The 46,124-nt window shown below is 68.7% G+C and carries 44 protein-coding genes; 25 read left to right on the top strand and 19 right to left on the bottom strand.

Annotated elements, in window-relative coordinates; genetic code table 11:
* Positions 1-418: 418 nt before the first annotated feature.
* Complete coding sequence (locus KIT53_RS18825; protein WP_297755911.1) at positions 419-2,314, top strand: ATP-binding cassette domain-containing protein; 1,896 nt, start codon at positions 419-421, stop codon at positions 2,312-2,314.
* Between the two features lie 50 nt (positions 2,315-2,364).
* Entirely contained in the window at positions 2,365-4,614 is a 2,250-nt protein-coding gene (locus KIT53_RS18830; protein WP_297755913.1) for a PAS domain-containing hybrid sensor histidine kinase/response regulator, read from the top strand.
* A gap of 20 nt (positions 4,615-4,634) precedes the next feature.
* On the opposite strand, the gene KIT53_RS18835 is transcribed toward KIT53_RS18830, so the two are convergent.
* A complete protein-coding gene (locus KIT53_RS18835; protein WP_297755916.1) occupies positions 4,635-6,071 on the bottom strand; it encodes a PLP-dependent aminotransferase family protein in 1,437 nt (478 codons plus the stop codon).
* 149 nt (positions 6,072-6,220) lie between these two features.
* On the opposite strand from KIT53_RS18835, the gene KIT53_RS18840 reads away from it, so the two are divergent.
* Genes KIT53_RS18840 through KIT53_RS18870 form a run of 7 tightly spaced genes read left to right on the top strand, consistent with a single transcriptional unit; the run spans position 6,221 to position 11,963 of the window.
* The gene (locus tag KIT53_RS18840; RefSeq protein WP_297755917.1) at positions 6,221-6,835 is read left to right on the top strand and encodes a LysE family translocator; all 615 of its coding nucleotides are present in this window, start codon (positions 6,221-6,223) and stop codon (positions 6,833-6,835) included.
* Complete coding sequence (locus tag KIT53_RS18845) at positions 6,832-7,794, top strand: DMT family transporter (protein WP_297755918.1); 963 nt, start codon at positions 6,832-6,834, stop codon at positions 7,792-7,794. The genes KIT53_RS18840 and KIT53_RS18845 overlap by 4 nt, the downstream gene beginning before the upstream one ends.
* 22 nt (positions 7,795-7,816) lie before the next feature.
* On the top strand, positions 7,817-9,028 hold the full coding sequence (locus KIT53_RS18850; protein WP_297755920.1) for a PLP-dependent aminotransferase family protein: 1,212 nt from the start codon (positions 7,817-7,819) through the stop codon (positions 9,026-9,028).
* Between the two features lie 2 nt (positions 9,029-9,030).
* Complete coding sequence (locus tag KIT53_RS18855) at positions 9,031-9,645, top strand: glutathione S-transferase (RefSeq protein WP_297755922.1); 615 nt, start codon at positions 9,031-9,033, stop codon at positions 9,643-9,645.
* 14 nt (positions 9,646-9,659) lie between these two features.
* Positions 9,660-10,511 (top strand): PhzF family phenazine biosynthesis protein, encoded by an 852-nt coding sequence (locus KIT53_RS18860; protein WP_297755924.1) that lies wholly within the window; start codon positions 9,660-9,662, stop codon positions 10,509-10,511.
* Entirely contained in the window at positions 10,508-10,981 is a 474-nt protein-coding gene (locus KIT53_RS18865; RefSeq protein ID WP_297755925.1) for a cupin domain-containing protein, read from the top strand. The genes KIT53_RS18860 and KIT53_RS18865 overlap by 4 nt, the downstream gene beginning before the upstream one ends.
* 4 nt (positions 10,982-10,985) lie before the next feature.
* A complete protein-coding gene (locus tag KIT53_RS18870; protein WP_297755926.1) occupies positions 10,986-11,963 on the top strand; it encodes a threonine dehydratase in 978 nt (325 codons plus the stop codon).
* On the opposite strand, the gene KIT53_RS18875 is transcribed toward KIT53_RS18870, so the two are convergent.
* A complete protein-coding gene (locus KIT53_RS18875; RefSeq protein ID WP_297755928.1) occupies positions 11,947-14,220 on the bottom strand; it encodes an ATP-binding protein in 2,274 nt (757 codons plus the stop codon). The two genes, KIT53_RS18870 and KIT53_RS18875, sit on opposite strands and share 17 nt — an antisense overlap.
* A gap of 201 nt (positions 14,221-14,421) precedes the next feature.
* Between KIT53_RS18875 and KIT53_RS18880 the strand changes: the two genes are divergently transcribed.
* Positions 14,422-15,108 (top strand): histidine phosphatase family protein, encoded by a 687-nt coding sequence (locus KIT53_RS18880; RefSeq protein WP_297755930.1) that lies wholly within the window; start codon positions 14,422-14,424, stop codon positions 15,106-15,108.
* Here the strand turns inward: KIT53_RS18880 and KIT53_RS18885 are convergent.
* Entirely contained in the window at positions 15,099-15,953 is an 855-nt protein-coding gene (locus tag KIT53_RS18885) for a creatininase family protein (protein ID WP_297755931.1), read from the bottom strand. The genes KIT53_RS18880 and KIT53_RS18885 overlap by 10 nt on opposite strands.
* 35 nt (positions 15,954-15,988) lie before the next feature.
* Between KIT53_RS18885 and KIT53_RS18890 the strand changes: the two genes are divergently transcribed.
* A complete protein-coding gene (locus tag KIT53_RS18890; protein WP_297755933.1) occupies positions 15,989-16,756 on the top strand; it encodes an alanyl-tRNA editing protein in 768 nt (255 codons plus the stop codon).
* Here KIT53_RS18890 and KIT53_RS18895 read toward each other — a convergent pair.
* Positions 16,747-17,970, bottom strand: coding sequence for a cyclopropane-fatty-acyl-phospholipid synthase family protein (locus KIT53_RS18895; protein WP_297755936.1), 1,224 nt, complete (start codon positions 17,968-17,970; stop codon positions 16,747-16,749). The two genes, KIT53_RS18890 and KIT53_RS18895, sit on opposite strands and share 10 nt — an antisense overlap.
* 232 nt (positions 17,971-18,202) lie before the next feature.
* On the opposite strand from KIT53_RS18895, the gene KIT53_RS18900 reads away from it, so the two are divergent.
* Positions 18,203-20,407 carry a thioredoxin family protein gene (locus KIT53_RS18900; RefSeq protein WP_297755982.1) on the top strand — a complete coding sequence of 735 codons (2,205 nt, stop codon included), beginning with the start codon at positions 18,203-18,205 and terminating at the stop codon, positions 20,405-20,407.
* Between the two features lie 46 nt (positions 20,408-20,453).
* Entirely contained in the window at positions 20,454-21,080 is a 627-nt protein-coding gene (locus tag KIT53_RS18905; RefSeq protein ID WP_297755938.1) for a redoxin domain-containing protein, read from the top strand.
* Positions 21,081-21,101: 21 nt separating this feature from the next.
* Here KIT53_RS18905 and KIT53_RS18910 read toward each other — a convergent pair whose 3' ends face one another.
* Together KIT53_RS18910 and KIT53_RS18915 are read right to left on the bottom strand one after the other, a co-directional pair.
* On the bottom strand, positions 21,102-21,335 hold the full coding sequence (locus KIT53_RS18910) for a hypothetical protein (protein WP_297755940.1): 234 nt from the start codon (positions 21,333-21,335) through the stop codon (positions 21,102-21,104).
* 105 nt (positions 21,336-21,440) lie between these two features.
* Positions 21,441-21,842, bottom strand: a complete 402-nt coding sequence (locus tag KIT53_RS18915; protein ID WP_297755942.1) for a DUF4148 domain-containing protein — start codon at positions 21,840-21,842, stop codon at positions 21,441-21,443.
* Between the two features lie 188 nt (positions 21,843-22,030).
* Here KIT53_RS18915 and hemE point away from each other — a divergent pair, with 188 nt between their 5' ends.
* Positions 22,031-23,134: a uroporphyrinogen decarboxylase gene (hemE, locus tag KIT53_RS18920; RefSeq protein ID WP_297755944.1), complete on the top strand. Its 1,104-nt coding sequence runs from the start codon at positions 22,031-22,033 to the stop codon at positions 23,132-23,134.
* Between the two features lie 435 nt (positions 23,135-23,569).
* Complete coding sequence (gene priA / locus KIT53_RS18925) at positions 23,570-25,696, top strand: primosomal protein N' (protein ID WP_297755946.1); 2,127 nt, start codon at positions 23,570-23,572, stop codon at positions 25,694-25,696.
* A gap of 21 nt (positions 25,697-25,717) precedes the next feature.
* Here priA and KIT53_RS18930 read toward each other — a convergent pair whose 3' ends face one another.
* Both KIT53_RS18930 and KIT53_RS18935 read right to left on the bottom strand, forming a co-directional pair.
* On the bottom strand, positions 25,718-26,113 hold the full coding sequence (locus KIT53_RS18930; RefSeq protein ID WP_297755948.1) for a hypothetical protein: 396 nt from the start codon (positions 26,111-26,113) through the stop codon (positions 25,718-25,720).
* Positions 26,110-26,610: a GAF domain-containing protein gene (locus tag KIT53_RS18935; protein WP_297755950.1), complete on the bottom strand. Its 501-nt coding sequence runs from the start codon at positions 26,608-26,610 to the stop codon at positions 26,110-26,112. The genes KIT53_RS18930 and KIT53_RS18935 overlap by 4 nt, the downstream gene beginning before the upstream one ends.
* Positions 26,611-26,797: 187 nt before the next feature.
* Here KIT53_RS18935 and KIT53_RS18940 point away from each other — a divergent pair, with 187 nt between their 5' ends.
* Complete coding sequence (locus tag KIT53_RS18940; protein WP_297755952.1) at positions 26,798-27,763, top strand: MBL fold metallo-hydrolase; 966 nt, start codon at positions 26,798-26,800, stop codon at positions 27,761-27,763.
* 12 nt (positions 27,764-27,775) lie between these two features.
* On the opposite strand, the gene KIT53_RS18945 is transcribed toward KIT53_RS18940, so the two are convergent.
* Complete coding sequence (locus KIT53_RS18945) at positions 27,776-28,738, bottom strand: AEC family transporter (protein ID WP_297755954.1); 963 nt, start codon at positions 28,736-28,738, stop codon at positions 27,776-27,778.
* 103 nt (positions 28,739-28,841) lie between these two features.
* Here KIT53_RS18945 and KIT53_RS18950 point away from each other — a divergent pair, with 103 nt between their 5' ends.
* On the top strand, positions 28,842-30,905 hold the full coding sequence (locus KIT53_RS18950; RefSeq protein ID WP_297755955.1) for a UvrD-helicase domain-containing protein: 2,064 nt from the start codon (positions 28,842-28,844) through the stop codon (positions 30,903-30,905).
* Complete coding sequence (locus KIT53_RS18955; RefSeq protein ID WP_297755957.1) at positions 30,902-31,399, top strand: hypothetical protein; 498 nt, start codon at positions 30,902-30,904, stop codon at positions 31,397-31,399. Before KIT53_RS18950 ends, KIT53_RS18955 begins: the two co-directional genes overlap by 4 nt.
* A gap of 6 nt (positions 31,400-31,405) precedes the next feature.
* Here the strand turns inward: KIT53_RS18955 and KIT53_RS18960 are convergent, their stop codons facing one another.
* Together KIT53_RS18960 and KIT53_RS18965 are read right to left on the bottom strand one after the other, a co-directional pair.
* Entirely contained in the window at positions 31,406-31,774 is a 369-nt protein-coding gene (locus KIT53_RS18960) for a sel1 repeat family protein (protein ID WP_297755984.1), read from the bottom strand.
* Positions 31,775-31,886: 112 nt separating this feature from the next.
* Positions 31,887-32,795 (bottom strand): LysR family transcriptional regulator, encoded by a 909-nt coding sequence (locus KIT53_RS18965; protein ID WP_297755959.1) that lies wholly within the window; start codon positions 32,793-32,795, stop codon positions 31,887-31,889.
* A gap of 98 nt (positions 32,796-32,893) precedes the next feature.
* On the opposite strand from KIT53_RS18965, the gene KIT53_RS18970 reads away from it, so the two are divergent.
* On the top strand, positions 32,894-33,631 hold the full coding sequence (locus KIT53_RS18970; protein WP_297755961.1) for a sulfite exporter TauE/SafE family protein: 738 nt from the start codon (positions 32,894-32,896) through the stop codon (positions 33,629-33,631).
* Positions 33,632-33,643: 12 nt separating this feature from the next.
* On the opposite strand, the gene hydA is transcribed toward KIT53_RS18970, so the two are convergent.
* The 6 genes from hydA to KIT53_RS19000 all read right to left on the bottom strand — a co-directional run bounded on the left by hydA (position 33,644) and on the right by KIT53_RS19000 (position 40,015).
* A complete protein-coding gene (gene hydA / locus KIT53_RS18975) occupies positions 33,644-35,098 on the bottom strand; it encodes a dihydropyrimidinase (RefSeq protein ID WP_297755962.1) in 1,455 nt (484 codons plus the stop codon).
* A gap of 11 nt (positions 35,099-35,109) precedes the next feature.
* Positions 35,110-35,520, bottom strand: a complete 411-nt coding sequence (locus tag KIT53_RS18980) for a DUF3830 family protein (protein ID WP_297755964.1) — start codon at positions 35,518-35,520, stop codon at positions 35,110-35,112.
* 61 nt (positions 35,521-35,581) lie between these two features.
* On the bottom strand, positions 35,582-36,298 hold the full coding sequence (locus KIT53_RS18985) for a GntR family transcriptional regulator (RefSeq protein WP_297755966.1): 717 nt from the start codon (positions 36,296-36,298) through the stop codon (positions 35,582-35,584).
* A gap of 53 nt (positions 36,299-36,351) precedes the next feature.
* Positions 36,352-37,308 carry a dihydrodipicolinate synthase family protein gene (locus KIT53_RS18990; RefSeq protein WP_297755968.1) on the bottom strand — a complete coding sequence of 319 codons (957 nt, stop codon included), beginning with the start codon at positions 37,306-37,308 and terminating at the stop codon, positions 36,352-36,354.
* Positions 37,305-38,873, bottom strand: a complete 1,569-nt coding sequence (locus tag KIT53_RS18995) for a CoA-transferase (protein ID WP_297755969.1) — start codon at positions 38,871-38,873, stop codon at positions 37,305-37,307. Before KIT53_RS18995 ends, KIT53_RS18990 begins: the two co-directional genes overlap by 4 nt.
* A complete protein-coding gene (locus KIT53_RS19000) occupies positions 38,873-40,015 on the bottom strand; it encodes an acyl-CoA dehydrogenase family protein (protein ID WP_297755971.1) in 1,143 nt (380 codons plus the stop codon). The genes KIT53_RS18995 and KIT53_RS19000 overlap by 1 nt, the downstream gene beginning before the upstream one ends.
* Positions 40,016-40,062: 47 nt before the next feature.
* Between KIT53_RS19000 and KIT53_RS19005 the strand changes: the two genes are divergently transcribed.
* The 6 genes from KIT53_RS19005 to KIT53_RS19030 all read left to right on the top strand — a co-directional run bounded on the left by KIT53_RS19005 (position 40,063) and on the right by KIT53_RS19030 (position 44,805).
* Positions 40,063-40,521 carry a dihydrodipicolinate synthase family protein gene (locus tag KIT53_RS19005; RefSeq protein ID WP_297755985.1) on the top strand — a complete coding sequence of 153 codons (459 nt, stop codon included), beginning with the start codon at positions 40,063-40,065 and terminating at the stop codon, positions 40,519-40,521.
* Positions 40,518-41,027, top strand: coding sequence for a MaoC/PaaZ C-terminal domain-containing protein (locus KIT53_RS19010; protein ID WP_297755973.1), 510 nt, complete (start codon positions 40,518-40,520; stop codon positions 41,025-41,027). The genes KIT53_RS19005 and KIT53_RS19010 overlap by 4 nt, the downstream gene beginning before the upstream one ends.
* A gap of 75 nt (positions 41,028-41,102) precedes the next feature.
* Positions 41,103-42,095, top strand: a complete 993-nt coding sequence (locus tag KIT53_RS19015) for a TRAP transporter substrate-binding protein (RefSeq protein ID WP_297755975.1) — start codon at positions 41,103-41,105, stop codon at positions 42,093-42,095.
* Positions 42,096-42,123: 28 nt separating this feature from the next.
* Positions 42,124-42,642 carry a TRAP transporter small permease gene (locus tag KIT53_RS19020; RefSeq protein ID WP_297755976.1) on the top strand — a complete coding sequence of 173 codons (519 nt, stop codon included), beginning with the start codon at positions 42,124-42,126 and terminating at the stop codon, positions 42,640-42,642.
* A 17-nt stretch (positions 42,643-42,659) separates the two neighbouring features.
* Entirely contained in the window at positions 42,660-43,943 is a 1,284-nt protein-coding gene (locus KIT53_RS19025; protein ID WP_297755977.1) for a TRAP transporter large permease, read from the top strand.
* A 28-nt stretch (positions 43,944-43,971) separates the two neighbouring features.
* Positions 43,972-44,805 (top strand): phytanoyl-CoA dioxygenase family protein, encoded by an 834-nt coding sequence (locus KIT53_RS19030; RefSeq protein ID WP_297755978.1) that lies wholly within the window; start codon positions 43,972-43,974, stop codon positions 44,803-44,805.
* A 7-nt stretch (positions 44,806-44,812) separates the two neighbouring features.
* Here the strand turns inward: KIT53_RS19030 and KIT53_RS19035 are convergent, their stop codons facing one another.
* Together KIT53_RS19035 and KIT53_RS19040 are read right to left on the bottom strand one after the other, a co-directional pair.
* The gene (locus tag KIT53_RS19035; RefSeq protein WP_297755979.1) at positions 44,813-45,445 is read right to left on the bottom strand and encodes an N-acetyltransferase; all 633 of its coding nucleotides are present in this window, start codon (positions 45,443-45,445) and stop codon (positions 44,813-44,815) included.
* Between the two features lie 271 nt (positions 45,446-45,716).
* The coding region (locus KIT53_RS19040; protein WP_297755980.1) for a GMC oxidoreductase at positions 45,717-46,124 on the bottom strand (408 nt) is incomplete at its 5' end.

Consider the following 46,124-nt stretch of genomic DNA (forward strand, 5'->3'; position numbering starts at 1 on the left):
CTTGTTGGTCTTGCGACCTGGACTCTTTCGAGTCCTTCTTCGCAATCGCCTTCAAACGCCCACGCTTATCGGCTGTATGTTTTTAATGATCCAGTGACTCAGGCAGCTTTGCAACCACCCTTTTCACTCAAACCCCGCCGCGATCAGCAGAGCCTCAGATTATGACACAGTTTTCAGAGGACTGTCAAAAATCTTGCGATTTTCTTTTCCCCTGCTTCTTGCGAAGCACAAGGCTTGTGTGCCGGCCTTGCTTTGCTGCAAAGTGAGCAGCGAAGCCTTGCAGTATACGACAGTTTTTGCGCTTTGGTCAAAGTCGCTCCAACTTTTTCGTCGGTCGTTCCGGCGGCGGGACTCGCGTGGCCGCGCGTACGCAGCGAGGGCACAAGGATAATCAGAGTCCCTTGGCATCACGCTTGGCATGGCACTCCTCACACTACAAGACGCGCAACTGGCCTTTGGCCACGTTGCCTTGCTCGATCACGCCGACTTCTCTCTGGAGACCCAGGAAAGGGTTGGGCTGATCGGCCGTAACGGCACTGGCAAATCCTCGCTTCTGAAGATACTGGCTTCGCTGGAGAAGCCCGACGATGGCATCTTGCAGTTCCAGACCGGGCTGCGGGTGGCGTATGTGGCACAAGAGCCGGCACTGGACCCGTCCTCCTCCGTATTTGAGGCCGCCAGCATGGGCCTGGCGGACGCGCGGTCGGCGCGGGATTTGTATCTCAGTGAAGCGGAGGGGCTGGATCTGGACGCACTTCAGAACCGCATCGAGGCGCTGGATGCCTGGAACTGGGAGCAGCGCGTAGAAGAAACTCTGCAGCGCCTGCATCTACAGGGTGATGCCCTTGTCGGAGAACTTTCGGGTGGGAACCGCAAACGGGTCGCGCTGGCGCAGGCTCTGGTCAGCCGCCCAGACGTCCTGCTGCTGGACGAGCCGACCAACCACCTGGATATGGACAGCATCACCTGGCTGGAAGACTTGCTGCTGGAATACAAGGGCAGCGTCGTGACCATCAGCCACGACCGGGCGTTCCTGGACCGGGTGGCGACACGCATGGTTGAACTGGACCGGGGCCGACTCTTGAGCTACCCGGGCAACTTCGCCCGCTACCAGGCACTCAAGGAGGAGCAGATGGCGCAGGAGGCGGTGATGAACGCCCGTGCAGACAAGCTTCTGGCGCAGGAAGAGGTGTGGATTCGCAAGGGTGTGGAGGCGCGCCGCACGCGGGCGCAGGGCCGCATCACGCGCCTGGAGAGGCTGCGCGAGCAACGGGCCCAACGCCGGGACGCGCTCGGCCAAGTCAAGATGGAAGTGGCCAGTGGCACAGCCAGCGGCAAGATCGTCGCGGAACTGGAGAGGGTGAGCCACGCCTTCCCCACCGCCGATGGCGGCAGCCGCACCGTGATTCGCGACTTCTCGACGACGGTGCTGCGCGGTGACAAGATTGGAGTGATGGGCCCGAATGGCGCCGGCAAGACCACTTTGCTGAAGATCATCCTCGGGGAACTGGCTCCGCAGGCCGGCCTGGTGCGGCAAGGCAGCCGCCTGAGTGTGGCTTACTTCGACCAGATGCGCGACCAACTCGACCTGAACGCGACGCTGGAGGACTTCATCAGCCCGGGCAGCGAGTGGATCGAGATCGGCAGCAAGCGCACCCATGTCAAGAGCTATCTGGGCGATTTCCTCTTCTCTCCGGCGCGCGCCAACGCGCCTGTGAGCACGCTCTCGGGGGGAGAACGCAACCGTCTGTTGCTGGCGCGGCTGTTCGCCCGCCCGGCCAATGTGCTGGTGCTGGATGAGCCCACCAACGATCTGGACATCGATACGCTGGAGTTGCTGGAGGACTTGTTGCAACAATACGAGGGCACGGTGTTTCTGGTCAGCCACGACCGCCGTTTCCTGGACAACGTGGTGACCAGCACACTGGTGTTCGAGGGCGATGGGCGATGGCGCGAGTACGTAGGCGACGTGCAGGACTGGCTGACGCAGTCGGCAAGGGCTCCTCAGCCCGCCGCTGCGGCACCCGCGGCTGCGCCGACGAAGCCGGCTTCGTCGGCGCCGGCTCACCGGCCGGCGCCCGCCGCCCCAGGAAAGCGCAAACTGAGCTACAAAGAGCAACGCGAGTTTGAAGCACTGCCCGGGCGGATCGCGGCACTGGAGGCCGAGCAGGTGTCGATCGATAGAGATCTCGATGGCGGTCAACTTTTTCACAGCGACCCGGTCCGTGCGGCTCAACTTGGCCAGCGCCACGCCGAAATCGAAGAAGAATGGCTTCAGGCCCTGGAGCGCTGGGAGGCGCTTGGCGGCAGCTGAGGTCCCCGTCCGGGAAACCCTCAGCGCCAGAATGCCCTCTTGAACAGCCCATGACGCCAGACCGTCTTGCCTTCGATCTGCAACGCACGCTGAACGAGCTTCAGCAGGAGCGCGAGCGCACGCAACGGTTGCTGACCGAGCTGGAACACCAGAACCGGGAGTTGGATCGGCTGCGCAGCACCGTGCACCGCGAATCCAACAGCCGCCTGCTGGCGGAAGAGGCGCTTGACGAGACGAGGGACCGCCTGCAGTTGGCCGTTGATGCCGCCGGGCTGGCGCTGTGGGACTGGCAGATGCCGGCGACCCAGGTGTTCCTGACGGCCCGGTGGGGCGAATTGCTGGGAGATGTGGCCGCTGATGGCTACTGGGAGGTCAACGACCTGCAGGCGCGCCTGCACCCGGAGGACATCGAGACCATCCGGGTACAGCTCAAGGCCTTGCTGGAAGGCCGCGTGCAGCGGGCAGTCGTGCAGCACCGGGTACGCACCGCCGAGGGCTGGCTGTGGGTGGAAACGCACGGCATGGTGGCGGAGCACGACCCCAAAGGCAAGCCGTTGCGCCTCATGGGCACGATCAGCGACATTCGCGAGCGCAAGCGCATGGAGCAGGACAGCGCGCGCGCGCGTGAGCTGGCGGAGCAGGCCAGTCGCGCCAAAAGCGAGTTCCTGGCCAACATCAGCCACGAGGTGCGCACGCCGCTCAATGCCATCATGGGCCTGACCCGCATGCTGATGGACTCACCGCTGAATGCGGAGCAGGCGAACTGGCTGTCGCTGATGGACAACTCGGCGCGCAATCTGCTGGAATTGCTCAACGACGTACTGGATCTTTCGCGCATCGAAGCGGGCAAGCTGCAGATCGAGCAGACGCGTTTCGATCTTCGAGAGACTCTCGAGCAAGGGCTCGCGCCCTACATGGAGCAAGCCAGGGAAAAGCCGCTGGACATCCGTTTCGACTTCGACGAAGCGCTGCCGCGCTGGGTGGTGGGGGATCCGGGCCGGCTGCGGCAGGTCTTGAGCAACCTGCTTTCCAACGCCATCAAGTTCACGCCCAAAGGTGGCCTGATCGAGATCAAGGCCATCGGTACGCCGGCACTTTCCGGGGACGGACAGCGGCAGTGGCTGCTGCACGTGCGCGACACCGGGGTAGGCATCGCCCGCAAGCACCAGGACAACATCTTTGATGCCTTCACCCAGGCCGACGCGTCCACCGCCCGGCGCTATGGCGGCAGTGGCCTGGGACTGGCCATCTGCTCGCGACTGGCCCGGTTGATGGGGGGCGACATATCGCTGCAGAGCGAACTGGGCCAGGGCAGCACGTTCAGCGTCACCCTGCCGCTGCGTGAAGCACCGGCGGACCTGCTGGCGCACATCCATGTCTCCACGGAGCTCATGGACATGACGCAGACCAACCAGCGCTACGTGGGTCTGGTCGTACTGCTGGCCGAGGACCATCCCGTCAACGAACTGATGATGCGCCAACTGCTGCTGCGCATGGGCTGCACGGTGCGCGTGGCGCGCGGGGGCGTGCAGGCGGTGGCGCAATGGGAGCAGGGTGGCGTCGATCTGGTTCTCATGGACGTGCAGATGCCTGGCATGAGCGGGCTGGATGCCACGCGGGAGATCCGTGCGATGGAGGCGCGGCGCAAGCTGCCCCACACGCCCATCGTCGCGGTGACGGCCAACGCCATGGCTGGCGACCGGGAGGCCTGCCTGGCGGCGGGCATGGACGGCTATACGGCCAAGCCGGTGAGTCCGCAGGCCCTGATCCAGGAACTGGACCGCGTGCTGCAACTGCGCGAGGCCGCTGCGCAAGCGCAACTGCAGGACGAGGCGGCGCCGGAGACCGCCCCTCACTGGCCTTCGGAAGTGGACACCCTCCCACCGGCCATTGGTGAGCCGGCGTCCATGGCGCCGCGGGCGACCAACCATCTCGAGGCGCTGGACGTGGAGAAGCTGTTGCGCCGCCTGGACGGCGACGAGGACACGCTGCGCCAGCTCGCGCTGGTCATGCGGGCCGATCTGGCCTCACGCCAGATCGAGCTGCAAAAGGCACTGGAGTCCCGGGACAAGTCGGCCGCCGTGGCGCATGCCCATGGCCTGAAGGGCTCTCTGGGCAGCATGACGGCAGAGCGTGGCGCACGACTGGCCAAAGGCCTGGAATTGGCCGCTCGCTCGGGCGACTGGCACCTGTTCGCCCGGGCTTTGCCCCTGCTGCAGGTGGAGGCGCGCCAGATCGATCAGGCGCTGGCCGACATCCTGCAACCCGACAACCGCGACCTGTTCGACACCCGCCACTGAGGCGGATGGCGACGGACGGATCAGGCGGCGCGCGTCAGGCGTGAGAAGACACGCCAGAACGCGGCGTCCTGTGTGGTGGCGAAGTTGATGCGCATCAGCGTGCTCGGCGCACGCGCGGCGTGAAACAGGGCTCCCGGAGCGATCAGGTACCCCTCATCCAGCATGCGCTGGGCCAGTGCGTCGGTGTCCACGCCCGTGTCGACCCACCCGAACAGGCCGACTGGCTCGGCCGCGAAACGGCAACCCGCCGCCAACGCCAGCTTGATGCTGCGCGCACGCGCGGCGTCAAGCCGGGTCCGGATGCGCTCGGCATGCCGGCGCAACTGGCCTTGCTCGATGCACAGGGCCAGCGCTTTCTCCAGCAAGGCCGGCGTGGTCAGGGTGGTCAGCAACTTGGTATCCAGCAGGGGCTCCACCAGCGCCTGCGGCGCCGCCATGTAACCGATGCGCCAGTTGGGCGCCAGTATCTTGGCAAAGCCACTCACGTAGATGGTTCGCTGCAGTCCATCCAGCGCACTCAGTCGCGTCGCATGTTCGGGCGCAATGTGGCTGTACGTGTCGTCCTCGACGATATGAAAACCGTGCTGGTTGGCCAGTTGCAGCAGGCGGTGCGCGCTGCCAGGCGACAGGCAGTAGCCGGTCGGGTTGTGGAACACGCTCACGCTGACGTACAGCTTGGGTTGGTGTACCTCGCAGTAACGCGCCATCACCGCCAGGTCCGGCCCATCGGGTCCGCGCGGCACCGGCAGGATGCGCATGCCCAGCGCGGACAGCCGCGCGAACTCCACCGCCCAGCCCGGCTCCTCCACCATCACCGGATCCCCGGTGCGCAACAGGGTGCGGCTGACGATGTCCAGAGCGTGCGTGGCACCCACGGTGGTGATGATGTGCTCGGCGCTGGTATGGATGTTCAGGGTCGAGAGCTTCTGCGCCAGCAGGCGGCGCAGGCCGCCGTCGCCCAAGGGCTCCCCGTACTGCAACGAAAACTCCTGCAGAGAGCGCGTGCCCGTGACCTTGCGCACCGCCGCCGGCATGAAGGTGGACTCCATCCAGTCGGGGGGAAACACACCCATGCCCGGCTGCGGCTTCTGGCTGACCTTGTGGAACATGCCGCGGATCAGGGTGGCGGCGCTGATAGGCGCATCGCCGCCCCTGGCAGGCTGGCCGGGCAGCGGCCCGGCCATGCGGGCGGGCGCCTCGACCGCCGCACCGTGGGCACGCGGCGGCTGCGCATCGCGCACGAAGAACCCCCGGTTCTTGCGGGCCACGATCAGGCCCTGCGCCAGCAACTGGTCGTAGGCCGCCACCACGGTGGACGGGCTCACGCCATGCTGCTGCGCGCACTGGCGCACGGAAGGCAGGCGCGCGCCCGGCGCCAGCAGGCGGTGGCGCACCCGTTCGGCAAAGCGGGCAGCGAGTTGCTCGGTCAGGGATTGTGCGGAGGTCTTCATCAACATGGAAGGGCATCCTGGGAACGGGTCCTGTACTGTCACGGCGACCAATACAGAACACCAACTGCGCTGGCAAACTGTATTGATTGTGTACTGCTTTGGAAGATTACATTGAATTCAGCGTCACCACCATCACGAGACATACCCGCCCCACCATGAGCCCGTCCGAGCTCACCGCCCTGCTGCTGCTCTGCTCCGCCATGAGCTTTTCGCCCGGGCCGAACACCACCTTGTCCACCGCGCTGGCGGCCAACCTGGGGCTGCGCCGCGCGCTGCGGTTCTGCGTGGCGGTTCCCATCGGATGGACACTGCTGATGCTGGCCTGCGGCTTGGGCGTGGGTGTGCTGGTGCAGAGCCTGCCGGCGCTGCGCTGGGGCGTGAAGCTGCTGGGCGTGGCCTACATGCTGTGGCTGGCGTGGAAGCTGGCCGGCGCCAGCCGGCTCGCCGAAGCGGACACCTCGCGCCTGAACGTCACGTTCCTGCACGGCGTCGGCCTGCAGTTCCTCAACATCAAGGCCTGGATGCTGGGCCTGACGCTCACCGCCGGCTGGGTCGTGAACGCCGAAGGCAGCCCCGCCAGCAACCCCGGCGAACGCCTGGCGCTGATCTGCGCCGTGATGGTGTTCTTCGCGTTCACCAGCAATTTTCTCTATGCCCTGATCGGCTCCCTGCTGCGCCAGTGGCTGGCACAGGGCCGGCGCCTGCGGTGGTTCAACCGGGTGCTTGCCCTGGTGCTGGTGGCCACCGCTCTGTGGATGCTCCAGGTATGAACCGCCGCACTTCGGACGCCCGCCCCTGGTGGAGCCAGGACACGCACAAGGGCATGCTGCTGGGGTTTGTCGGGGTCACCGTCTTTGCCCTCACGCTGCCCATGACCCGGCTGGCCACCGGCACGGTGGATGCGCCGCAGATGTCCGGCGTGTTCGTCGCGCTGGGCCGGGCGGTGGTGGCGGCCGTGCTCTCGGCGTTTTTCCTGCTGGCCACGCGAGCACCCTGGCCACGCCGCGAGGATCTGGCGCCTCTGGTCCTCACCTCGGCCGGCGTGGTGTTCGGTTTCCCGCTCTTCACCTCGGTGGCGATGCGGTATGTGGAGGCGGTGCACGCCAGCGTGATCGTGGGCGTTCTGCCACTGGCCACGGCCGCGGTGGCCGCCCTGCTCTACCGGCAGCGGCCCTCGGTGGGGTTCTGGCTGTGCGCGGTATTGGGCAGTGCGCTGGTGGTGGGATTCGCCCTGCTGCGCTCCGGTCAGCCCGGTCTCGCCCTGCACCCGGCCGACGGCCTGCTGCTCGCGGCCATGGCCTGCGCGGCGGTCGGCTACGCCTACGGCGCACGGCTGTCGCAGCGCATGCGGGCCGAGCACGTCATCTGCTGGGCGCTGGTGCTTGCGCTGCCCATCACGCTGCCCCTGGCGCTGTTGCACTGGCCAGTGGGCGAATTGAAGCCTTCGGCCTGGGGTGGCTTTGCCTACACCGCCGTGTTCTCCATGTGGCTGGGCTTCTTTGCCTGGTACCGTGGGCTGGCGCTGGGCGGCACCGTGCGCGTGAGCCAGGTGCAACTGGTCCAGCCCTTCCTCGGCATGCTGTTCGCCATCCCCCTGCTCGGCGAACAGCTGGACGGCCTCACCCTGGGCTTCGCCCTGGCCGTGATCGCCACCGTGTTCATCGGCAAGCGCATGCCGGTGCAGACGGTGCGCTCGCGCGCAAACACCTTGTCTTCCCGAACAACCTGATCCGATCGCAACGGAGCTTCCGATGAAACCGAACGACCTGCACACCCCTGTCAACTGGACCCTGGCGCGCCGCGCCGAACGCATGAACCCCTCGGTGATCCGCGAGATCCTCAAGGTGACCGAGCGCCCCGGGATCATCAGCTTTGCCGGCGGGCTTCCCTCGCCCGCCACGTTTCCGGTGGAGGCCATGCGCGAAGCCTGCGAACGTGTGCTGCGCGACGACGGACCGGCCGCCCTGCAGTACGCCGCCAGCGAGGGCTATGGCCCGCTGCGCGAATGGGTGGCCGCCAGCCTGCCCTGGCCGGTGGATCCGGCGCAGGTGCTGATCACCACCGGCTCGCAGCAAGGCCTGGACCTGGTGGCGAAGGTGCTGATCGACGCCGGCAGCCGCCTGCTGGTGGAGACGCCCACCTACCTCGGTGCCCTGCAGGCGTTCACGCCCATGGAGCCGCGGATCGAGGGTGTGGCCAGCGATGCCGGCGGCGTGGACGTGGCGGCGCTGCAGCGGCAGTTGGGCGCGGGCGATGCGCCACCGCGCTTCCTGTACGTGCTGCCCAATTTCCAGAACCCCACCGGGCGCAGCATGGACCTGGCGCGGCGCCAGGCGCTGGTGGCCGAGGCCTCACGGGCGGGTCTGCCACTGGTGGAGGACAACCCCTACGGCGACCTCTGGTTCCACCAGGCGCCGCCGTCACCGCTGACCGCGCTCAACCCCGAAGGAGGCGTGTACCTCGGTTCTTTCTCCAAGATCCTCGCGCCCGGCCTGCGCCTGGGCTTCATCGTGGCACCGCGCGCCGTCTACCCCAAGCTGCTGCAAGCCAAGCAGGCGGCCGACCTGCACAGCCCCAGCTTCAACCAGCGCATGGTCGCCGAAGTGCTCAAGGACGGCTTCCTGGACCGCCACGTGCCCACCATCCGCGCGCTCTACAAGCGCCAGTGCGAGGTCATGCTGGGCTGCCTGGAGCGCGAGATGGCCGGGCTGGACGTGCAGTGGAACCGGCCCGACGGCGGGATGTTCCTGTGGGTGCGCCTGCCGGCCGGCGTCAGCGCGATCGAACTGCTGCCCAAGGCGGTGGACCGCGGCGTGGCCTTCGTGCCGGGCAGCGCCTTCTTCGCCGGTGAACCCGACGAACGCACCATGCGGCTGAGCTTCGTGACCGCGAGCGCGGAACAGATCCAGACCGGCATCGCAGCGCTGGCGGCAGCCATACGCGAACAGGTGCAGGGAGCCTGACCATGCGCAGGCTCTGGGGTCGGTTGAGTTCGATCAACGTCCGCAAGGTCGTGCTCTGCGCGCAGGTCCTGGACCTGGACCTGCCACGCACCGACGCCGGCATGGCCTACGGCGTGGTGGACACGCCCGAATACCGAGGGCTCAACCCCAATGGCCTGGTCCCGCTGCTGCAGGACGGCGACTTCACGCTCTGGGAGTCGAACGCCATCGTGCGCTACCTGTGCGCCCAGGCCGGGCGGCTGTATCCCCAGGATCTGCGGACCCGCTTCGACGCCGAGCGTTGGATGGACTGGCAGCAGACCACCCTCAACCGCGCCAGCGGACCGGCCTTCGTGCAGTGGATCCGCACGCCGGCCGAGCGGCGCGATGCGGCCCTGATCGCGCAATCCGTCGCCGCCACCGAGCCCCTGTTCGATCTGCTGGACCACCACCTGGCCAGCCGCGACTTCATGGCCGGCGACCAGCTCACCATGGCCGACATCCCCATCGCCTGCGAGGTGCATCGCTGGTGGGGGCTGCCACAGCCTCGTCCGGCCTGGCCGCACCTGGAACGCTGGTACGCCGGTTGGCTGGCCATGCCGGCCAGCCGTGGCGTGCTGGACCTGCCCCTGTCCTGAACGGAGAGATGCCCATGACCCCCCACGCATACAAACAGGTCGATGTCTTCACCGGGACGCCCTACCTGGGCAACCCGCTGGGTGTGGTGCTCGACGGCACCGGCCTGAGCACCGAAGCCATGCAGGCCTTCACCGACTGGACCAACCTGTCCGAGTGCACGTTCCTGCTGCCACCGACCGACGAAGGCCACGCCGCTGGCGCCGACTACCGCGTGCGCATCTTCTGCCCCGGGCGCGAACTCCCCTTCGCCGGCCACCCCACACTGGGCAGTTGCCATGCCTGGCTGGAGGCGGGCGGCCAGCCACGCGCGGCGCACGTGGTGCAGGAATGCGGGGTGGGGTTGGTGCGCATCCGACGCGACGGCCCACGCCTGGCTTTCGCCGCCCCACCGCTGCGGCGCAGCGGTCCGCTGGAGGAAGCCGACGTGGCGCTGATCGCACGCAGCCTCGGCCTGGCGCGCGGCGATGTGCTGGCGCACGCCTGGTGCGAGAACGGCCCGCCCTGGCGCGCGGTGATGCTGCGCTCGGCCGCGCAGGTGCTGGCCGTCCGGCCCGACGCCAGCCTGCTGGGCGACATGGAAGTCGGCCTGGTGGGGCCACAGCCTGCGGGCGTTGACACCGCCTTCGAGGTCCGGGGCTTCTTCCGCACGCGCCACGGGCTGGCCGAGGATCCGGTCACCGGCAGCCTCAATGCCGGATTGGCGCAGTGGATGATCGGTGCCGGCCTGGCCCCGGACCGCTACGTAGCGGCGCAGGGCACGGCACTGGGCCGTGCCGGCCGCGTGCACATCGAGCGCGAAGGCAGCCAGACCATCTGGGTGGGTGGTGGCTCGGTCACCTGCATCGACGGTGAGGTGATGCTGTGAACAAACCCGTGGCCCTCACCGCCGCGCAGGCCCCGCAACGCACCAAGGCGTCCAACTACCCCGAGCCCTTCGCCTCGCGCATGGCGGGCCGCATCAAGCACCCGCTGGGCGACCTGTTCGGCCTGACGAACTTTGGCGTCAACCTCACCCGACTGGCTCCGGGCGCGGTGTCCGCTCTGCGCCACAGCCACAGCCGGCAGGACGAATTCATCTATGTCCTGCAAGGCCACCCCACCCTGCACACCGACGCCGGCCTCACACCGATGGCGCCGGGAGACTGCGCGGGCTTCCCCGCTGGCACCGGCAACGGCCACCGGCTGGTGAACGACACCGCCGACGAAGTGGTCTACCTGGAGATCGGCGACCGCACCGACGGCGACCAGGCCGCCTACCCCGACGACGACCTGATGGCGGTGCGCGAAGGCGCGCAATGGCGCTTCTGCCACAAGGACGGTTCACCGTACGCCTGAGACCATGGATCACCACCAGCCCCTGCCCACACTGCCGGACATCGAGGCCGCCGCCGAGGTGGTCTACCAGGCCTTTGCGCCCACGCCGCAGTACCGCTGGGCCACGCTCAGCCAGCGCCTGGGCACCGACTGCTGGGTCAAGCACGAGAACCACACGCCCGTGGGTGCCTTCAAGATCCGCGGCGGCCTGACCTACTTCGACCAGTTGCGCCGGCGCCAGGCCTTGCCCCGTGCCGTGATCAGCGCCACGCGCGGCAACCATGGCCAGAGCGTCGCCTGGGCTGCGCGTGCGCACGGCGTGGCCTGCACCATCGTCGTGCCGCACGGCAATTCCGTGGAGAAGAACGCGGCCATGCGCTCCCTCGGCGCCACCCTGGTCGAACACGGCGACGATTTCCAGGCCAGCCGCGAACACGCCCTGGCCCTGGCGGCGGCCAGCGGCGCGCACATGGTCCCGAGCTTTCACACCGACCTGCTGCGTGGCGTGAGCACTTATTGGTGGGAATTCCTGCGCGCAGCGCCCGGGCTGGATGTGGTCTACGTGCCCATTGGCCTGGGCTCGGGGGCCTGCGCGGCCATCGCGGCGCGCAACGCGCTCGGGCACCGTGCGCGCATCGTCGGCGTGGTCAGCGCGCATGCCACCACCTACGCGGATTCGCTGGCCGCGGGGCGGGTGGTGGAGGCCCCGGTGAGCACGGTGCTGGCCGACGGCATGGCCTGCCGCGTGGCGGAGCCCGGTGCGCTCGCGCACATGGCAGCGCACATCGACCACATCGTGCAGGTCAGCGACGAGGAAGTGGCGCAGGCCATGCGCACGCTGTTCGCCGATACGCACAACGTCGCCGAAGGGGCGGGTGCGGCCAGCTTCGCGGCGGCCTGGAAGGAGCGGGATGCCCTGCGCGGTCAGGCCGTGGGCGTCACGCTCACGGGCGGCAACGTGGACAGCGCGATGCTGGCCTCGGTGCTCAGGCCGGGCGGATGAGCCGCGCCACGATTTCGCAGAACGCCTCCACGGCATCGGTCTTGAACACCACCTCGCGCACGCCGGCGGCACGCGCCTCGGCCTGCAGTTCATCGGTGATGTAACCCGAAGCCACGGCCACCGGCAGTGCGGGACTGAGTTCGAGCACGGCGCGGGCCACGTCCAGCCCGGACATGCCGGGCATGTTGTAGTCGGTGAGCAGCAGGTGGAAGCCCTGGGGGTCGGCGCGCACCGCCTCGATGGCCTGGCGCTGATCGGTGAAGGCGGTCACCCGGTAGCCGCGGCGCTCCAGCAGACGGCGCACCAGAAACACCAGGGTGTCGTCGTCGTCGAGGTAGAGGATGTGCGCTGCGTCTTCGGCCATGGGGATCGTCTCCGTCGAGAGGGTTTCGCCGTGTGCGGGCGTCGTGGCGACCATTGTGAACGCATCGGCGCTCGCTGTCGCCGAGGGCGACGCTCCGGGGAAATACAGCGTGAAGGTGGTGCCCTGGCCGGGTTGGCTGCTCACGTCGATGTCGCCGCCGTGCATCTGCACGATGCCCAACACCACCGCCAGCCCCAGACCGGTGCCCTGGCCGGAAGACTTGGTGGTGAAGAAGGGTTCGAAGATGCGCTGCAACACGTCTTCGGCCATGCCGCAGCCGGTGTCCTGCACGCGCACCCGGGCCGCATCCGCACCCACCTGCGCGCAGGCCTGAGCCACCTCGCGCGGCAGACGCGGGTCATCATGGGCCACGCGGTCCACCAAATAGCTCACGCGCCCCGGCCGCCCGTGCATGGCATGCACGGCATTCGTCCCCAGGTTGATCAGCACCTGTCCCATCTGGGTCGCGTCGGCCAGGATCAGCGGCGTATCCGGCTGGCATTCCAGCAGCAGTTGCACTTGCGAAGGCAGGGCCGCGCGCAGCAGCGTGCACGACTCGGTGGCGATGTCGCCCACGCGCACCGGGGTGCGCTCGGCCGGCTGCTGGCGGCTGAACGCGAGAATCTGCCGCACCAGCTCGCGCCCACGCCTGGCCGCGGTGCTGATCTCGTGCAGGCTTTCACGCGAGGACGCGTCGGGTGCGAGATCCTGCCGAGCCAGATCCGCGTTGCCGAGGATCGCGGCCAGGATGTTGTTGAAGTCGTGCGCCACACCGCCAGCCAGGGTGCCCAGCGCCTCCATCTTCTGCGACTGCGCGAGCTGGGCCTGCAGGCGCTTCTGCTGCGCCTGCACTTCGCGCAGCGACGTGATGTCGATGAAGGTAACCACCACGTGGCGCAACGCGCCTTGCGACGTCAGTTCCGGGTAGGCGTTGCACAGGGCCCAGCGCACCTCGCCTGCCTGCATCACGGGCACGCCCACGATCACGCTGCGCACCGGCAGGCCGGTGGCCAGAACCCGCTCGAAAGGCATCTCGTGCCGACGCATGGGTTGTCCGTCCTCGCGCAGCATGTTCCAGGCCGCCATGGTGGGTTCGGGCAGCGCGCTGTTGGCTCCGCCCTCGCTCCAGCCCAGAAAGCAGCGCGCTGCGCTGTTGATGCTGGACAGCGTATGGTCCGGACGGAACACCATCACGCCGGCACTCAGGTTGTCGATCAGCGCGCGCGAGTTGGCCTCGCGGGCCTGCAGCCCCTGGCGTGCGCGGTCACCCTCCTGCCGCAGCCGGTGCGACAACAGCGTGCCATACAGCATCACGCGCAGCAGGCGCGCGAGCACGAAGAAGAACAGCGTGACCGGTGCCGCGACCTCCAGCGAGATGCCCCCCAGTGGCACCGCCGCCGCGAAGCCCACCAGGACGGTGGCTTCCACCCCCGTGAGCAGCTTGAGCGCCTGCAGCTCGGGCACCTGGCGCTGAGGATCGGCGCGCACCATGTCTCGCAAAGCCAGGACCATGATGGCCACGGTGGTCAGCACGAAGATCAACTGGCGGACCGGCGGCAGGTCCCAGACCTGCAGGAAGAGCAGTTGCGCGGCCACCACGGCCACGGAGGCGACCACCACCCGGCTGGTGGGACGGGAGAAGTTCAGGTAGCTGCGCAGCCCCATCCAGGCCAGCAGGCCGCCCACGGTGAACATGCTGTTGGCCACGGCCACCGTGAAGACCTCGGGCCCGAAGCCGCGCATCAGCATGCCCAGCGAGCCGACGATGGCGGCTACCGCCGACAGCGCCCACCAGCCGGGACCACCGATGCTGGGATAGCGGCGCATCTGGCCCCAGAAGGCCAGGCCGATGAGCATGTCGATGCCCAGCCGGACGGCCAGCAACGTCTGCATGTCAAACAGCATGGTCAATCAAGGGGGACATCCCGCTGGATTGAACCACGGCCACCCAGGTCCAAGCCTTGGAATACCGCCCCAAACGACGGCGAGTTCTTTCGATCAGGTCCAGGGGCAGACGCCTGCGCGACTGCCAGGCGGGCCGCCAGTCGCTGCCGGGACAAAGCGGGCGCGAAGCCCTGACCCAGAATCCCGGCCATGGGAACGCTCTACCTCGTGCGGCATGGCCAGGCCTCTTTTGGCGCGGACGACTACGACCAACTCAGTGAACTGGGCCACCGGCAAAGCGTGCGACTGGGGCAATACTGGGCCGAACGCGGGCTGCGATTCGACGCCATCCTCACAGGCACGCTGCGCCGCCACACCCAGACCCTGGCGGGCATTGCCGAGGGCGCTGCGAGCGGCCTGCCCCAGGCCCTGCCCTGGCCGGGCCTGAATGAGTACGACAGCGAGGCCGTGATCGAGGCAATCCACCCACACCCGCTGGAGCGGCCGCGCAGCGCCGCCGAAGCGCCCGAGCTCTACCGCCGCCACTTCCGCCTGCTGCGCGACGGGCTCGCGCAATGGATGGCGGGCACCGTCAGCCCGCGCGGCATGCCCAGCTACAACGATTTCGTGCGCGGCGTGACCGACGCCCTGGACCAGGTGCGTGCCCACCCTGTGGGCAGCCAGGTGCTGCTGGTCTCCAGCGGCGGCCCGATCGCCACCGCCGTGGGCCACGTGCTGGGCTTGAGCCCGGAGGCCACGATCGAACTGAACCTGCGCATACGCAACAGCGCGGTCACGGAGTTCCAGTTCTCCCCCAAGCGCCACACGCTGCTCACCTACAACACCCTGCCCCACCTGGACCACCCGGAGGTCCGGGACTGGGTGACCTACGCCTGACCGGGCATGGACTGGTAGGCGGTGCGCTCGCTCAGCGTGTCGGCGGGCAGGCGGTCGATTTCTGCCAGCATCTGCGCCAGGGCGCGGCCCGCCGCATCGAGCAGGGCCTGCCCCTTGGCGGCGGTACCCGCACTCGCATGGCCAACCGCCCCATTCGCGTTGTAGTCCTGTATTTGCCAGCCCAGCTTGGCGCTGCGGCCATTGCCCAGGATGGAAAAACGCTGCGCACGGTCCTGCGAGGTGGAGCGGAAGTACTCGGCCTGCGCCATGCGGACACGCTGCGGCGCCAAGGCCAGCATGAGCGAGGTCTCGATCTCGCCAGCATGGATGCCAAAGCGGTGTTCGTCGGCACTGAACAGGGCGTTGACGTCCTGACCATCCGCGCCGATCAGCGGCAGGTTGAACCAGCTCACGCTGTAGACCAGCATGCCCAAGCGCGCGCGCAGGTCACGCGCGACCAGGTCCATCGCACCGACCTGCCCCCCATGCGCGTTGAACAGCACGAGCTTCTTCACGCCACTGGCGGCCACGCATTCACCGATCTCGGTCCACAGGCGCAGCACGGTCTCCGCCTTGAGCGTGAGTGTGCCGGCGAAGCGGGTGTGCTCCGGGCTGAAGCCCAGGGCCTGGGTGGGCAGGAACAACGCAGGCAGATCGGCCGCCAGATGCGGCAGTGCCGCCGCGACGATGCCGTTGGCGATGTCGGTGTCCACCGACAGCGGCAGGTGCGGGCCGTGTTGCTCGGTGGCCGCCACCGGCAGCACGGCGATGGCCCGGGCCTTGTCCAGCGCGGCGAAGTCGGCGGTGGTGAGGTCGGACCAGTGGCGGGAGGGGGCGACGGACATGTGCGCATCTTAAGGCCGCCCCGTAAGATGCCGGCATGACCCAGGATCTCTTCCGGCAGGACGCCTACCTCCAGGCCTGCGAGGCCCACGTGACCCATGTCGACGCCCAGGGCATCGTGCTCGACCGCACGGTGTTCTACCCGCTGGGCGGCGGGCAAGCCGGCGACACCGGCGCGCTGCTGCTGGCCGATGGCACGGCGATCGCCATCGCCGACACCCGCAAGGGCAAGGACGCCGAAGGCCGCGCCACGGCAGACATCGTCCATGTGCCCGCGCCAGGGCAGGACGCCGTGATCGAGCGCCTTGTGTCCGTGGGCACTCCGGTGCAGGCCCGTATCGACTGGGCACGCCGCCACCGCCTCATGCGCTTTCACACCGCCACCCACCTGCTCTGCCACCTGGTGCCCGTACCGGTGAACGGCTGCAGCATCACACCGGACTACGCGCGCCTGGACCTGCACATGACCGAGCCGCTGGACAAGGAGGCCCTGACCCGCGCGCTGGCGCGCCTGGTGGCCGAGGCGCATGCCCTCACCGTGGGCTCCGTCACCGACGCCGAACTGGACGCCAACCCCTCCCTGGTGAAAAGCATGAGCGTGGCACCGCCGCGCGGCAGCGGAACGGTGCGCACCATCCGCATCGGCGACGGCACCGTCCCGATCGACCTGCAGCCCTGCGGCGGCACGCACGTGGCCAACACGGCCGAGATCGGTGCGGTGGTGGTCACCAAGATCGAGAAAAAGTCGGCCACCACCCGGCGGGTGGTGCTGGGCTGGGCGCAGCCCTCCCTCGATCAGCCGTAGATGTAGCGGCGCGACCAGGGCAGCTCGTGCGCGAGCCGGCCCGACGGCCGGCAGACCACCTGGAAGAGAGATATCTCGTCGTGTTCGAAGGCCCAGGCGCAGCCGGCCAGGTACACGCGCCAGATGCGCCAGGTCTTTTCACTCACCAGCGGCTTGATCTGCTCGGCGCGGGCCTCGAAGGCATCGCTCCAGAGTTGGGTGGTGCGCATGTAGTGCCGGCGCAGGCTTTCGACGTCGAAGGCCTCCAGTCCACCTTCCTGCATGGTGCGCAGCACGGTGCCGATGTGCGGCAGTTCGCCCTGCGGAAACACGTAGCGGTCGATGAAGCTGCCTCCGCCATGGGCGGTCTCGCCGTCCTGCGGATCGGTGCTGGTGATGCCGTGGTTCATGATCCAGCCATCGGGCTTGACCAGGGAACGGATGTGCCCGAAGTAGTCAGCGAGATGGTCCAGCCCCACGTGTTCGAACATGCCGACGCTGGTGATGCGGTCGAACGGTCCGTCGTTCACGTCGCGGTAGTCCTGCAGCCGGATCTCGATGCGGTCTTCGAGTCCGGCCTCGCGCACGCGCTCACGCGCCAGTTCGTACTGGTTCTTCGACAGCGTCACACCCACGCAGTGGGCCCCGAACTTCTGTGCGGCGCGCAGCACCAGCGCCCCCCAGCCGCATCCGATGTCAAGCAGGCGCTGGCCCGGCTGCAGGCGGATCTTGGCGAGGATGTGGTCGATCTTCCTGAGCTGCGCCTCGGCCAGCGTCTCCTCGCCGGTCTCGAAATAAGCGCAGGAATACACCATGCGTTCGTCCAGCCAATGGGCATAGAACGCATTCGACACGTCGTAGTGGTACTGGATGGCCTTGCTGTCGCTCTCACGGGTGTGGCCGAAGCGGCGCCGCAGGCGCTGGATCAGGCCGTCCTTGCCCGACGGGGCGCCTTCGGCCAGCCGGTGCGCAACCGCCAGGATGTCGGACAGCGAGCCCTCCACATCGATCAAGCCTTCCACGTAGGCCTCACCCAATGTGTCAAGCCCCGGGTTGATCAGCAACGGCAGCGCTGCGGCATCGCGCACCCGGATTTCCACCTGGGGTTCGTCGAACTCACCCAGTTCGAGGGAGGAAGCCCCTTGCTCCCCCCAGCGCAGCCGAACCGGCACGTTCAGCTTCGTCTTGACCTTTTGCGCCCATGGCAGCAGAGCGCGCTCAACGATCGATCCCATGCATCAACCTCCAAGCCATTCCAGCCATTCGTTCCGTCCCACGACGGGTTGTACCGAAAGTGGGATTTCCTGTGAACCCCAGGGGTCTGACCCGACCATAGCACCCGGCCGATAATCGCGTGACCCGCCGGGCTGTCCCGGCACGGGCAGGAACTTGGGCGCGCACAGCCTCTCCTACCGCTGGCCACGTCCGCGCCCTCCCTCGACGCCCACCTTGTCCACCGCCCTGTTCATGCCCGCGATACCGCTCCCTCCCGCCGCCCGTGCCCTGCTCGTGGCCCTGCTGCTGCCGTTGTCCGCCCTGGGGCAGTCCCTGCTGGCAAGCAAGCCCGATGCCACCGTGGTGCAGAGTGAGCAGGCACGCGCCGAACTGATCGCCCACGCGCCCGATGGCGTGGCGCCGGGCAAACCGGTCTGGGTCGGCCTGCAGCTCACCCACGCGCCCGAATGGCACACCTACTGGAAGAACTCCGGCGACTCCGGCCTGCCCACCGAACTGCAATGGACGCTGCCGCCGGGCGTGAGCGCGGGCGACATTGCCTGGCCCACGCCGCGCAAGTTCCCCATCGGCACCCTGGCCAACTATGGCTACGACGGCACCGTGGTCCTGCCCGTGCCTTTGACGGTGGCACCCGGCTTCACCGGCAGCGAACTGGAGGTCCGGCTGCAGGCCTCCTGGTTGGTCTGCCGCAAGGAATGCATCCCCGAGGAAGGCAGCTTCGTGCTGCGCCTGCCGGCCCAGGGCTCGACCGCGCTGCACGGCGCGGCCTTTGAAGCCGCCTTCGCCGCCGCCCCCAAGGACCAGCCCGCGCAAGGCAGCCAGGCCAGCCCCGCGCAAGGCAGCCTGGGCGTTGCATTGGCGGGGCTGCCGGCCACCTGGCGCGGCCAGAAGCTGGAGTTCTTTCCAGAGACGCCCGGACTGATCGAGCCGGGCGCGGCCTGGAGCCAGCAGTGGGACGGCGACCGCTGGCAGGCGCAGGTGCCCTTGTCGCCCTACCGCAGCGAAAGCCCCGCCACCCTGCAACTGGTGGTGGCCCGCGCCAACCCGCCGGGCCAGGGCGCGGGCAGCGCCGGCGTGCGCGTGGAGGTCCCCGTGCAGGGGACCTGGCCCGCGGCCGCCGCCACACCCAACGCCGCCCTGCCGGAAGCGCTGCAGTCCGCGCTGGACGCCAACGCCACGCGCACCGGCAGTGGAGGTGGCAGCAGCGCGTCTTCACTCACCCTGGGGGCTGCGCTGCTGGGTGCGTTGCTCGGCGGGCTCATCCTCAACCTCATGCCCTGCGTGTTCCCGGTGCTCGCCATCAAGGTGGTGGCGTTCGCCCGGCAGTCCGGCGACCGCCGGGCGCACCGCGCGAACGGTCTGGCCTACACCGCCGGCGTGGTGCTCTCCTTCCTGGCGCTGGGGGCGTTGCTGCTGGCACTGCGCGCGGCCGGCGAGCAACTCGGCTGGGGTTTCCAGCTGCAAAGCCCGGCGGTGGTGGCCGCGCTGGCCGTGCTGTTCACCCTGATCGGCCTGAACCTGGCCGGGCTGTTCGAGATCGGCCAGGTGCTGCCCAGCCGCGTGGCCAGCCTGCAGGCGCGCAACCCCACGGCCGACGCGTTCCTCACCGGCGTGCTGGCCACCGCCATCGCCTCGCCCTGCACCGCGCCCTTCATGGGCGCTTCTCTCGGACTGGCCGTCGGCCTGCCCGCGGCGCAGGCCCTGGCGGTGTTCGGCGCGCTCGGCCTGGGCATGGCCCTGCCCTATCTGCTGGCCAGTTGGGTGCCGGGCGTGGCGCGCCTGCTGCCACGCCCAGGCCCCTGGATGGACACGTTCCGCCACCTCATGGCCTTCCCCATGTTCGCCACCGTGGTCTGGCTGCTGTGGGTGCTGGGCCAGCAGAGCGGGATCGACGGCGCGGCCGCCCTGCTCATGCTGCTGGTGGTGCTGGCCCTGCTGGTCTGGGCGCTGGGCCTGCGCGGCAAAAGCCGAGCCCTCATGGCCAGCCTCTCGGTGGCCGGCCTGGTCTGGCTGGGCTGGTCCATCGGCCCGCATGTGACCCGGCTGCAGGAAGCCTCGGGCACGGCCGGCCAGCCCGTGCCCACCTCCGTCGCCGGTCTGAGCTGGCAGACCTGGAGCCCACAGGCCCAGGCGGACCTGGTGGCGCAGGGACGCCCGGTGTTCGTGGACTTCACCGCCGCCTGGTGCGTGACCTGCCAGTACAACAAGCGCACCACGCTGGCCGACAGCGCGGTGCTGACCGATGCGGCGCAGAAAAATGTGGCGCTGCTGCGCGCCGACTGGACCCGCCGCGACCCCGCCGTCACCGCCGCCCTGGCCAGCCTGGGCCGCAACGGCGTGCCTGTGTATGCCATCTACCGCCAGGGCCAGCCCACGCAGGTGCTGTCCGAGATCCTCAGTGTCGAAGAGGTCCGCGCCGCCCTGGGCCGGCTGTAAGGAGTTCCCCCCCGCCCGCCAACCCCGCCACCACAGGAGCCTCACCATGCAACGCCGTCCCCTGCTGGCCTACGCGGCTTTCGCGCCGTTCGCCACCCTGCTGGTCACCCCCGCCTTCGCCGCCGTCGGCGTCGGACAGGCCGCCCCCGACTTCATCCTGCCCGACACCGGAGGCAAGCCGGTGAAGCTCTCCGACTTCAAGGGCCGCACCGTGGTGCTGGAGTGGAACAACCCGGGCTGTCCCTTCGTGCGCAAGCACTACCAGGGCAACATGCAGGCCCTGCAGAAGGAAGCCACCGGACAGGGCGTGGTGTGGCTGGCGATCAACTCCACGCGCGAGGACAGCGCCGACTACCAGACGCCGCCGCAACTGGGCCGCTGGATGGCCGAACAGAAGGCCAGCCCCACCGCCACGCTGATGGACGAGGACGGCAAGGTCGGCGAAGCCTACGCCGCACGCGTCACGCCGCACATGTACATCGTCAACGCGCAGGGTCTGCTGGTCTACGCCGGCGGCATTGACAGCATCCCGTCCGCGCGCGTGGCCGACATCGAGAAAGCCACCAACTACGTGCGCCAGGGACTGGCCGAACTGCGTGCGGGCAAGCCCTTGAGCGTGTCCACCAGCCGTGCCTACGGCTGCAGCATCAAGTACAAGAACGGTGCGGCCTGAACGGTCTGGTTGCCAGATGCCTCAGGGCAACGGGCCCAGCCGGGAAAGCCAGGACGCCCGGGCGCGCCAGCCTGCGTGCACCATGTTGCCGCCCACCACCACCAGCGCCAGTGCGACCAGCGCGCGCAGGAGGTCGGACTCGGGGGCGAAGAGCAGGGCGTAAAGCCCCGTGCCCACGATCAGCAAACCAAGCACCACGGACACGACACGGTACAGCCTGCGGCCATACAAGCTCGGTGTTCCATCAGGCTTCATGCACACCTCCGGCGGCCACTATAGCGGTGTCCGCGCGCAACGCGCGCAAAAAAAAACGGCCCCGAGGGGCCGTTGGAAACACAACCGGGAGACACCGGCGGAGGATCAGTTCACGCGGGTGGCGCCTTCGACGCCTTGCACCACGGTGCGGCCTTGCACGGCGCGCAGACCGGCCAGACGGACCTGCTCGGCCTGTGCGGGCGTGGCTTGCGGCAGGATCTCGCCGCGGGCCACCAGACCCAGGCGGTTGGCTTCGGCGGCTTCGGCTTGCACCTGCGCACGGCTCACGCCGCTGTAGGCCACGGCGGTGCCGGCTTCGGGCTGGGCTTCACCGGTGACGATCAGGCCGGCGTCACGGGCCTGCACGGCCTGTGCCTGGACTTCAGCGCGGCTCAGCGTGCTGTGGAAACCGAAGACTTCGTTGCCCTGGATCGGGCCTTCGGCGAAGGCGGCGCCAGCGGTAAGGGCAAAAGCAACGGGGAGGAGGATGCGTTGAGCGGTGTTCATGACAGTTCCTTTGAGACAACAGTTGAAGAAGAGAGACTTTGCAGATGCCGGTTTCTGTTCGGCATGGGTGAACTTTAAAATTTCTTCTGGAATGGATAAATAACCCAAACAGAACATATTCATTTCTGATTTGGCAACAAACGAAGCCACGGGATAATCCTGTGGGTATCCAACCGCCCGACACCGCCATGCCCTTCGCCCCCCTGCTCAACGACAGCTTCCTGCGCGCCTGCCTGCGCCAGGCCACCGACCACACGCCGGTGTGGCTCATGCGTCAGGCCGGGCGCTACCTGCCCGAGTACCGGGACACCCGGGCCAAGGCCGGCAGCTTCATGGGCCTGGCCACCAACGTGGACTACGCCACCGAGGTCACGCTGCAGCCGCTGGAGCGCTATGCGCTGGACGCGGCGATCCTCTTCTCCGACATCCTCACGGTGCCCGACGCCATGGGCCTGGGCCTGTCCTTCGCCCTGGGCGAGGGGCCGAAGTTCGAGAGGACGGTGCGCACCGAAGCCGACGTGGCCGCGCTGGCTGTGCCCGACATGGCCAAGCTGCGCTACGTGTTCGATGCGGTGACCTCGATCCGCCGCGCCCTGGCGGGCCGCGTCCCGCTGATCGGCTTCTCCGGCAGTCCCTGGACGCTGGCCTGCTACATGGTGGAAGGCGGTGGCTCGGACGACTACCGGCACGTCAAGGCACTGATGTACAGCCGGCCCGACCTGATGCACCGCATCCTCGCAGTGAACGCCGACGCGGTCGCCGCGTACCTGAACGCGCAGATCGAGGCCGGCGCTCAGGCGGTGATGGTGTTTGACAGTTGGGGCGGCGTGCTGGCCGACGGCAAGTTCCAGGACTTCAGCCTGGCCTACACGCGCCGCGTGCTCGCGCAACTGCACCGCGAACACGAGGGCGTGCGCATACCGCGCATCGTCTTCACCAAGGGTGGCGGGCTCTGGCTCGACGACATGAGGGACCTGGACTGCCAGGTGCTCGGGCTGGACTGGACGGTCAACCTGGGGCGCGCCCGCGCGCAGGTCGGCGAGGGTGCCGGCGGCAAGGCCCTGCAAGGCAACATCGATCCGAATGTCCTGTTCGCACCGCCCGAGCGCATCGACGCCGAGGTGGCGGCGCTGCTGGAGAGCTTCGGCCGCCCGCACCAAGGGCCGGGAGAAGGTGCCACCCACATCTTCAACCTGGGCCATGGCATCAGCCAACACACCCCGCCAGAGCACGTCTCGGTACTGGTGGACGCTGTGCACCGCCACTCCCGCCGGCTGCGCGGCGCGGTCTGAGCGCTGCGTTTTTCGCAGCTTCAGAGACTCACCCGCTGCCGATTTCCGGGTGGTCAAACCTCCCCGCGGCACCCCTCGGCGGCACCTTCCCCGCCCTCCGGCGCCGCGCCTTTAGCATAAAAATCACCGAAAAACCCACTTGACAAGCCTCACTTATGCACAAAACTTGTGCTGCGGTGCGCCATGGTCGAGTGGCCACAGGCAGGTGGCGCAGGCCTGACACAATATGCGCCAAGCTGTTGATTTATAAGGAGTTTGTTTTCTGCTTTTTTTACAGGCAGTTTAAGCAAGCCCTTGATTTGCAAGGCTTCCGACGGTCCCGGAGCAAACTATCAACAAAGTTATCCACAAAAAGTCTGGATATGTCGCTATGCACTTTCAAATCAAGCACTTAGCGTGCATTTCGACACAAAAACTGAGGAACCGGCGCTAAACATGACTTTTTGGCCCAACGTGGTCGTGGCCACACCGGCCCACAGCGGTGTGGGTGCCAGCCTGAGTTACCGAAGTGAGCTTGCGCTCGCGCCGGGAACGCTGGTGCGCGTGCCGCTGGGCGCGCGCGAAGTGCTGGGCGTGGTCTGGGACAACGCGCAGGCGCCGCCCGAAGGCCTGAGCGCGGAACGGACGCGATCCATCGCCGGGGTGCTCGAAGGCCTGCCCGCGCTCGATGAACCGTGGCGGCAGTTGGTGCAGTTCGCGGCGCGCTACTACCAGCGCGGCCTGGGCGAGGTGGCGCTGGCCGCCCTGCCTCCGCAACTGCGGGACCTGAGCAACGTGCAGTTGGCGCGCAGACTCAAGCGGCGCGCGCAGGCCACGGCGTTGGACCCATCCGACCGGCAGGCCACGGCGACGGAGCCTGCCTTGAGCGAGGAACAGCACGGAGCGCTGCAGGCCCTGGCCAGCGCCGACAGACCGGTGCTGCTCTTCGGCGCCACCGGCAGCGGCAAGACCGAGGTCTACCTGCAGGCCACGCAGCGCGCACTGTCCGGGAGCGATCAGGCACAGGTGCTCGTGATGGTCCCGGAAATCAACCTCACGCCGCAGCTGGAAGCGCGGTTCCGGGAGCGCTTCGAGCCGCTCTACGGCACTGGCGCCGTGGTCTGCCTGCACAGCGGCACAACGCCCGCGCAACGCCTGGGCGCCTGGCTGGCCGCGCACACCGGACAGGCGCGCATCGTGCTCGGCACACGCATGGCGGTGCTGGCCAGCCTGCCAGGCCTGCGCCTGATCGTGGTGGATGAGGAACACGACCCCAGCTACAAGAGCCAGGAGGGCGCGCGCTATTCGGCGCGCGACCTGGCCATCTACCGGGCCAAGGTGCAGACCGAGGCGCTGGCGGCGCAGGGTGGCGAACGCTGCCAGGTGGTGCTGGGCTCGGCCACGCCGTCCCTGGAAAGCTGGCATGCCGCCGGGCAGGGGCGCTACCTGCGGGTGGACATGCCCGCGCGCATCGGCGGCGGTGCTCTGCCGCGGCTGCGCCTGGTGGACATGAACCACCAACCCAAGGGCGCGGTGCTCGCGCCGCCGCTGGTGCAGGCCATGGCCGAACGCATCGGGCGTGGCGAGCAGTGCCTGGTGCTGCTCAACCGGCGCGGCTACGCGCCGGTGCTGGCCTGCCACGACTGCGGCTGGAAAAGCGCCTGCCCCCACTGCAGCGCCTACCGCGTCTTCCACAAGCTCGACCGCACGCTGCGCTGCCACCACTGCGGCTTCACCGAGCGCGTGCCGCGCGCCTGCCCGGAATGCGGCAACCTGGACATCGCCCCCGTCGGCCGGGGCACCGAGCAGGTGGAGGAGCAGCTCGCCGGCCTGCTGGCCGACGTGAGACGCAGCGACGGCGCGCCCGCGCGCGTGGCCCGCATGGACGCGGACTCCACGCGCCAGAAGGGCAGCCTGCAGGCGCAACTGGCCACCATGCACAGCGGCGAGGTGGACGTGCTGGTGGGCACGCAGATGATCGCCAAGGGACACGACTTCCGGCGCATCACGCTGGTGGCCAGCGTCAACGCCGACGCCGCGCTCTTCGCCAGCGACTACCGCGCGCCCGAGCGCCTGTTCGCGCTGCTCATGCAGGCCGGTGGCCGCGCCGGCCGGGACGCCGCCTTTGTCAGCAGCCAAGGCACGGCCAGCGAGATGTGGGTGCAGACCTGGCACCCGCAGCATCCGCTGTTCGACAGCCTGCGCCGCCACGACTACCCGGCTTTCGCGGAAACGGAGCTGGCCGAACGCCACCGGGCGGGCATGCCCCCGTTCGGCCACCAGGCCCTGCTGCGCGCCGACGCGCGCACCCAGCAGGCCGCCCAGGCCTATCTGAGCGGTGCCGCCGAGGCCGCGGCCGCGCTGGCGCAGGCCCAGGAGGTCACGCTTTACCCGGCGGTGCCACTGACCATCCAGCGGGTGGCCAATGTGGAGCGGGCGCAGTTGCTGGTGGAAGCGGCTTCGCGGGTGGCGCTGCAGCGCTTCCTGGCTGCATGGCAGCCGGCTTTGCTGGAGTGCCGCGGCCTGCCGGAGGCCCGTGGCTTGATCCGCTTCGCGGTGGACGTGGACCCGCTGGCCATCTGAGCCAGACGCAAGACCCGCCCCTCAGGCCGACACCACCTCCTGCGTGGCGCACAAGTGCTCCAGCGTGACGATCACGTCGCGCAGCCGGAAGGGCTGCAGCAGCAGGCGCCGCACGTCCAGCTCCTTCAGGCGCGAGACCAGCGCCACGTCGCCGGCACGCGCCATCACCGCCACCGGCAGATCGGCCGGCAGGCGCAGTTCGCCCGCCCGCAACCGGGTCAGGAAACCCAGCGAGGCCTCGCCTTCGGCCAGCGACAACAGCAGGCCATGGCCGGTGCCGCTGCGGGCCCACTTTTCGCCCTGCGCCACGCTGGTCACCTCGTGCAGGGTCACCAGACGCAGTTCGCGGCAGACCGAGGCCACGGTGCTGCGCACCAGGCCATCGGGTTCGATCAGGAGCACCTGGCTGCGGTTCACGACAGCGCCTCCTCTCGGCGGTAGAGCTCCTCCACCACCATGTCGCGCAGGCCGCCGAGGATGGCCTCGTCCAGACGGTCGAATTCGCGCGGGCGCCGGTCCATGATGCACAGCGTCCCCACCACCTGACCGTACGGCAGGCGCAGTTGGGCCCCGGCATAGAAGCGGACATACGGCTTGCCCACGACCATGGGGATGTCGGCAAAGCGCGAATCGCTCAGCGCGTCGGGCACCACCAGCGTCCTGGACATGGCGATGGCATGGCCACAAAAAGAAGTCTGGCGCGGAGATTCCAGCACCGAGGTACCGAACGAGGACTTGCACCACTGCCGGTCGCGGTCCACCAGCGACACCTGCGCGATCGGCACGTTGAACTCCTGTGCGGCAAACGCCGATATCCGGTCAAAGCGCTCCTCCGGTCCCGTGTCCAGGATCAGCAGGTCGCGCAGCGCGCGCAGGCGCCGGGCTTCGTTACGGGGCAAGGGAGCCACGATCATGGGTTCTTCTCCATCCAGGCAGGCACACCCATCGGGCAATGGGAGCGGATACCCCTGCTTCGTCACGCGGGAGACAAAACTTAAGTTTTTTTAAGGTGATGGATGGGCCTTTCCTGATGCCCAAGTCGCCCCGTATATAAGCATGTCGTGATATAAGGTCGCCTCACCCTGCAACCTGGAGACATGCATGCCCTCATCGATGCGAGCCCTGCTGGCGCTGTGCCTGGCCGGGCTTCTGATGCATACCCCCGCCCGCGCCGCCGACGAAGGACCGCAGATGAAGGTGCAGGCGGTCGGCCCGCACAGCCACTATGTGGAGGGCCTGACCCAGCTGGGCTCGCCCAAGAACCAGAACTTCATCAGCAATGCCGGCTTCGTGATCACCCCCGCCGGCGTGGTCGTGATCGATGCCCTGGGTTCGCCACGCCTGGCCGAGCGTCTGGTGCAGGCCATCCGCGCGCTCACGGACAAGCCGGTCACGCACGTCATCGCCACGCACTACCACGCGGACCACATCTACGGCCTGCAGACCTTCAAACAGCTGGGCGCGAAGATCGTGGCGCACAGCGCGGCGCGCGAGTACATCCAGTCCGACACCGCGCGCCTGCGGCTGGAGGCCTCGCGCACCGACCTGGCCCCCTGGATCAACGACCAGACCCGCATCGTGCCGGCCGATGTCTGGATCGACGGGCCGACCACGCTGGACGTGGGCGGCGTGAAGTTCGAACTCGCGCCCGTGGGCCCTTCGCACACCCCCGACGACATCGTCGTCTATGTGCCCTCGGAGAAGGTGCTGTTCGCCGGCGACCTGTTCTTCAACGGCCGCCTGCCTTTCGTGGGACAGGCCAACAGCCGGCAGTGGATCCTGGCGCTGGAGCAGTTGCTGCGCTACGACGCACGCGCGGTCGTGCCCGGTCACGGCAGCGCCTCGCTCGACCCCAAGGTGGACATCGGCACCACGCGCGACTACCTCCGGCACCTGCGCCGCAGCATGGGCGAGGCGGTGGAGAACTTCGTGCCCTTCGAGGAAGCCTACGAAAAGACCGACTGGTCGGCCTTCGAGAAGATGCCCATGTTCGGCCCGGCCAACCGCATGAACGCCTACAACACCTACCTGCTGCTGGAGCAGGAAGCGCTGGGCAAGGCCCGCTGAAGGGCCGCGTGCTCAGGTCATCAGGGCCACTGCGCCCGAGAACGTGAGGAAGGCGGCGGTGGTGGTGACCAGGATGATGCGGGCGATGCGCCCGTTGTCGGCACCGAAGCGCTCGGCCAGCAGGGACACATTGCTCGCGCTGGGCAGCGCCGCGGCCAGCACCAGCACGGTGAGCGCGAACGGCGAGAGCGGCACGCCCAGGCGGATCGCCGCGGTACCCACGCCCAGCACCAGCAGCGGGTGCAGCACCAGTTTCATGAGCGCCACCGGCAGGTAGTCCGACAAGGGCATGGGGTGGCTGGAGCGCATCTGCGCGCGCGCCAGCACCGCACCGATGGTGAACAGCGCCACCGGCGACGCCGCGTCGGCCAGCAGCCAGACCGTCTTTTCCAGCGGCCTGGGCAGGGTGACTGCGTAGGCCGAGGCCAGCGCGCCCAGCACCACCGACCAGGCCATGGGGTTGGTGAGCACACCGCGCAGCGCCTTGCGGCCAGCGTTGAGCATGGCGCGGGCGCCCTGCCCATGGCCCTCGTCCAGCCGCGAGAGCGCGATGCACAGCGAACTGGTGATGACCATGTCGATCAGCATGGTGGCGATCACCGGGCCCATGGCCTGCGTCCCCAGCAGCGTGGCCAGCAGCGGCACGCCCATGAAGCCGGTGTTGGGGAAGGCCGCCACCAATGCCCCCATGGCCGCGTCGTTCCAGCGGATGCGCCGGTTGAAGGTGAGCGCAATGCACACCGCCACCATGACCAGCGCGCACAGCAGGTAGACGCCAATCACCGAGGAGTCCAGCAGCTGCGCGATCGGCGTGCCCGAACAGAAGCGGTAGAGCATGCACGGCAGCGCGAAGAACAGCACGAAGGTGTTCAACCCGGGAATCGCCTCCAGCGGCAGCATGGCGCGCCGCGCGGCCACATAGCCGGCCAGCACGAGGGCGAAGAAGGGAAAGGTGACGAGCAGGATCTGGAGCACGGCGCGGATTGTCGCAGGCCGGGCAGGCCGGCGCCGCCCACCCCTGCCGGTATGATCCAGCGCTTCCTGCTGTTCTTCGCCCGCCTGCCTGCCCGCCTTCCCGATGTCCAACGGTCTCAACCTTGCCCAGCTCGAAGCCGTGAACCATCTGGGCGGGCCCTGCCTGGTGCTGGCGGGTGCCGGTTCCGGCAAGACGCGCGTGATCACGCACAAGATCGCCCGCCTGATCCAGGCGGGCCTGGCGGCCGAACGCATCGCGGCCATCACCTTCACCAACAAGGCCGCCGCCGAAATGCGGGAACGCGCGAGCCACCTGGTGGGCAGGGACGCGAAGAAGGTGCTGATCTGCACCTTCCACGCCCTGGGCGTGCGCCTGCTGCGCGAGGACGGTGAGGTGCTGGGCCTGAAGAAGCAGTTCTCCATTCTGGACACCGACGACATCACCAGCCTGCTCAAGGACTGCGGCGGCACCACCGACGCGGCCACCGCGCGCGCCTGGCAGTGGACCATCAGCGCCTGGAAAAGCGCGGGCCTGAACGCGGCGCAGGCGCTGGCCCAGGCCAGGGACGAGAACGAGCGCGTGACCGCGACCATCATGGGTCGCTACGAAGAGCGCCTCACCGCCTACCAGAGTGTGGATTTCGACGACCTCATCAGCCTGCCGCTCAAGCTGCTGAGCCAGCACGCCGAGGTGCGCGAACGCTGGCAAAAGAAGATGGGACATGTGCTGGTGGACGAGTACCAGGACACCAACGCCACGCAGTACGAGCTGCTCAAGCTGCTGGTGGGCGAGCGCGCGCGCTTCACCGCCGTGGGCGACGACGACCAGAGCATCTACGGCTGGCGCGGCGCCACGCTGGACAACCTCAAGCGGCTGCCGCAGGATTTTCCCGAGCTCAAGGTCATCAAGCTGGAGCAGAACTACCGCTCCACCAGCGCCATCCTGCGCGCGGCCAACAACGTCATCGGCCCCAACCCCAAGCTGTTCCCCAAGACCTTGTGGAGCGACCTGGGCGAGGGCGAACCTGTGCGCGTGGTCGATGCCGACAACGAGGAACATGAGGCCGAGCGCGCGGTGGCCCGCATCCAGAGCCTGCGCTCGAATTCGGCGCACAAGGAATGGCGTGACTTCGCCATCCTCTACCGGGCCAACCACATGGCGCGCGCCTTCGAACAGTCGCTGCGCCGCGCCAACATTCCCTACAAGGTCTCGGGCGGGCAGAGCTTCTTCGACCGCGCCGAGATCCGCGACCTCTGCGCCTGGCTGCGCCTGCTGGTCAACAACAACGACGACCCCGCCTTCCTGCGCGCGGCCACCACGCCCAAGCGCGGCATCGGCCACACCACGCTGCAGCAACTGGGCACCTTCGCCACGCAGTACAAGCTCAGCCTGTTCGAGGCGCTGTTCTCGCACTCGCTGGCCAGCGCGGTCTCCAGCCGCGCCATCGGTGCCCTGCACGAATTCGGCCGCGCGGTCAACGATCTTGAGTACCGCGCGCGCCACACCGTGGGCCACGAGGCCGCGCGCGCCTTCCTGGACGACTGGCTCAAGGACATCGCCTACGAACGCCACCTGCACGACAGCGAGGACAACGAGAAAGTGGCCGCCGCGCGCTGGACCAACGTGATGGACTTCTGCGACTGGGTCGCGGGCCGTTGCGGCGGCAAACTGGAAGACGAGGCCGGCGTGCAGACCGAGACCGAGCGCAAGTCCCTGCTGGAGGTGGTCCAGACCATCGCGCTGCTCTCCACGCTGAGCGAGCGTGAACAGGACCAGAACGTGGTGACGCTCTCCACGCTGCACGCCTCCAAGGGCCTGGAGTGGCCGCACGTGGTCCTGGCCGGTGTGAACGAGGGCCTGCTGCCCTTCAAGCTCGACGAGCACGACAGCGACCTGCCGGCCGAGGCCATCGCGCAGCGCCTGCAGGAGGAGCGCCGCCTGATGTACGTGGGCATCACGCGCGCGCAGCGCACGCTGGCGGTGAGCTGGCTCAAGCGGCGCAAGAAGGGACGCGAGAGCGTCCCCGGCCAGCCCAGCCGCTTCATCGGCGAGATGGCGCTGGACCAGGCCACCGTGAAAGAAGACCCGCGTGAGAAGCTGCGTGCGTTGCGCGCCGAGTTCGCCCAGCGCGCCGCCACGCAGAAAGCCGCCGACACCACGCCATGAAGACCCTGGTCCTGACCCTCGCCGCCAGCCTCGCGGGCCTGCTGTGCATGCCCGCGGCCACAGCGCAGCAGACGCCACCCCCTTCCGCAGCGGTCGTCTGCGCCGGACCCGCCGACATGCAGCCGGCCCAGCTCTACGGCCTGTGGCAGCTCAGCCTGTGGCCGCAGGAAGGCGGCAGTGAAGCCGCACCTTCCTCCACCGGTGCTGTGCTGTTCGAGCGCCACCCGGAGTACGCGGGCAGCGTGCGCGGCAGCCTCAAGCGCAGCGGCGCGGGCAACGATCTCACGGCGCAGGTTTCGGGCGATGTCAGCGATGGCGAGTTCAACCTGGACGAATCGGCCGACGGCCAGCGCATGGACGCGGTCTGGGAAGGCAACGTCACCCCCAGCGGTTGCGGGCAGGAGCTGCGGGGCATCCGCCGCCCCGCACAGGGTACGCAGACCCGCGAGCCGGTCATGAACTTCGTGCTGAAGAAGGTGCCGGGCTGGCGTTGAGCGGGCTCAATACGGGGCCGGCACGCCCCGCCAGGCCTGGCAGACGTCCTGCCCCGACGGCGCCAGGCGCAACCGGTTGAGAAAGTCCAGCGACACACGGGCGGCCTCGCTGCCCTGTGCACTGGCACGGGCGAGCCAATGCCCGGCCTCGCAGCGGTCGGCCTTGATCGCCGGGCCATAGAGCGTGGGGCCCACCAGCAGCGCCAGGCCCAGCATCTCCTGCGCCTGCACGTCGCCGGCCGTGGCGGCGCGGCGCAGCCACAGCAGCATGGCGCGGTACTCGCGCGCGGACTGTGCTTCCAGAGCGAGCTGGAACTGCTGTTCGGTCGAGACCCGGGGCGCTGGCAACGGGGCAGCGGCTCCGTTGGCACACATCAGTCCGGCCCAGGCGAGCGCGGCGAGGCGCGCGGCAAATCGGTGATCAGGCATGGGCAACATCGTCCGCCGCCGGACCCGCGCTGAAAAGCGGGATCTGCCCAAGCCCGGCTCAGGCCTTGCCTGAGCCAGACCCGGAAGACGCCAGCACATGCGCCACAAGCTGGCGCGCCGGTGGCGAGAGCGTGTCCATCCGGCGCACGCACAGCACCAGGCTGCGCGCCGCCCACGTGCCCGACAGCGGCACGCCCTTGACCCGCATGGCGCGGGCGCAGCGCAGGGCCACCGCGCGCGGCACCACCCCCAGGCCGATACCCAGGCCAACCAGGCGGCAGACCGAGTCCAGGCTGCGCAGGCGCACGCGGTAGTCCAGGCGATGGCCCAGCCGCCGCGCCTGCTGCGCCACCGTTTCCTGCAGCGTGCTGCCCTCGGTCAGCCCCACGAAGGGCGCCTGCACCACATCGGCCAGGTTGACCGAGCGGTGACTGGCCAGCACGTGGTCGCGCGGCACCAGCAGCACCAGTGGGTCGGACCGGAAGGGGAAGACCTCCAGGCCATCGAGGTCCACGGCGTCTGACAGCATGCCGACTTCGCAGACGCCGTGGCGCAGCGCATCGGCGACGTCGGTGCTGCCGCGCTCCTCCAGGTCGACGGAGATCCGGGGATGCGCAGCCAGGAAACCGCTGAGCACACCGGGCAGGTGTTCGCTCATGGCCGAGGTGTTGCACTGCATGCGCACGTGGCCACGCAAGCCCTCGCCAAAGTCGCCCAGCTCACCCTGCATCACATCGATCTGCCGCACCACCAGACGCGCATGGTGCAGCAGCGTGTGGCCGGCCGGCGTGAGACGCACGCCGCGGCGCTCACGCAGCAGCAGCGGCGCGCCCAGCGTGTCCTCCATGCCGCGCACGCGCTCGCTGGCCGAGGCCAGTGTCATGTGCGAGGCCTCGGCGCCACCGGTGATGGTGCCCGCCTCGTGGATGTTCAGAAACAGGCGCAGGTCGGTGAGGTCAAAGCGCATGGCCGCAAGCTACCACAGCCAGCCTCAGGCGGTGCCTGAACCAGGCCACGCCACTTCCGAACACGCCTTGCGCCCCGGCGAGCCAGAATGCCGCTCCCATGGACACCACCACCCTGCTCATGCCCCTGGCCGTCTTCGTGCTCGCCGGCGTGGTCAAGGGCGTCGTGGGCCTGGGCCTGCCCACGGTGGCCATGGCCCTGCTGGCGCTGACCATGACGCCGGCCCAGGCGGCGGCCCTGCTCATCGTGCCGTCTCTGGTGACCAACCTCTGGCAACTGCGGCCCTGGCACACGCTGGGTACGCTGCTGCGCCGGCTGGTCGCCATGCAAGCCGGGGTGTGCGTGGGCACGCTGGCCGGTGCCTGGTGGATGGGTGCCCCGGCCGGACCGTGGGCCGGCATGGCGCTGGGCGTGGCGCTGCTGGCCTACGGATTCTGGTCACTGGCCGGCTTCACGCCCACGCTGACGCCGCGGGCGCAACGCCTGCTCGGGCCCGTGGCGGGGGCACTCACCGGCCTGGTCACGGCCGCCACGGGCGTCTTCGTGGTGCCGGCCGTCCCCTACCTGCAGGCGCTGCGGCTGGAGCGTGACACGCTGGTCCAGGCCATGGGCCTGTCGTTCACCGTCTCCACCCTGGCATGGGCCATCGGCCTGCGCATCAACGGCGTCGCCACGTCCAGCGTGCTGGGGCCATCGCTGCTGATGCTGCCCGCCGCCCTGCTGGGCATGGCGCTGGGGCAGCGGCTGCGCCAGCGCATGGCGCCGGTGCTGTTCCGGCGCTGCTTCCTGGGTGCGCTGATGCTGCTGGGCCTGTACCTGGTGGTGCGAGCGGTCTGATCGGCTGCGTGGTCAGACCCAGCGGGCAAAGGGCTCGCCGCCGCGCGGTGCCAGCGGCCGTGCGCACGGCAAGAACTGGCCGCTGCCCGGTGCAGCCTGGAACTGGCCGTCGCGCCAGACGGCGCGGCCCCGCGAGAGCGTCAGGGCCGGCCAGGCGCGCAGCGACAGGCCTTCATAGGGCGTGTAGTCGCACGCGCTGTGCAGCATGTCGTGGCGCAGGGTAAAGGCCTCGCCTTCGGGCCGGATGTCCCAGACCACGAGGTCGGCGTCACTGCCCACGGCAATGGTGCCTTTGCGCGGGTACAGGCCGTAGAGCCGCGCCGGACTGGTGGCGCTGAGTTCCACGAAACGGTGCACGTCGAAGCGCCCACCGAGCACGCCTTCGCTCATCAGCAGCGGCAGCCGGGTTTCCACACCGGGCACGCCATTGGGAATGCGGTCGAAAGAGGCCTGCTCCCCGGCCACCCCTTTGCCGTGCGGACCGGCCATGCTGAAGGGCGCGTGGTCGGAAGACACGATGGTGAACAGGCCGCTGGACAGCGCGCTCCAGATGAACTTCTGGTTGGCCTTGTCGCGCGGCGGCGGGCTGCAGATGCAGCGCGCGCCGTGCATGGGGTCGCTGTCGTCTATGCCGAGGTCCTCGGCGCTGAGCAGCATGTACTGCGGACAGGTCTCGGCGTGGATGGGCAGGCCGCGCCCCCGCGCCCAGTGGATCTGCTCGATCGCCTCCTGGCCGGACACATGGACCAGCAGGATCGGTGTGTCGACCAGCTCGGCCAGCGAGATGGCGCGGTGCGTGGCCTCGCGCTCGACCGCCATGGGCCGCGAACTGGCGTGGTAGCGCGGCGCGGTGAGGCCGGCGGCCAACAGGTGTTCGGTGAGCCAGGCGATGCAGTCGCTGTTCTCGGCGTGCACCATGGTCATCGCACCCAGGCGCCGCGCCGCGGCCAGGGTTTCGATCATCTGGCGGTCATCGAGTTTGAGGTCGTCGTAGGTCATGTAGACCTTGAGCGAGGTGTAGCCCTGCTCCACCAGCGCAGGCAGTTCGTCGCGCAGCACCTCTGGCCGCGCGTCGGCCACGATCAGGTGGAAGGCGTAGTCGATCACCGCCTTGCCGTTGGCGCGCCGGTGGTAGTCCTCCACCGCGTCCACGAGCGATCCGCCCTTTTGCTGGCAGGCGAAGGGAATGACGGTGGTGGTGCCGCCGCAGGCGGCCGAGCGCGTGCCGGTGAAAAAGTCGTCGGCAAAACGCGAGCCGTCGCTGGTGGGCTGGTCGAAATGGCAGTGGCCGTCCACGCCGCCGGGCGTGACCAGCCGCCCGGCGGCGTCGATCACCTCGGCCGCTTCACCCGGCAACGCCTGCGCGATGGCGACGATGCGCCCCTCGCGGATGCCGATGTCGCCACGGTAGCGGTCGCCGACGGTGGCAATGTCGGCGTTGCGCACGATCAGGTCGAACGGGGCCATGGCGGTGTGCCTCAGGCCAGCTCGAACAGCACGTCCTGCGCGCCTTCCCACAACGTCTTGCGACCCAGCTCGGGCATCTGCTGAGCGCCTTCGACGATGGTGAGGAAGTGGTTGCCCGCGAGCGCGCCCATCTTGGAGGCGAAGCTGCAACTGCCATAGGCCCAGATGAGCTCGGTCTCGCTGTAGCCACCGGGGTAGAACAGGATGTCACCGCGCGAAGGGTGCACGGTGTGGTTCTCGAAGCCCACGCCGAGCTGGAACTCTCCCAGCGGAATCCACACCGCCTCTCCGCTCCAGCGCACGTGGATGAGCTTCTGGCGGTAGGGCAGCAGTTTCAGGAAGGCGGCCACGGTCTGCGGCGCGTCGGGGTGCGTTTCGGCGACGAACTTCATGCCGCCGGCGGTGATGAGGATGCGGGTCATTGCGGTATCTCGAAAGTGATGAAGGCTGCGCAAGCAGAAAACGGGCCGGAGCGCTGGGCGGTCAGCGCGCGTCGTGGGTGACGGGCAGGAGGCGCTGCAGCAGGTCTTCCATGCCGGCGCGGTTGTGCAGGCGGATGACCCTTTCTGCGGCGGCGACATCGCCATTGCGCAGCGCGGCCACCAGCAACTCGAACTCCTGCTGCAGATTGGCCAGGCGCTCCGAGCCGTAGCCGAAGCGCCCGCGCAGCGCAAGGATGATTTCCCACTCGCGCTGGAAGATGCGGGTGGCCTCGATGTTGCCCGCCACGTCGAAGAGCTGGGTATGCAGCGTGCGGCTGATGTGCGTCATGGTCACCACGTCGCCGGCTTCCAGCGCCTCGCGGTGCCGCGTCACCAGGGCCTCCAGCGCGGAGAGCCTGGCCAGCGTGAGCCGCTCGATGCAGCGGCCCATGATCATCACCTCCAGCGTGGTGCGCACCTCGTAGATGTCTTCCACGAACTGGCGGTTGACCGCGCGCACGGTGGCACCCCGGTTGGGCGTGATCGACACCAGGCCTTCGCCTTCGAGTTTGCGCAGCGCCTCGCGCACCGGCATGGTGCCCACGCCCAGGCGACCTGCCGCCTCGGTGATCTTGATGCGCTCGCCGGGTCCGTACTGGCCTTGCACGATGGCCTCGCGCAGCAAGCGGGTGGCGTTTTCCACCGAGGTCTGTCCGCTGTCGTCGTCGGCAAGGGGCGCGCTGTCGGCGCGGGCGGGCGAGGCGGGCTTGATCGTCATGGCGGATCGGCGTGAAAGTGGGGCGTGGGCGCGGCTGCGCTCGGTGCATTGTTTCATGCCCCGGCCCCAGGCCGCCGCAGGCCCGCCGCATCCACGGCCAGGCAGACCTGCCGCTCGACGTCGGCCGCGATCGGCGGCAGCGGCGCGCGCGGCAGGGCCGACCCGATGACACCCAGGTGGCGCAGCGCCACCTTGATGCGGGTGTGCATGTCCATCGCGGGCGGTGCGCCATAGATGGCGCGCTCGATCGGGTACAGCCGCGCGCTGGCCTCGCGCATGGCGGGCAGGTCGTCGCGCGCGCTGGCCTGCCAGAGTTCCACCAGCAGGTCCGGCAGCAGGCTGCCCATGCCCGAGAGGATGCCGTCCCCACCGACGGCGAGCTGCGGCAACAGCCAGTCGTAGTTGGATGGCAGGATCGCGACCTCGGGCGCCACCGCCTTGACCGCGCGCCAGTTGTCCTCGTAGATACCGATGTCGCCGCTGCCCTCCTTGATGGCCAGCATGCGCGGCAGGCGCGCCATCTGGCACAGCACCTCGGTGCTGAAACCGGCGCCGGAGCGTACCGGGTACTGGAACACCGAGACCGGGATGCGCACCGCGTCCAGCACCGCGTGCAGGTAAGCCAGCGCGGCGCCGGCATGGCCGCCGCCGCCACCGCTGAACTGCGGGAAGGGAAACAGCACCGCCACGTCGGCGCCGGCCTGCTCGGCCTCCTGCGCACGCACCACGGCCTCGGCGGTGGAGTAGGCCACGATGCCGGCCAGCAGCGGCATGTCCGCGCCGACACGGCGGCGGGTGTGCGCGATGACCGCGCTGCGCTCCCCGGGCGTGAGCGCGGCGACCTCGCCCGCATGGCCGTTGACGAACACCGCCGCCAGGCCTTTGCCGACGACGCAGTAGTCGAGCAGGCGGTCGTAGCCTGCCCAGTCGATGGCGCCATCGGCACCGAAGGGCATCACCGTGGCCACGGTCACGCCACGCAGATGGGACGCGGTGACGACGTGGCTCATGCGCGCCCCCCTTCCTCGGCATCGGGCATGCGCAGGCCCATGGGGCCGGCGCGGAAGATGCGCTCGTCCATGGTGCGCAGGTCCGGCGCGAGCAACGGTGGAAACGCCATCTGGTCCAGCACGTCTTTCTGCAGGTCGATGCCGGGCGCGATCTCGGTGAGCATCAGGCCCTCGGCCGTGAGGCGGAAAACCGCGCGCTCGGTGATGAAGCTCACCTGCTGCCCGCGCGCCAGCGCATGGCGGCCATTGAAGCTGATCTGCCCGACCGCGGGCACCATCTTGCGGAACTGCCCCTCGCGGCGGATTTCCAGCCGGCCGTCCACCGGCACCGCGATCAGGCCGCCTCCGGTGAGCGTGCCGCTGAACACCAGCCGGCGCGTGTTCTGCGAGATGTCGATGAAGCCACCCGAACCGTCGTAACGGCCACCGAAGCGCGTCACGTTGACGTTGCCAGCCGGGTCCACCTCGGCGAAGGACAGGAAGGCCACATCCAGACCGCCACCGTCGTAGAAATCGAACTGGTAGGGTTGGTCCAGGATGGCGCGCGGGTTGATCGCGGTGCCGAATTCGCGGCCATGCCCGGGCACGCCACCGACGATGCCAGACTCCACGGTCAGCGTGATGTCCTCGCTCACGCCCTCTTCGGCCGTGACGTTGGGAATCATGGCCGAGACACCCACCCCCAGATTGACCACGTCGCCGCGCCGCAGCTCGAAGGCGCCGCGCCGTGCGATGACGCGCCGCTCCGACATGGCGTCGGGCTCGATGCGCGAGACCGGCACCGTCACGTCGCCGCAGCGCGCTCCGTCGTGCACGGTGGCATAGGTCTGCATCTGCTGCGGCTCGACCACCAGGACATCCACCAGGAAACCGGGGATCTTCACCATCTGCGGATGCTGCGTGCCGCGCCGCACGATGCGCTTGACCTGCACGATCACGGTGCCACCGGCGTTGTGCACCGCCTGCGCGAGCGAGAGGTCTTCGCGCGTGGTCGCCTCGTGCTCCATGGAGACATAGCCGTCCTCGTCGGCGCTGGTGCCTCGCAGGATGGCCACCGTGGGCGTGGGCGCGCGGTAGAGCAGAAACTCCTCGCCCGCCACCGGCACCACGCTGACCAGGTCCTCCTTGGTGCGGCTGTTCATGCGTCCGCCGTCCTGGCGCGGGTCCATGTAGGTGTGCAGGCCCACGTGCGTGAGCACGCCGGGCTGGCGCGCGGCGAGCGTGCGGCAGAGCTGCGCCATCACGCCCTGCGGAAAGTTGTAGGCCTCCATGCGGTTGTCGGTGATGAGTTTCATGAAGGGCAACTGCAGGCCGTAGTTGCCGCCGACCACGCGGGCCACCAAGCCGTCGTGCGCGAGGCGGCACAGACCTTTCTCGGTCACCGCGCCAATGCCGGTGACGTGGAACAGCGTGAGCGCGCGCGGCGCGCCAGTGGTCAGGAAGCGCTCCTCCAGAGAAGCCAGCACGCTCTCGGCGACGCCGGTGCCGCCGTTGCCTCCCACGGCCAGCACGTCGCCATCGCGCACCAGGGCCGCGGCGTCGGCGGCGGAAAGGATGCGGACCATCAGACGGCCTCCTTCTCGATGGCGCGGGCGATGATCAGCCGCTGGATCTGGTTGGTGCCTTCGTAGATCTGCGACAGCTTGACGTCGCGGAAGATGCGCTCGACGCGGAAGTGGCGCGAGTAGCCCGCACCGCCATGGATCTGCAGCGCGTTGGAGACGTGCTTCATCGCCATGTCGGTGGTGAACAGCTTGGCCTGCGCGGCCTGTTTGGCAATCGGCTGCCCGGCATCGTGCAGGCGTGCGGCATGGTGGATCAGCAGGCGCGCGGCGTCCATTTCGGTGGCCATGTCGGCCAGCATGAACTGCACCGCCTGGAACGCGCCGATGGGCTGGCCGAACTGGCGCCGGTCGCGCGCGTAGCGCTGCGCATCCTCGAAGGCGGCGCGCGTCATGCCCAGAGCCATCGACGCCATCAACAGGCGGCCCACGTTGAAATTGGCCATGGCCATGCGGAAAGCCTGGTTCTCAGGTCCAAGGCGGTTGGCCAGCGGCACGCGCACGTTGTCGAAGGACATCTCGCAGTCTTCCAGACCGTGCATGCCCATCAGGTGCTCGTTGGCGCCGCGCCGCACACCGGGGCGGTCGCATTCGACCAGGTAGCAACTGATGTTGTGGTTGCCATGTTCGGGAGAGGTCTTGGCGAACACCAGCACGAAGTCGCAGACGCCGCCGAAAGTCACCCAGGCCTTGGCGCCATGGATCACGTAGTGGTCGCCGTCCAGGCGCGCGGTGGTGCGCATGCCGGCCACGTCGGAGCCCGCATCGGCCTCGGTGACAGCCGTGGCGGGCACGGCGCTGCCGTCGAGCAGCTTCGGAATCCAGGCCTTGTGCACCTCGTTGCCGTGGGCGTGCAGCATCAGCACGGACTCCACCGGCAACGCATACATGTTGCCCACCGCGCCTGCCCCGCAGGCGATTTCCTCCATCACGATGCAGGCGGTGGTGGTGTCCATGCCGACACCACCGGCCTCCTCGGGCAAGGCCACGCCAAACAGCCCCATGTCGGCCAGGCCGCGGTAGATCTCTCGCGGGAAAACGTCGTCGCGGTCAATCGCCGCCGCGGCCGGGGCGATGCGCTCACGGGCGAAGCGCCGCACGGTGTCGCGCAACAGGATTTGTTCGGGTGAATAGAAAAAGTCCATGGGCAGGGATCCTTGGGTGGAAGGGCGGATGAAGAGGTGATGGAGATCTGAGCGCCGAGCTGGTCGCGCGCCTGAGCACCATCGACACGGTGCGCTACATCAAGGAGTCCAGCGGCGACCCCCAGCGGGGCGTGCGGATCATGGACCTCTGCGGTGAGCGCATGACGGTGTTTGCCGGCTACAAGCCGTGGGAGGCCTACCGCTGCGGCGCCAAAGGCTATGTCTCAGTGATGGGCAACATCGCGCCCGCGCTCTCGCGCGAGCTGTACGAACTCACGGTGAACCGGCCCGAGATCGGCCCGGGCTTTGCGCTCTACCGCCGGCTCATGCCGCTGATCGACGCCCTGGCGGGCGACCTCTATGTCTCCGCCACCAAGACCGCGCTCGGCCTGGTCGGCATGCCGGTGGGCCATCCGCGGCCGCCACGCCTGCCCCTGCCCTCAGCGGCCCTGCCACGCCTGCGCAAGGCCCTGGCCGACCTCGACCTGCTGAAGGTGCCGGCATGAACGGCGCCGCCATGCGACCGGGCAGCCACGAGGTGGTGAGCCAGCGCCTGCCGCAGAGCCTGTACTACGAGGACATCGTGGTGGGCCAGCGCTTCCGCACCCGAGAACACGTGGTCACCAACGACGACATCCAACGCTTCGGCGACCTCACGCACGACCACCATCCGCTGCACACCGACGACGCCTTCGCGCAGACCATGGGCTTTCCGCGCCGCATCGCGCACGGGCTGTTCAGCCTGTCGCTGATGGAAGGCCTGAAGTCCGAGCTGGGCCTGTACGAGTCCACCTCGGTCGCTTCCCTGGGCTGGGACGCGGTGCGTTTTCGCAAGGCCGTTGTCAGCGGCGAGGCCGTGCACGTGCGCGTCACCTTCATCGAGGCCCGGCTGTCCAGCAAGGGCACGCACGGCATCGTGACCGAGCAGGTCGACCTGTGCAACGCCCAGGGCGAGGTCGCTGTCAGTTCCACGCACGCCGCGCTGCTGATCCGGCGCCCTGTCTCTGCCTGAGCGCATTGTTCGCGCATGCCTTCCTGTCCTTTTCCTTCGCCCCTCCCCTCTCACCGCAACCCCTTGGAGATCACCATGTCCCTGCGCATCCGCCTCTCCCGCCGCCCACTGCTGGTGGCCGCCGCCGCAGCCGCCCTGCTGGGCACCGCCCTGCCGGCCCTCGCCCAGAACATCACCCTGAAGGCATCGCACTCGGCCGCGCCCACCGAACCGTTCCAGGTCGGCATGGCCGACTTCGCGCGCCGCGTGAAGGAGGGCACGAACGGGCGCGTCACCGTGAACATCTTCCCCAACAACCAGCTCGGCAACGAACGCGAGGTCACCGAAGGCCTGCAGCTTGGCCTGGTTGACATGGCCAACCCCAGCAACGCGGTGCTCACCAACTTCGTGCCGGACCTGGTGGCGCTGGACATGCCCTTCCTGTTCCGCGGCCCGGACCATGTGGAGCGCATGTTCGACGGCCCGCTGACCGACGCCGTGGCCGAGGCCGTGGCCAAGAAGGGGTACGTGCTGCTGGGCCTGTACACCGCCGGCACGCGCCACATCATGACCAAGAAGCCGGTGAACTCCCTCGCCGACCTCAAGGGCCAGAAGATCCGCGTGATGCAGAACAACGCCCACGTCGAAACCTTCAAGATGCTGGGCGCCAACCCGACGCCGCTGGCCTACGGCGAGCTCTACGGTGCCCTGCAGAGTGGCGTGGTCGACGGGGCCGAGGCCGCCAACACCAACTACCACGCGCAGAAGTTCTACGAGGTCTCGCCGAACTGGGCCATGGTGTCCTGGAACGTGCTGGTGTCCCCCTTCATCATGGCCGAGTCGCGCTTCAAGGCGCTGCCCGCAGACGTGCAGAAGGTGCTGCTCGACGCGGGCCGCGCATCGGCCCGCGTGGAACGCGCCGAGTACGCGCGCAGCGACGTCGAACGCCTGCAGGCGCTCAAGGCCGCCAAGGTCAACGTCACGCAGCCCGACGTGGCCGAGTTCCGCAAGGCGGTGGCCAAGGTGTACGACCAGTTCATCAAGACCGATGGGCAGAAGAAACTGTTCTCGGTGGTGACCGCGCCCTGAACCCCACCGCCAGGAACCGGAACCGGCCATGAAAACCTCAGCCAGTGCCCTGGGTGCCGTGCTCCAGGCGGTGCGCGCCGTCGCCACCGCCTGGGTCGTCATCTGCTTCATCGTCATGACAGTCTCGGTCTGGGCCGAGGTCGGTGGCCGCTACATCTTCAACTACTCGATCGCGGCCTCGTCCGAGCTGGCCACCATGGCGCAGATCTGGATGGTGCTGGTGGGAGCCGGCCTGGCGGCCCGGCAGGATCTGCATGCGCGCGTGGACGCACTGGTCAACCTGCTGCCCCGGCCCGTGCAGCGCGCCATGCTGCTCATCGGATCCGGCCTGGGCCTGGTCTTCCTCATGTCCATCGTGGTCGGCGCGGTGCCCATCTTCGAACGCGGCCTGGCGCAGACCACGCCATCCCTTGGCCTGCCCATGGCCGTGCCGTACGCCGGCCTGTTCGTCGGCCCGATCTACTTCGCCGTCGAGGTCGTCGCGCTGACGGTGCGCCAGTGGCGCGGCGAAACAGTGGCCCCCGTGGTCGCCGAACACACCCTCTAACCGGAACGGACCCTGCCGTGGCGCTCGCCCTCATTCTTTTCCTGGTGCTGCTGATCTGCGGCGCACCCATCGTCTTCGCGCTCGGCGTGTCTTCGCTGGCCATCCTTACCCTGATCATGGAAGTGCCGGTGGCCATCGTGGCCCAACGCATGTACGCCGGCCTGGACAGCTTCATGATCATGGCGATCCCGTTCTTCGTGTTCGCGGGGCTGGTCATGGATGCCGGCGGCATCTCGCGGCGCATCGTGGCGTTGGCCGAAGCCCTGGTCGGCTGGATCACCGGCAGCGTGCTGCTGGTCTCGGTGGTTGCCTCCACCGGCCTGGCCGCTATCTCCGGCTCCGGATCGGCCGACACGGCCGCCATCTCTTCCATCATGCAGCCGGTGGTCAGGAAGCGGCGCTACGACGTGGACTTCGCGGCCGCGGTGATCGCCGCTGGCGGCTCTCTGGCCTCGGTCATCCCGCCCAGCCTGCTGATGGTGGTGATCGCCGCCATCGCCAACGTATCGGTGGGCCAGCTCTTTCTGGCCGGCGTGCTGCCGGGCCTGCTGACCGCCTTCGGCCTGCTCACGCTGTGCTACGTGTTCGCGCGCCGCGGCGGTCCGCAGTACCTGCCCACGGAAGCCTTCTCGCTGCAGCGGCTGCGCAGCAGCTTCGTGGACGCGCTGCCGGCCATCGGCATGCCGGCCATCGTGGTCGGCGGCCTGGTGGGCGGCGCCTTCACGCCCACCGAGGCGGCCGCGATCGCGGTCTTCTACGGCATGATCGTCGGCCTGTTCGTCTACCGCGAACTCAAGTTCAGCGCCATCGTGCCGCTGATCCTGCGCGCCTCCGCGGTGTCCGCCAGCGTGATGATCATCCTCGCCTCGGCCGCCGTGTTCTCCTGGCTGGTCTCGGCCGCGCAGATCCCCGCCGCCCTGCAAGGGCTGTTGCGCTCCATCAGCGACAGCCCCTGGACCTTCCTGCTGTTCGTCAACATCCTGCTGCTGGTCGTGGGCATGTTCATGGAAAGCATCGCGGCCATCCTGATCCTGGTGCCCATGCTGCTGCCCATGGCGGTGGGCTATGGCATCGACCCGGTGCACTTCTGCCTGGTGGTGGTGTTCAACCTCACCATCGGCCTGATCACCCCGCCCTACGGCATCGCGCTCTACGTGGCGGCCACCGTGGCCGGACGCAGCATCATGCAAGTGGCCCGCCGCATCGTTGGCCCGGTGCTGGTGATGCTGGCCGTTCTCATCCTGATCACCTACGTGCCCTCCGTCGGCCTCGCGCTGCCCCGCCTGCTGATGGGCACCTGACCACCACACCCCCTGAAGGAGACCCCCGATGACCACTCCCCTGCCCGCTCCGCTGGAGCGCTACCACGCCGATGGCTACACCTTCCCCCTGCGCGTGATCGACAGCGACAAGGCCGCGAGCTACCGCCGCCGGCTGGAGGCCTCGCAGGCCGCGCTGGGTGGCCGCTTCTCCGGTATCTACACCCAGAAGCCGCATCTGCTCTTCACCTGGCTGGCCGAGCTGGCCAGCGAACCCGGCGTGCTGGACCTGGTGGAAAAAATCATCGGGCCGGACATCCTGCTCTGGTCAACCGAGTTCTTCATCAAGCAGCCCGGCGACGGCCGCTACGTGCCCTGGCACGTCGACGACACCTACTGGCACATCGAACCCGAGATCCAGACCACGGTGTGGATCGCGCTCTCCGACGTCGGCCCCGACAACGGCCCGCTGCGCTACATCCCCGGCAGCCACCTGGAGGCGCGCCGGCCCATCGTGAGCGCGCCCAGCGCCGACAACATGCTCATCAGCGGCCAGATGGCCCAGGGCATCGACGAGACCCACGCGGTGGACGTGCTCCTGCGCGCCGGCGAAGCCTCCATCCACGACAGCCGCGCGCTGCATGCCTCCGGGCGCAACACCGGCCGCGACGCGCGCGTGGGCATCGCTGCGCGCTACATCGCCACGTCGGTGCGCAGCACGGCCATGCGAGAGTCGGCCCTGCTGGTGCGCGGCGTGGACCGGCACGGCCACTTCGACCCCGAACCCTATCCACGCGCCGACCTCGACGAAGCCGCCCGCGCCGCGCATGCCCACGCGGTGGAACTGCGCAACCGCAACATGTACGGCGCCGACCACAAGGAACAACCGGCCATGAAAGCCTGAGGCCGTTTCAGAGGCGCATGCCGGTCTCGTGCGCGAAACGCGCCAGCGTCCAGCCCCGCCCCAGCAGGAACATGCGGGTGTGCAGGTCTTCCAGCACCGCGGGCGGCACCTCGGTCCCGAGATAGGTCAGGCGCCGATCGGCCAGGCGCACGCAGCCCAGTTCGTGGTCCCGCGCCAGCGCGCGCCACAGCGCATGCGCCCCCGGCGACTGCCGCGCGCCGGTGATCAGGCACAGGCCGGCGCCCAGGCCCCAGCGGTAGAGCGCACTGGCCAGGCCGCGGCGCTGGTAAGGCGCGGCGTAGTTGGAGTGCGGCGCGCGCAGATGGCGATCGGCCCGGCGGTCCAGTTCCACGAGCCGGTTGAACACCGTGTAGCCCGCCAGCCGGCGGTGGCGCAGGTCTTCCACGTACAGGTAGAACTCGCCATCGGCCTCGCGGTAGCGCACCACCAGGTCCGGGTCGCCCAGCCCGATCGACGGGATGCCCTGCAAGCTGTCGCCGGGCGTGTGCAGGCGTGCGTGCAGGTTCTCCAGCGCATCGGCCACCGGTTGCGTAGGCCGCGCCACGTCGATGCGCAGCTCGGTCCGGCTGGCGCGCGCGGGCAGGGGCGGCCAGGGAAAGGGCAAGGACAACAGGGCCATGGACACCACACCTCGGGAAACAGAAAGCGCCCGGATGGTAGTGGCGAGGCGATGTCGCACGCGCGGGGTGCGGTATTGCTCAGGCGCGGCGGACCAGCGAAAACCCGCATCCCACAAGAGGCCGGCATGCCCCAATCCCCATCCACGCATCCGCGCATCCACGCCTAGGCAATGCCACGACCAGCGAACTCGCCAACCTGGCGGCCATGCAGCAGGATCGCGGCGTCTGCATCCACGTGGTGCCTGCTGCAGCGCACGCCGAGTAGCCCGTCTACGGCGTGTGATCGGCCAGCAGGGTCGCCGCCGCCTTCTCGCCGATCATCAGGCTGGGCGCGTTGATGTTGCCGGAGGTGATGCGCGGCATGATGGACGCGTCGGCCACGCGCAGGCCGCTGACGCCGCGCACACGCAGCGCAGGATCGACCACCGAGTCGGCATCGCCTCCCATGCGGCAGGTGCCGCACGGATGGAAGCAGGTGCTGGCGGTGGCGCGCACGAAGTCGAGCATCTGCTCGTCGCTTTGCACAGCGGGGCCCGGCGTGTATTCCTCGCTGATCATGTCGCCCAGCGGACCGGAATGCAGCAGCGCGCGCAGCTTGCGCATGGCGTTGACGAAGAAGCGGCGGTCTTCCTCGGTGCTGAGGTAGTTGGGGCGAATCAGGGGCGCGCTGGCGGGGTT

The organism is Hydrogenophaga sp. (genome assembly GCF_026125785.1).
In the GTDB taxonomy this organism is placed as follows: domain Bacteria; phylum Pseudomonadota; class Gammaproteobacteria; order Burkholderiales; family Burkholderiaceae_C; genus Hydrogenophaga.

What these genes read in the sequence shown, in the direction of transcription:
- KIT53_RS18825 (WP_297755911.1), top strand. Translation starts at nt 419, where the DNA reads ATGGCACTCCTCACACTACAAGACGCGCAACTGGCCTTTGGCCACGTT.
- KIT53_RS18830 (WP_297755913.1), top strand. Translation starts at nt 2,365, where the DNA reads ATGACGCCAGACCGTCTTGCCTTCGATCTGCAACGCACGCTGAACGAG.
- KIT53_RS18835 (WP_297755916.1), bottom strand. Translation starts at nt 6,071, where the DNA reads ATGTTGATGAAGACCTCCGCACAATCCCTGACCGAGCAACTCGCTGCC.
- KIT53_RS18840 (WP_297755917.1), top strand. Translation starts at nt 6,221, where the DNA reads ATGAGCCCGTCCGAGCTCACCGCCCTGCTGCTGCTCTGCTCCGCCATG.
- KIT53_RS18845 (WP_297755918.1), top strand. Translation starts at nt 6,832, where the DNA reads ATGAACCGCCGCACTTCGGACGCCCGCCCCTGGTGGAGCCAGGACACG.
- KIT53_RS18850 (WP_297755920.1), top strand. Translation starts at nt 7,817, where the DNA reads ATGAAACCGAACGACCTGCACACCCCTGTCAACTGGACCCTGGCGCGC.
- KIT53_RS18855 (WP_297755922.1), top strand. Translation starts at nt 9,031, where the DNA reads ATGCGCAGGCTCTGGGGTCGGTTGAGTTCGATCAACGTCCGCAAGGTC.
- KIT53_RS18860 (WP_297755924.1), top strand. Translation starts at nt 9,660, where the DNA reads ATGACCCCCCACGCATACAAACAGGTCGATGTCTTCACCGGGACGCCC.
- KIT53_RS18870 (WP_297755926.1), top strand. Translation starts at nt 10,986, where the DNA reads ATGGATCACCACCAGCCCCTGCCCACACTGCCGGACATCGAGGCCGCC.
- KIT53_RS18875 (WP_297755928.1), bottom strand. Translation starts at nt 14,220, where the DNA reads ATGCAGACGTTGCTGGCCGTCCGGCTGGGCATCGACATGCTCATCGGC.
- KIT53_RS18880 (WP_297755930.1), top strand. Translation starts at nt 14,422, where the DNA reads ATGGGAACGCTCTACCTCGTGCGGCATGGCCAGGCCTCTTTTGGCGCG.
- KIT53_RS18885 (WP_297755931.1), bottom strand. Translation starts at nt 15,953, where the DNA reads ATGTCCGTCGCCCCCTCCCGCCACTGGTCCGACCTCACCACCGCCGAC.
- KIT53_RS18890 (WP_297755933.1), top strand. Translation starts at nt 15,989, where the DNA reads ATGACCCAGGATCTCTTCCGGCAGGACGCCTACCTCCAGGCCTGCGAG.
- KIT53_RS18895 (WP_297755936.1), bottom strand. Translation starts at nt 17,970, where the DNA reads ATGGGATCGATCGTTGAGCGCGCTCTGCTGCCATGGGCGCAAAAGGTC.
- KIT53_RS18900 (WP_297755982.1), top strand. Translation starts at nt 18,203, where the DNA reads ATGCCCGCGATACCGCTCCCTCCCGCCGCCCGTGCCCTGCTCGTGGCC.
- KIT53_RS18905 (WP_297755938.1), top strand. Translation starts at nt 20,454, where the DNA reads ATGCAACGCCGTCCCCTGCTGGCCTACGCGGCTTTCGCGCCGTTCGCC.
- KIT53_RS18910 (WP_297755940.1), bottom strand. Translation starts at nt 21,335, where the DNA reads ATGAAGCCTGATGGAACACCGAGCTTGTATGGCCGCAGGCTGTACCGT.
- KIT53_RS18915 (WP_297755942.1), bottom strand. Translation starts at nt 21,842, where the DNA reads ATGAACACCGCTCAACGCATCCTCCTCCCCGTTGCTTTTGCCCTTACC.
- hemE (WP_297755944.1), top strand. Translation starts at nt 22,031, where the DNA reads ATGCCCTTCGCCCCCCTGCTCAACGACAGCTTCCTGCGCGCCTGCCTG.
- priA (WP_297755946.1), top strand. Translation starts at nt 23,570, where the DNA reads ATGACTTTTTGGCCCAACGTGGTCGTGGCCACACCGGCCCACAGCGGT.
- KIT53_RS18935 (WP_297755950.1), bottom strand. Translation starts at nt 26,610, where the DNA reads ATGATCGTGGCTCCCTTGCCCCGTAACGAAGCCCGGCGCCTGCGCGCG.
- KIT53_RS18940 (WP_297755952.1), top strand. Translation starts at nt 26,798, where the DNA reads ATGCCCTCATCGATGCGAGCCCTGCTGGCGCTGTGCCTGGCCGGGCTT.
- KIT53_RS18950 (WP_297755955.1), top strand. Translation starts at nt 28,842, where the DNA reads ATGTCCAACGGTCTCAACCTTGCCCAGCTCGAAGCCGTGAACCATCTG.
- KIT53_RS18955 (WP_297755957.1), top strand. Translation starts at nt 30,902, where the DNA reads ATGAAGACCCTGGTCCTGACCCTCGCCGCCAGCCTCGCGGGCCTGCTG.
- KIT53_RS18960 (WP_297755984.1), bottom strand. Translation starts at nt 31,774, where the DNA reads ATGTGTGCCAACGGAGCCGCTGCCCCGTTGCCAGCGCCCCGGGTCTCG.
- KIT53_RS18965 (WP_297755959.1), bottom strand. Translation starts at nt 32,795, where the DNA reads ATGCGCTTTGACCTCACCGACCTGCGCCTGTTTCTGAACATCCACGAG.
- KIT53_RS18970 (WP_297755961.1), top strand. Translation starts at nt 32,894, where the DNA reads ATGGACACCACCACCCTGCTCATGCCCCTGGCCGTCTTCGTGCTCGCC.
- hydA (WP_297755962.1), bottom strand. Translation starts at nt 35,098, where the DNA reads ATGGCCCCGTTCGACCTGATCGTGCGCAACGCCGACATTGCCACCGTC.
- KIT53_RS18980 (WP_297755964.1), bottom strand. Translation starts at nt 35,520, where the DNA reads ATGACCCGCATCCTCATCACCGCCGGCGGCATGAAGTTCGTCGCCGAA.
- KIT53_RS18985 (WP_297755966.1), bottom strand. Translation starts at nt 36,298, where the DNA reads ATGACGATCAAGCCCGCCTCGCCCGCCCGCGCCGACAGCGCGCCCCTT.
- KIT53_RS18990 (WP_297755968.1), bottom strand. Translation starts at nt 37,308, where the DNA reads ATGAGCCACGTCGTCACCGCGTCCCATCTGCGTGGCGTGACCGTGGCC.
- KIT53_RS18995 (WP_297755969.1), bottom strand. Translation starts at nt 38,873, where the DNA reads ATGGTCCGCATCCTTTCCGCCGCCGACGCCGCGGCCCTGGTGCGCGAT.
- KIT53_RS19000 (WP_297755971.1), bottom strand. Translation starts at nt 40,015, where the DNA reads ATGGACTTTTTCTATTCACCCGAACAAATCCTGTTGCGCGACACCGTG.
- KIT53_RS19010 (WP_297755973.1), top strand. Translation starts at nt 40,518, where the DNA reads ATGAACGGCGCCGCCATGCGACCGGGCAGCCACGAGGTGGTGAGCCAG.
- KIT53_RS19015 (WP_297755975.1), top strand. Translation starts at nt 41,103, where the DNA reads ATGTCCCTGCGCATCCGCCTCTCCCGCCGCCCACTGCTGGTGGCCGCC.
- KIT53_RS19020 (WP_297755976.1), top strand. Translation starts at nt 42,124, where the DNA reads ATGAAAACCTCAGCCAGTGCCCTGGGTGCCGTGCTCCAGGCGGTGCGC.
- KIT53_RS19030 (WP_297755978.1), top strand. Translation starts at nt 43,972, where the DNA reads ATGACCACTCCCCTGCCCGCTCCGCTGGAGCGCTACCACGCCGATGGC.
- KIT53_RS19035 (WP_297755979.1), bottom strand. Translation starts at nt 45,445, where the DNA reads ATGGCCCTGTTGTCCTTGCCCTTTCCCTGGCCGCCCCTGCCCGCGCGC.